This window comes from Aeromonas sp. SCS5 (genome assembly GCF_001887375.1).
Taxonomy (GTDB): domain Bacteria; phylum Pseudomonadota; class Gammaproteobacteria; order Enterobacterales; family Aeromonadaceae; genus Aeromonas; species Aeromonas jandaei.
Window position 1 is genome coordinate 115,344 of sequence record NZ_LFCS01000005.1, and the last position, 57,671, is coordinate 173,014.

Consider the following 57,671-nt stretch of genomic DNA (forward strand, 5'->3'; position numbering starts at 1 on the left):
ATCCACGCACTGAGGGTTTCTCAGCCTAAATAAAGAAGGAGGCATTGTGCCTCCCTCTGACGTGATATTGCCGCTATTCTGTCAATCCAGCTGGAGTGCGGATTGAAGGCCTATTTCACCTTGTAAACAATCCCCGGATTGCAACGGATCATCTCGAATCGATCAGTCAAACCGGCCAGTGACTCTGATGCCCCCAGCATCAGATATCCTCCCGGATTGAGGCTTGCAGCAAACTGGTTGAGGATCTTTGACTTAACTTCCGGAGCAAAATAAATCAGCACGTTACGACAGAAAATAATGTCAAATTTACCCAGCAAGCTATAGCTTTCCAGTAAATTCAAGGGACGGAACGTGGTCAATTTTCTGACTCGTTCCACCACCCGCATTTTATTGTCACCGTAGGGTTCAAAGAACATCTTCTTGCGCTCAGGTGACAAGCCCCGTGCCAAAGCAAGGCTGTCGTAGACACCCTCTTTGCACTGGTTGAGCATGGTGGTCGAAATATCCGTCCCCACGATCTGTACACCGCCAGGCAGGGTGCCAGGTTTTTTCATCTGCTGTTCCAGCGCCGTCATGGCAATGGAGTATGGCTCCTGTCCGGAAGATGACGCCGCAGACCAAATCTTGACGGGGCGGCCACTTTTACCCAATTCTGGGAAAATCTTGTCGGTCAACAACTGGAACGGATAGGTGTCACGAAACCAGAGAGTCTCGTTGGTCGTCATGGCATCTACCACTGCCATTTTCAGGTCACGCTCTCGCACACTCATTGCACGGGTAACCAAGTCAGACAGACTCTCGATGCCAAACTGAGCCATCAAAGGTGAAAGACGGCTCTTCACCAGATACTGTTTGTTATCACCCAGCACGATTCCGCTCTGTACTGCCAGAAAGTTGCTGAACTGTTTGTATAAGTCGTCCGAAAGTGTCTTCATGCAGCTGTTCTTCTTTATTAGAGTGCGTTTTGTACGGCCTTGGCCAATTCATCCGGTTGGAACTTGGCGATAAAATTGTTGGCCCCCACTTTCTGCACCATTGCCTGGTTGAATACTCCACTGAGGGATGTGTGCAGAATAACATGCAAATCTTTGAGGTTGGGATTATTGCGGATCTCGGCAGTGAAGGTGTAACCATCCATCTCCGGCATCTCGATATCCGAAATCACGAGAGCAATCTGCTCTTTGATCGGTCCATTTTTGGTCATTTCGAGCAGCATGTTCAATGCTTCACGGCCATCTTTTGCCAATACACACTCAACTCCGATCGCCTCAAGTGCACGCTGAACCTGTTTACGAGCAACCGATGAGTCATCAGCTACCAGCACAGGGCGTCCGAGAGTGGGGTGTTCAACACTTGCTTCAACCAGCTCTTGGCTAACCTCGGTGGAGACCGGAGAGATCTCGTTGAGAATGCGTTCAACGTCGAGAATTTCAACCAACTCACCGTCCACTTCGGTAACAGCCGTCATGTAGTTGATACGGCCTGCGCCCTTCGGCGGCGGTAGAATTGATTCCCAGTTCATATTGATGATGCGCTCGACCGAGTGGACCAAAAATCCCTGAATGGAGCGGTTGTACTCGGAGATAATAATGAAGCACTTGCTCAGGTCTTCAATGGGACGTTTGCCCATCGCCATGCTCAGGTCAATAACCGAAATAGTCTGACCCCGAATATGCGCTACCCCGCGAATGCAGGAGTTCAGCTTGGGCATCACGGTCAAGGGAGGACACTGCAACACTTCACGCACTTTGAATACGTTGATGCCAAATCTTTGACGTCCATTGAGACGAAACAACAACAATTCCAGCCGGTTTTGCCCCACTAGCTGGGTACGTTGGTTGACCGAGTCCAGGATACTGGCCATAAACACTCCCTAAAAACGCTTGGCATTAATCATGCATGCGTGATGGATTGCGTCAGACTATCGATGTGACAACGAACAGATTCTGAAGCAATCATAGTTAAATATGGTGATATGCGTGAACAACTTATCGACCAACGAGCAAAAATGATTAACCGACTTTTACTCATCAGCCTCTTTTTTGGCAGCATCTCTTCCAGCCACGCCTCGGACGTCACCACCTATTTGCAAGAAAAAGCACAAGAGTTCGTGTTTAACCAGCTCGAGGTGCCATTAGATGCCAGGGCTGAAGTAACGGCGGCAACCCTTGATGACCGACTTCCATTGACCCGCTGCGACGATCTATTGACAATCAGTTTACCTGGGAAAATGGAAATTCGCCGTAATACAACAGTTTACCTGAAATGTGAGGAAGACAAACCCTGGGATGTCTATCTTCCGATACGAGTGAGCATCCAGAAGCCCTATGTAACGGTCAACGCTCCGATTGCCAAAGGCGACCTATTGAGTGAAAGCCAGCTGCAACTGGGTTATCAGGATCAGACGCTGATCCGCGGCGACTACCTGACCGATATGAGCATGCTGGTCGGCGTACGCAGCAAACGAGAAATCAAACCGGGGCAACCAATCCGTTTGAGTCAGGTGTGTGTTGTATGCAAAGGTGATCAGGTCACTCTGACAGCCGAAAATAGCAGCTTCCAGATCAAAACCATGGCCCGAGCCTTGCAAGATGGCAGCTTCGGAGAGATCATCAAGCTTGTTAATATTCGCTCAGGAAAAACTGTCGAAGGAAAAGTCAGTGCAGTCGGTGCCGTAACGGTCGCTTTTTAAATGTCGGGTTTATCACCAACTTTTTTCTAAAGTTTTGACCTGCCGCACCGATAAACAGGTAAGCAAACCTTAAAGCAGACGAAGGTAACTCAAATGGCCATCAACAATATCAACAACTTGGCGAATAATCGGTTGCAAAACACCGTTAGCAGCCAGGGGACAGGCAGCAAGTCAGTCACCTCTTCTTCGCCAGAGCCCGAAAATAAAGCGGCTGCAGTCAAGCTGGACTCCGTCTCCTTGACCAGTGAGGCCCAACAATTGCAAAAGATGCAGCAGAATCTCAATACGGCCTCTACCGGCAACGAAAGCAAGGTCGAGCGGCTCAAGAAAGCCGTTGCCAGTGGCGAATATCAGGTAAACAGCGAAGCTGTGGCCAAGAAGATGTTCAGCTTTGAGACCAATCTGGACAAAGTTCTCGGATGATGGATCTGCCTTCGTTACTGCACACCCAAGATGAACACCTCAGCCAGATGCAAAGCATTCTGGAAGAGGAGTTCTCCTTGCTCGAAAAGCATCAGGCACTGGCCCTGCCCGAACTCACCGAGCGAAAACAGCTGCTGCTTGCTGAAATAGAGAGTCTGGATAAACAGCTGGCCCAATTGCCTGAGTTGGCTCAGCAACTGGCAGCTTATCCTGACGAGATGACCCGGATCCGGGAAAAACTGGATGCCTGTCAGGAACAAAATGACCTCAACGGTCGACTGCTGGAGCTCAGTATTGTCTCCAATCGCCGTCTGGCGAGCTTTCTGAGCCAGCTGCGCGATCGCAACAGCCTCACCTACGATGCCAAGGGCAATACCCGCTCAGGCACCCGCTCCTTCGGTATCAAGGCCTGACTCTCGACAAGTCGGGCCTTGTCACTTTCTGCAATCAATAAGACCTACAGCGCCAGTCGCAGTAATTCTCGCCCGTCGACACAACTCTTGACGCTCAGGACGCCCGCCTCATAGCAGCCATAACTGGCCGGCAGTTCACCGCGTGGAAAACAGATGGAGCCCGGATTCATCAAAATCTGGTCTCCCTGCCGCTCCAGTACCGGAACATGACTATGGCCGCTCAAAAATACACTGTCCGCAGGCAGTTGCACCTCATCGGGGCGGTAGAGATGACCGTGGCTCATAAACCAGCGGCGCCCATCAACCAGCAGCTGGTTGTAAGGGGCTGTGATGGGAAACGCGAGCAGCATCTGATCCACTTCGGAATCGCAATTTCCCCGCACCGCCATGATATAGGGGGCCAGCTCGTTGAGCCGCTCGGCAACTGCAGCCGGGTTGTATCCTTCAGGCACGGGATTGCGCGGGCCATGGTTGAGCAGATCGCCGAGCAACAGGTAGTGGTCGGGCTGCCAGGTGTCCAGCCGTGACAGCACCTGATCCAGTGCCGTGATGCTGCCGTGAATGTCGGAAATAATGGCAAGTTTCATTAGGTGCTCCTTACAGCGGGCCGAAATAGAGATCCTTGGTGGCAATCGTCCCTTTCAGATTCTGGCTGGGCAGCCCGTGCAAAGTGGGATCAACCAGTCGCATCTGGTTGTAATGATACACGGGGATGATGGGCGCCTCTTCCATCAGCAGCTGTTCGGCATGCTGATAGAGTGCAACCCTGCTCTTCTCATCCAGAGTGCTGGCAGCCTGTTCCAGCAACAGATCAAAATCGGGATTGCAGTAACCGCTTTCGTTGCGCAGATCCTGGCAGCGGAAACTGCTCAGCATGGCGGAAGGCTCGACGTAATCACCGAACAGAAAGCTTCTTGCCACCAGAAAATCACCGCTATCCTTGGCGACCTGATAGTTGTTCCACTCCAGATTGTTGAGCGTGACCTCAACCCCCAACTGACGCCACATACCGGCAATCAAGGTGGCTATCTTCTTGTGGGTGTCTGCCGTGTTGTAGGTAATGCTCAGCCTGAGTGGATGAGCACTGCTGTAACCGGCTGCGGTCAGCAATGCAACGGCCCTGGCCTGACGGGTCATCTGGTCCTCCAGTGCAACAGGGAGAGAGAGGTGGGAGTAACCCGGCATATCAGGCACCAGAGACCAAGCCGCCAACTCCTCCTGGCCGATCACCGACTTGGCCAACTGATAGCGGTCGATGGCAATGGAGAGCGCCTGGCGCACCCGCACATCCTGCAGCTCGGGGCGGCGCATATTGAAGGTGTAGAGATAGGTGCCCAACAACGGCGATCCCCAGACTCGCAGCGGATCGCTCTGCTTCATCTTCTGGTAATAGTCGGGCGATACCCGGTTGGTCAGCTGTATCTCGCCCGCTTCATAACGCAAGCGCTCGGCATGTTGTGAGGCAATGGGCAGATAGGTGACTCGCTGAATGCGGGTATGGCGATCATTCCAGTAATTGCTGTTGCGCTCCGCTTCAAGCCGCTCGTTGGTCACCCGGTTTGCCAAGCGGTAAGCGCCATTGCTCACCAGCTTGCCGGGCTCGGTCCACTGCTTGCCAAAACGGGCGATCGCCTGCTGATTGACCGGCACGAATGGCAGCTGGCTGATGAGCTGCAGGAAATAGGGAACCGGTCGCTCCAGAGTAACTTTCAGGATCTGGGCGCTCTGCGCCTCGACCCCGAGATTGGCGGGCTCCAGCGCACCGGCATAGATGGACTGGGCATTGTTGATCCCGGCAGTCAGCAGCAAGGTCGCCGAGGGGGAACCGAGGGCAGGATCAAGCAGCCGGCGCCAGGCGTAGACAAAGTCACCGGCAACCAGCTGCTCACCATTGGACCACTTCAACTGGGGGCGCAGGAAAAACCGCCACTCCAGGCCATCTTCGCTCACTTCCCAACGCGCAGCCTGGGCAGGCACGATACGTCCCTGGCCATCCTCGCTGACCAGACCTTCAAAGAGATCAACCAACACCTCCTCCCCGGGAAAACCGCTGCGCATCAGCGCCGGATCCAGAGAGTCGGGTTCACCGCCATTACCCTTGACCAACACCTGCCGATCCGACAAGCGGGGCGCCATCTCCACCGTAGTGGCGTATACCGGCGGCAACGCCAGCACACCGAGCAAAAGCGGGGAAAGCCAGCGTTGCGCCAGCCGGGGGAAGAGACCATACCTCATGACAAAACCTCGAATAAAACCACTGCAGGAGGGGAAGGCCGACGGCGCGCCTGATGAATGCCTGATGCCGCCCTTGTTATCCCCGAAAACGCCCCGTATTGTATCGGGCTTGCCCCGGAGATGGAGTCTTTAGGGTTAATTTTTTCGGGAGTTTTTATGGGTTATGAGTGGCTGGCTCTCGCATCGGCCAGTTTATGGGCAGTTGCCGCCCTGATTTCGGTCAAACCATCCCGCCATCTGGGCCCGTTTGCCTATAGCCGCTGGCGGATGTTTCTGGTCAGCCTGATGCTTGGCAGCATCAGTCTGCTGACTGGCGGCTGGCACACCCTCTCCGGCAGCGCCCTCCCGCTGCTCGCGCTGTCCGGACTGATCGGCATCTTTATCGGCGATACCGCGCTCTACGCCTGCATGAACCGGCTCGGCCCGCGGCGCAGCGGTTTGCTCTTCTCCTGCCATGCCCTCTTCTCTGCCCTGCTTGGACTCTGGATCTTCAACGAACAGTTGACCGGCTCACGGCTGACTGGTGCTCTGCTGGTCTTTGCCGGTGTCATGCTGGCCATTCTGTTTGGTCGACGCAGCAGTGGCAGCGAATGGGAGCGGATACGGGGAAGTTTGACCATCGGTGTGGCGCTGGGCCTCACCGCCGCCCTCTGTCAGAGTCTGGGCGCCATCATCGCCAAGCCGGTCATGATGAGCGGCAACGTCGATGCGGTGAGTGCATCGGGAGTCAGGATGGTCAGTGCCCTGCTGGCCCACTGCGCATTGCGGCTGACCGGATTGCCGCTGACCCGAGCATTTCGTCCCATCAACCGTCAAATCTTCGGCATGATCGCCATCAACGGCTTTCTGGCCATGGCACTCGGGATGACGCTGATCCTGCTCGCATTGCGACACGGCGACGTTGGAATGGTGGCGATCCTCTCCTCCACCACGCCGGTGATCCTGCTGCCGCTCTTGTGGTGGCACTCGGGGGAACGGCCTTCGGCGGCGGCATGGTGCGGAACCCTGCTCGCCACACTGGGCACAGTGCTGGTACTGGGTGCCAGCGGCCACTGACACCCGGGAGGATTTAGAAGAGAGCAATCTCGTCTGCGGTGAGTTCACGGTACTCGCCGGGTGCCAGCTCTTCATCCAGCGCCAAACCACCGACCTGCTCGCGGTGCAGACCCACCACCTTGTTGCCGATGGCGGCAAACATCCGCTTCACCTGATGGTACTTGCCCTCATGAATGGTGAGGCGCGCCTCGCACTCCCCCAGTAACTCCAGCTGGGCGGGGCGAGTCTTCTCGGTTTCACTGCGCAGCAGCACACCTTCGGCAAAGAGGGCGATGGCATCCGGGCTCACCGGATCGGCCAGCCAGACGTGATAGGTCTTGGCACACTCGTGGCGAGGTGAGGTTATGCGATGGGACCACTGACCATCATCGGTCACCAGCACCAGTCCGGTGGTATCGAGGTCAAGGCGGCCCACCACGTGCAGCTTGCCCATAGAGGGTTCATCCATCAGGAAGAAGACGGTCGGATGATCGGGATCCTCGTTAGAGCAGACATATCCCTCGGGTTTGTGCAGCATGAAGTAGCGATTGCGACGATCCAGTGTCAGGACGACGCCATCGAACTCGATCTGGCTCTCTTCATTGATGTGAAACGCCGGCTGCTTGACCACGATGCCATCCACCATGACCTCACCCTGACGGATCAGTTTGCCAGCGAGCGAACGGGTCAAATCGGAACAGTCGCACAGAAATTTATCAAGCCGCATTCACAACCTCGGAGTCCAAAAAGTAAAGGGGCAACATTATATCTGGCGGGGGCGACAACGCCACTGTTAACGGGCGGCCAATTGTGACGAAGTGGCCATCCAATGTTACACTGCGCTATGACCCATCACGGGCGATACTCATAATAATAAATCTCGGGAAGCCGCCATGAAGTCTCAAGCATCCTATCCTGTCATCCCCGTCAATCAGCTGAAACCCGGCATGTATGTCATCGCGATTGCCAGTCAGACCGGCGGAATGGAAATTGCCCAGATGGGGTTGGTCACCACTCAGGGACAAATTGCCAATCTGGTTCGTCAGGGTGTACTCACGGTGCGGATCGATCTCTCCCGCAGCAAGCTGGGTCATGCCGAGAGCGAAGCGGTCGCGTCGCCCGAACTTGGCAACGGCAGCGATCAGGCCAGACGCCGGGTCAGTGCCAACGGTGAGGGCAAGGAGCTCAAGATCCGCCGCCTCTATCAGGAAGCTCGCGAGCTGCAAGGCAAGTTCATCAGCCATCTCAAGGCAGGCGAACCCATCGATATCACCCCGCTGGCCGAAGTCGCCGAAGAGATGGTAGACACCATGTTTACCCACGGCGATGCCATGCTCTGTCTGGCCCGCATCCGCGCCAAGGATGCCTACCTGATGGAGCACTCCATGAACGTCGCCATCCTGCTGGCCAACTTTGGCCGCTATCTGGGGCTGGAGCGCAGCGTGCTCAAGGAGCTGACGCTAGGGGGATTGCTGCACGACGTGGGCAAGATCATGACCCCGGACGAGGTGCTCAACAAACCGGGCAAGCTGACCGATGAGGAGTTCGCCATCATGCGCCAGCATGTAGTGCACAGCTACGAGATATTGAGCAACACTCCCGGCATCACCCCCACCATGCTGGAAGTAGCCGCCAATCACCACGAGCGGCTGGATGGCACCGGTTATCCACAGCGGCTCAAAGGCGATCAGCTCTCGCTCTATACCCGAATGAGCGGCATTGTTGATGTCTATGATGCAATCACTGCAGATCGGGTCTACAAGGCGGGGATGCAACCGACCCAGGCGTTTCGCATCCTGCTCAAGGGGCTGCACAGTCACTTCGATGCCGAGCTGGTCACCAAGTTCATCAAATGCATGGGGGTCTATCCGGTGGGTACGCTGGTGCAGCTGTCAAACCAGCGGCTGGCCATTGTCATGCAGCGCAATCAGCAGGAACCGCTCAAGCCGGTGGTCAAGGTGATCTATCACGCGACCCAGCGCCACTACCTTGATGTGCAGTGGCTGGATCTCGCCAAAAACGGGGTTCAGGAAACCATCGAGAACACGGTTGATCCCAAGGAGTTTGGCATCAATCTGGCCAACTTCGTCTAAATCCGCTCCATCTAGCCCGACTCGCCTTCTCGCCGCCGCTCGGCGCAATGCTGGATGAGAAACTCCTCATCCAGTGGCGACAAATCAAAACGGATACACGCCTCTTCGATGGCTCGAATATCGTGTTGATGGTGCTCGCTGAGCCAGCGCACGGCGCGGCGCAGATCTTCACCATGGGGCAGCAGGGAGTGGTCGCTCATGGGGCACCTCCGATCAGCCATCGACACCAGCCCGTCACGTCGGGCGCACCCTTATAGCTTAGCCCTCTGCCACCCCGTCATCTTGCCTTCAATCAGGTTCAGGCAAATGCCTGCTGCCAATCCTGATCGAATTTCGCCAGCGCCGCGTCCACCGCCGGTACTCTCAGCAGCTGCTCGGCCACGTCGAGCGGCAGAGTGATGGACTGGCAGCCCGCCAGCAGGCAGTCGAGCGCCTGGCGGGGCGTACGGAACGACGCCGCCAGCACCTTGCTGCCCGGAACATGCAGCGTCAGCAGTTGCTGCAGCTCCTGCACGGTGGCAATGCCATCGCCCCCCTGCGCATCCAGCCGGTTGACGTAGGGCGCCACGTACTCAGCCCCCGCCACCGCCGCCAGCCAACCCTGCAGCGGGGTATAGACCGCCGTCCCCAGCGTCGGCACCCCGTTGGCCGTCAGGGTCTTGATGGCTGCCAATCCCTCTTCACATACCGGGATCTTGATCACCAGATCGCGGTCCAGTTCACGCAGGGCAAACGCCTCGCGCACCATCTCGGTCTCGGTCTTGGCCATCACTTGAGCAAACAGCCGTGCCTTGGGCCCAAGCACCTCCCGCAAGGCGGGCAGCAACTCGGTCAGCGGCATGCCGCCTGCCGCAGCAATGGACGGATTGGTGGTAACGCCAGCCAGCGGCAGGATCCGTGACCAGCGGCGCACCGCAGCCACATCGGCAGTATCGAGATAAAGCTCCATCTCTGACTCCTTAAAGGGATGTTCAATCTGTCGCTATTTTAGCCAGATAACATCCGCAATTTAGTTGATCAAAATCAAATCAACTTTCGAACGAAAGCAAATAGAATGCAAATACAAAAGGAGGCGGTATGATTTTCGACCTGCAACGCTATTCAACTCACGATGGCCCCGGCATTCGCACCCTGGTATTTCTCAAGGGGTGCTCGCTGGCCTGTCGCTGGTGTCAAAACCCGGAAAGCCGCTCTCCCAAGCCGGACATACTACTCGACCGGCGCCAATGCATCGAGGGATGCCAGCTCTGCAGCGATGCCTGTCCGGCAATCTTGCGTGACAGCCAGGGTGTCCAGCTCGCCCGCTCAACCCTCGGCAATCAGGATGTGGAACGGCTGCGCGGCCTCTGCCCCAGCGAAGCGCTGCAGGTATGCGGCCGGGAGGAGAGTCTGGACACCCTGATGACCACCATCTTGCGGGATCGCCCCTTCTTCGAGCGCAGCGGCGGCGGGGTAACCCTCTCCGGCGGCGAGCCCTTCATGCAGCCCGAATTTGCTGCCGATCTGCTGGCCCGCTGCAAGGCCGAGGGACTGCATACCGCGGTGGAAAGTTGCCTGCACGTGCCCTGGCACCAGATTGAGCCAAGCCTCCCCCACCTCGACCTGCTGCTGGCGGATCTCAAGCATGTGGATGAGGAGCGCTTCTTCGACTGGACCCGCGGCAAGGTCGCCCTGCCCCTGGCCAACCTCAAGCGTCTGGCCGAGCGCGGCGTGGCCATGCAGATCAGGGTGCCGCTCATCCCCGGCTTCAATGCCGACCGCGCATCCATAGAGGCCATCACCCAAGCTGCCGCCAACCTTGGCACTGTGCAGGAGATCCACTTTCTCCCCTACCACACCCTGGGCGCAGGCAAGTACTCCCTGCTCGACCAACCCTATCAGGCCCCCCCGCAACCGCTCGATGACCCGGCACTGCTCGCCTTTGCCCATGAGTGTGCCCGTGCGCAGGGGCTTACCCCGCTCACCCGGGGCTAGCAGCACCCCATGACATCAGCCACTCACTGCCCAATGACCAGAGGATAAGACCATGACCCAGCTCGACCTCACTACCCTGCCCCCGCGGATCCGTGCCCACAAGGAGAGCCTGATCCACATCGTCCAACCGCCGGTCTGCACCGAGCGCGCCCGTCACTACACCGAGGCCTATCAGGCCCATCTGGCCCGGCCACTGCCGGTGCGCCGCGCCCTGGCGCTGGCCCACCACCTCAAGGAGCGCACCATCTGGATCAAGCACGACGAGCTCATCGTCGGCAACCAGGCCAGTCAGGTGCGGGCGGCGCCGCTCTTTCCCGAATACACGGTGGGCTGGATCGAGAAGGAGATCGATGAGCTGGCCGACCGCCCCGGTGCCGGCTTTGCGGTGAGCATGAGAGACAAGCAGATCATCCACACCCTCACTCCCTTCTGGCGCGGCCAGACGGTGCAGGATCGCTGCTACGGCCTCTTTACCGATGAACAGAAGGGGCTGCTGGAGAGCGGCATCATCAAGGCCGAGGGCAACATGACCTCGGGGGATGCCCACCTCGCGGTCAATTACGAGCAGCTGCTTGCCCTCGGTCTCGATGGCCTCAAGGCCAAGGTAGCCGAGCGTCGCAGCCGGCTCGATCTGGCTGACTGGGCCGATCTGCAACGCGAGCAGTTTTTGCAGGCCGTCGCCATCACCTTCGATGCCGTCAGCCTGCACATCGAACGCTACGCCGCGCTGGCCCGCGACATGGCAGCACAGGAATCGCGCCCCGAGCGCCGCAGTGAACTTGAGACCATAGCCCTCAACTGCGCCCACATCGCCCACCGACCTCCCGAGACCTTCTGGCAGGCGCTGCAGCTCTGCTACTTCATCCAGCTCATCCTGCAGATCGAGTCCAATGGCCACTCGGTGTCGTTTGGCCGGATGGACCAGTACCTCTATCCCTGGTATCGCCGCGAGGTGGAATTGTCGGAATCCCTGCCGCGCACACGCGCCATCGAACTGCTGCAAGGGTGCTGGCTCAAGCTGCTGGAGGTGAACAAGATCCGCTCCGGCACCCACTCCAAGGCATCCGCCGGCAGCCCGCTCTATCAGAACGTCACCATCGGCGGCCAGAACTGGCAGGGGGGCAAAGCCCATGACGCGGTCAACGGTCTCTCCTACGCGATTCTGGAGTCCTGCGGCCAGTTGCGCTCGACCCAGCCCAACCTCTCGGTGCGCTACCACGCCGGCATGAGCGAGGATTTCCTCGACGCCTGCATTCAGGTGATCCGCTGCGGCTTTGGCATGCCCGCCTTCAACAACGACGAGGTGGTGATCCCCGAGTTCATCAAGCTCGGGGTGAGCGAGGAGGATGCTCACCACTACGCCGCCATCGGCTGCATCGAAACTGCAGTGCCCGGCAAGTGGGGCTATCGCTGCACCGGCATGAGCTTCATCAACTTCGCCCGCATCCTGCTGGCGGCGCTCGATGGCGGCCGCGATGCCACCACCGGCAAGGTCTTCCTGCCCCAGCCCCAGTCACTGCGGGACAACTCATTCGGCCACTTCGATGAGGTGATGGCCCGCTGGGACGAGCAGGTGCGCTACTTCACCCGCAAATCCATCGAGATCGACTGCGTGGTCGACAGCGTGCTGGAGGCTCAGGCCCACGATATCCTTTGCAGCGCCCTGGTGGATGACTGCATCGAGCGCGGCAAGACCATCAAGCAGGGGGGCGCCGTCTATGACTGGGTCTCCGGCCTGCAGGTGGGGATCGCCAACCTGGGCAACAGTCTGGCAGCGCTGAAGAAACTGGTGTTCGAGCAGGGGGTGGTAGATCAGAGTGAACTGGCCGAAGCACTCGAGCAGGATTTTGCCGGGGTCAAAGGCGAGCAACTGCGCATGCGCCTCACCAATGCAGCCCCCAAATATGGCAACGATCTGGATGAGGTAGACATGCTGCTGGTACAGGCTTACCAGAGCTACATCGACGAGCTCAAGGGGCTGCACAACACCCGTTTCGGCCGCGGCCCCATCGGCGGCACCTACTATGCGGGCACCTCCTCCATCTCGGCCAACGTGCCCTTCGGTGCGGCCACCATGGCCACCCCGGATGGCCGCCACGCCCGCACACCGCTGGCGGAAGGGGCCAGCCCCTCGTCGGGTTCGGATCGTCTCGGCCCGACAGCGGTGTTCAACTCCCTTGGCAAGCTGCCCACGGCGGCCATCCTCGGCGGCGTGCTGCTCAACCAGAAGCTGAGCCCAGCCAGCCTTGAAAACGAGCGGGACAAGGCCAAGCTGATGAGCCTGCTGCGCACCTTCTTCGAGGTGCACAAGGGGTGGCACGTGCAGTACAACATCGTCTCGCGGGAAACCCTGCTGGCGGCCAAGGCCCATCCCGATCAGTACCGGGATCTGGTGGTGCGGGTGGCAGGCTATTCGGCCTTCTTCACCGCCTTATCCCCCGATGCGCAAGATGATATCATCGCCCGAACCGAGCACAGTCTCTGACGGGCCCCACCAGGGGCAGCTGTGCCCCTTATATGACCGGCAAGCCACCCGCGGGGTGGCTTGCCGCTATCCACTGTCAACCAGCGAGGTACCATGAATCCACGCCACCAACTGATCCTCACTCTGGTCCATCAGGCCCGCAAGATGAGCGTGAGCGAGCTATCCCAACGTACCGGGGTCTCGGAGGTGACGGTGCGCAACGACCTGACCGCTCTCGAAAAGCAGGGGCTGCTCAAGCGGGTGCACGGCTCGGCCATGGCGCTGGAGAGCGACGACCCCGATGCCCGGATGAACATCAACTACCTGCTCAAGGAGCGCCTCGCCGAGCGGGCCGCCCAGCTGGTGGAGGATGGCGAGACGGTCTTTATCGAGGGGGGAAGCGCCAACGCCCTGCTGGCCCGCCATCTGGCCCTGCACAAGCGGGTCACCATCATCACCATCAGCAGTTACATCGCCCACCTGCTGCGCGATACCCAGGCTCAGGTAGTGCTGCTCGGTGGCCTGTTCCAGCATCAGAGCGAGAGCGTGGTGGGGCCGCTGACGCGCCTCTGCATCGAGCAGGTGCACTTCTCCAAGGCCTTCATCGGGGTGGACGGCTTTCATCCCGAGATGGGCTTCACCGGCCGCGACATGATGCGGGCAGATGTGGTCAATAGCGTGCTGGCCAAGGGGGTGACCAATGTGGTCATCACCGACAGCAGCAAGTTTGGCGCCATCCACCCGAGTCCGCTCGGTACGCCGGGGCAGATCGGCGTGCTGGTCACCGACGACGCCCTGCCCGCCCCCATGCGGGCCACCCTGGCCGCGCGTGGCATCACAGTGCACTGCGTCGCCGCCTGAATCGCACCTTGCCCCCCGTTGACGGGGGCTCCACCACCTGACGGCTTGACGGCGCCCACCGAGGCTGGGGTATGCTCGTCCTCTTTTGGCCTCTCCCGAGCCACGAACCGAAGGACGCCGCATGCACACCAAGGACAAATTTCTGGCCGCTCTGGTCATCCTCTGCTGGGGGCTCAACTTCGTCGCCATCAAGTGGGGGCTGGAGGACATTCCCCCGTTGCTGCTGGGGGCGCTGCGCTTCGTCGGAGTGGTCTTTCCCGCCATCTTGCTGGTCCCCAGACCCGCCATGCCCTGGCACTGGCTGTTGGCCTATGGCGGTGCCATCAGTCTGGGCCAGTTCTCCTTTCTGTTTTGCGCCATGAAGTTCGGCATGCCGGCTGGCATGGCCTCGCTGGTACTGCAATCCCAGGTAGTCTTCACCCTGCTGTTCGCCATGATCTGGCTGGGTGAGCGCTGGCAACCCCACCACTGGGTAGCCCTGCCGCTGGCGGGGGCCGGCCTCTATCTCATCGCCACCCATGGCGAAGGCAACCTGACCCTGCTCGGCTTCGTACTGACCCTCTGCGCGGCCGCATGCTGGGGCCTTGGCAACGTCATCAATCGCCAGATCGGGCTGCACTACCAAACCACGCTGCCGAGCCTTATCGCCTGGGGCGGAGTGGTGCCCATCCTCCCCTTCTTCGCACTCTCCTGGCTGTTCGAGGGGCCGGAACTGATGGCCAGCAGCCTGCTCAATATCAGCTGGCAGGGTTTCCTGTGCGTGCTCTATCTCTCCTTTGTCGCCACCTGGCTCGGCTACGGTCTGTGGGGGCGGCTGCTGATGCGCTATCCGGTAGCGCAGGTGGCTCCCCTCTCCCTGCTGGTGCCCTGTGTCGGCATGGTGGCGGCAACCCTGCTGCTGGACGAGCATCCCACTGCGTTACAGTGGCTGGGCTCTGCTCTGGTGCTACTCGGCTTTGTGGTACATCTGCTGGGCGGTCGGCTGCGCTGGTTCAAACCGCAGGCCGCAGCCTGATCCGTTATTTGCCCGCCGCCATTGACCGGGGCGAGGAAAATTTCCATCATGAGCCAGCCCCCAACGGGGCTGAAGCCACCATCAGGTGACCTGCAGGACGCAGCTATCAGGAGAGCAAGGATATGCCATCGACATTCACCGCCGGATCCCGGATCATCCCGCGCCTTCTTCGCACCAGTGCCATCACCCTGACCCTCTGTTTGAGTCACTACGGCTGGAGCGCCACCCTGCCAGCCGATTTGAAGTGGGAGAGCAACAATACGGATCCCGTTTACGCGGATCCTGCTGCCAAACGGGGGGGGACATTCCGCGACTTCGTCACCAGTTTCCCCCTCACCCTGCGCAAGTTCGGGCCTGACTCCAATGGTGCGTTTGCTGCCTATGTCAGGGAGACCAACCTGCCGTTGCTGGCCACCCACCCCATCACCGGCAACCCCATGCCGATGCTGGCGAGTGAATGGGCCTTCGGCTCCGACAACAAGACCCTCTATTTTCGCATCAACCCCAAGGCTCGCTGGTCGGACGGCCAGCCGGTCACCGCCGATGACTGGGTGTTTACCCTCAAGATGATGCGCAGCAAGGAGATAAACGATCCCTGGTACAACAACTACTACAGTACCCAGATTGTCGATGTGACACGCTTTGACGACCACACCCTCTCCATCACCAGCGGCATTGCAAAGAGTCGCCAGGATCTGCTGGAGTCACTGCCCATCAGCCCGGAACCGAGCCATGCTATCAAGCTCACCAGCAATTGGGTCAAGGAGTACAACTGGAAGGTGCTGCCGGTCACCGGTCCCTACCAGATCGACGAGGTAAAGAAGGGCAAGTCGGTCACTTTCAAACGGGTCAAGGATTGGTGGGGCGATGACGAGCGCTACTTCCAGCACCGCTTCAATCCCGAACGACTCGAGATCAAGGTGATCAGGGATCAGAACATCGCCTGGCAGCACTTCCTGCGCGGCGAGCTCGATACCTTCCCACTGGTGATGCCCAACTGGTGGCATGACAAGAGCAAAACGCCGGAGTTCGAGAAGGGCTATATCGAGCGGCTCTGGTTCTACAACCAGACCCCGCAATCCCCCACGGGCCTCTATCTCAACACCGCCGATCCGCTGCTGAGCAATCTCGATGTGCGGCTCGGCATCCAGCACGCTCTCAATATCGACAAGATGCTCACCACCCTGCTGCGCGGGGATTATCAGCGCCTCAACAGCTACGGCGCAGGTCAGGGAGATTTTACCAACACCGAGCTCAAGGCGCGGCCCTTCGATCCGAAACTGGCGCGCACCTACTTTGCCAAGGCGGGTTTCACCTCCGCCGGCCCTGACGGCATTTTGCAAAACGGCAAGGGAGAGCCGCTTACCCTGACCATCACCTACACCACGGCAGAGCATGCCCAGCGTCTAACCCTGCTGCGGGAAGAGGCCAAGAAGGCGGGGCTCAATCTGGAGCTAAACCTGATGGACGCCTCGGCTGGCTTCAAGTCGATGCTGGAGAAAAAGCACCAGAGTGCCTGGATGGCCTGGAGTGCTGGTCGCTACCCTGCCTACTGGGAGCACTTTCACAAGATCAACGCCCACAAGCCGCAAACCAACAACATCATGAACATTGATGACGAGGCGATGACCGCCCTGGTAGAGCAATACGACAAGGCTTTCGATTTTGGCAAAAAGGCCGAGCTGTCGCGCCAAATCCAGCAGCGGCTCTATGAGCTGGCCAGCTTCGTGCCCACCTATCAGGTGCCCTACACTCGTGATGGCGCCTGGCGCTGGATAAAACTGCCCAAGGTGCCCGCTACGCCCAAGAGCGAGTTGCTCCACTGGCCCCTCGATGGCGGCAACAGTGGTTACAGCTATGGCGGTCTGTTCTGGATAGACGAACAGGTAAAAAGTGAAACGCAGGAGGCCATCAAGCGCGACCAGAGCTTCCCTCCCGTTACTCAGGTCGATACCAGCTTCAAGCAGCCCTGAGCCAGCGGCAGATACAAAAAGACCCCGCACGCTGGCGGGGTCTTTTTTTGCAACCGGTTTTTTGCAGCCTCAGTTGCTCGCGTCAAGCTGGGGCAATTAGCCGCGCTTGGCCTGCTTCTGGGCGATAGCGTCGGCGATATCGGCCGGCTCCAGCACGATGCCTTCCTGATCCGGGGTCGGGAACACGGCGACGCACAGTTCGTCCTGCTCCATGCCGTCGATCCAGCGCTCCAGCCACACCTTGAGGGTGATGGACTGCGGCTTGCACTCGGCCCACTCCCCTTCGGCCCACGCCTTGGCGTATTCCGGGTGCGGCCATACCGGGATGCAATCTTCATCATCGGTAGTCAGCATCATGACGCCATGCTCGTCGGTCAGTACAAACAGCTCTTCATGCTCGACCAGCTTGCTGATGAAGTGATCGTAACGGTAGTCAGCGTTCAGTTGCAGCGCGGCATTGCGCTCGGTGTCGCTCAGTTCATAGCTCATTGGCCAAGTCTCTCTCAATCGATAAAGGGCGCCATGTTCACATCTTGTGGTCAGCTTGTCCAGCCTGCCGCCCCCTGACGCCAGACGGGGGGAACAGAACGCCCATAAGGATAGAGCAGGGAGCCGGATAAAAAAGCCAGGCTCGCCACATTGGTCAGATTAAAACGCCGGGGTGATCAGCTCCACATCCGGCGTTTCACTCAGTTTTTGTCGCAGCCAGTAGGCTGACTCGACCTCGACAAAGCAGAGCTGATCCCGACCACTCGCCGCTGCACTCATCAACTGCTCGAAGCGGAGTTGCTGCTGGGCCAGCCAGGCTGTCGCCAGTTTGGCGCCGTGCGCTTCATCGACCACTTCGCGGCGCAGCTCGAACAAGTTGTCACTGATGGGACTGTTGATCTTGGCCGCACTGTGCCAATACATCTGCAGGTTCTCCATCATTTCGTCATCGTAGTTGGCCAGGGCATCCAACTCGGCAGTCGCCCCCTCCTTACCGGTGGCAAAGTCGCACCAGCCGGCATCGAGACTTGCCAGTTCACGGGCCTGAGCCCCTTTGGCATGCTTGCGCAGTTGGGCAATATCGCTCCCCTTGCGGGCAGGCAACCACAGATCCCCCTCGTGGCTCTCAAGCAAGGAGGTCAGCAGCGAGACAGGGTAGACCGGAAAACCGGCAGAGTGTGAATGCAGCAGGGATACCAGAGTGATCTTGACCATGAGCAATACCTTGAACTAGGCGAACAGTCGCAAGCGAACCGTCCGGTTAACAGGAGGGCTCTATCCTATCACGTTTGGCATGGTGAGGGTCTTGCGAGGAGAAGTGGCAACCATCTGATTACGCCCAAAAAAACAGCACTCGGCAGGGTATGGCAGAGACAAAGACCAATAGTTTGAACCAGCGCCCACTAAAGTGGATCCGGGAGTGCTAGTTTGCATACATCTTTAGCGTAAGGAGTAGATCCATGATTGGTATCGATCAGATTTCTGATGACGTAATAAACCAGTTGAAGATACTGGCATGCTTTGATCCGGCCAACATGAGCCTGGGCATCAAATTACGCAGCGACATGTCTGAAGAGCTGTGCCAGGCAGCGGTTCGCCTGCACCAGCAGGGGCTCATCAGTGCCGAAGATGGCGGCTACCTCACCCCGTTTGGAATGACCATGGTAGAGCATCTGCAGCACCTGCTAGTCGCACTCAAACCGCTTTGACCGGCTGGGGAGCCCACAGCGAAAAGTTGAGCAGCTCCCAGCGCTCTCCCTGATGGAGATGACAGGCAAACAGCAAAGGACCTTCGGGTCCTTTTACTTTGCCATCGACCAGCCACTCTGACTCCCTGTCGGGGATCAGGCGGGCCTCAATTTCGTCCGGTTGCCGCTCTTCACCTAGCCGCACATGGACAAACTGTTGGCAAACCCTCTCTGCCTCCATGGCGGCCTGCACCGGTATGGGTTCATCCACAATCGGGGTCAATGCAGTCAGGAGCAACAGGGTCTGGAACATGATTCACACACCGTATGAGTCAGGAACAAAGGCCATACAAACAAAAAGCCGTGGTACCAGAGGTACCACGGCTTTCTTAAATTCTGTAAGAATTACAGAGCAGTTACGTTCTCAGCCTGCGGGCCTTTCTGACCTTGGGTCACAGAGAACTGTACGCGCTGACCTTCAGCCAGGGTACGGAAACCGTTACCTTGAATGGCGCTGAAGTGAACGAAAACGTCCGGGCCGTTTTCTTGCTGGATGAAGCCAAAACCTTTGGTTTCGTTGAAAAACTTAACGGTACCGGTGATCATGTTAGACATATCTTTAAACCTGTATTCAAAATAATTACTTATGCTTTTCAGCGGGTAAAGCTCAAAAAACGGGATTAATTTATGAACAACAGGAAAAGATGTAAAACATCAAATTCATTGACATAACTATCGCCCTTTCAAGCTGCCTAGGATTATACGTGGCTTTGTAGATTACGCAAACAAATTTGTGCCCTGCCAACGGCAGGGCACAACCGTTACAGGGTCGGCGCTTCCAGCGCCTGTACCAGAGCCTTGAGGAAGCGTGCCGCCTCGCCGCCGGTACAGGCTCTGTGGTCAAATGTCATCGACAGCGGCATTGCTCTCACCGGGCGGGCCTCACCATGGATGAACACCACTTTCTCGAACAACTTGCCTGCCCCTATGATGGCCACCTGCGGCGGCGTCACGATAGGGCTGGCATAACGGCCTGCGATGGCGCCGAAGTTGGTGAGCGTAATGGTCGCCCCCTGCAACATCTCGCGGGGCACGGCGCGCGCCTTCACATCGGCGATCATCCGATCCAGCCCTTGCCGCAGATCAGCCCCCTCCCGTTCGGCCACATTCTCCATCACCGGCACATAGAGGCCATGCTTTGAATCCACCGCGATGGCCACATTGACCTCTTTAAACAGCCGCCTTGACAGGGTTTCACCATCAAACCAGGCGTTCATCGAGGGCTCGGCGCGGCACGCCACGCCAATGGCCTTGATCAGGCGCACCGTTACATCCTCATCAGGGCGCCAGTGACGCAAATCCACCTCATCAGTAATGCTGACCGGCACTACCGTCTGATGAGAGAGCTCCATCGCCTTGGCCATGGCCCGCCGTGACCCTTTGAGAAACTCGTTGCCACTGCTTTGCTGAGCCTCGAACGCCTGCTGCACATCCAGCTCGGTCACCATACCGCCACTGCCACTTCCCTTGATCCGGTCGATATCCAGACCCAGTTTTTGTGCCAGCAGTCGCACCGCTGGCATGGCTTGCACCAGCGCCCCCCCCTGGGCAATGGCCCCCACTACGAAGTGATCCTCGATATGTTGCTGATGGGCACTAACCTTGCCCACCACGGTGCCATCATCCTCACCCCCCTCGAATTCCACCAGCGGCGCACCGATATGGAGGATATCCCCCTCGGCGCCACAGAGACGGGCGATCACCCCGGCCACCGGAGAGGGCACATCCACCAGCGCCTTGGCCGTTTCCACCGACAAGAGCACCTGATCGACCTCGACGGTATCACCGGCACTCACCTTCCATTCGACGATCTCGGCTTCGGCCAACCCTTCACCCAGATCCGGTAATTTGAAAAATTTCATAGCCACTGGTTCTCCATCAGCTGGTGAGCGGCATCAGCGATATCTAGCTCGGTGATGAGGTAATACGCTTCGTTGCGATAATAGGGAACGGCTGCATCCACGCCGGTCAGCCGTTTGGGCGGCGCCTTGAGGCTGGGAAGTGCCTGCTCGGTCACCCGAGCCACAATTTCGGCTCCGACCCCAAAGCTGCCACACGCCTCGTGTACCACCAGCAAGCGGCCGGTCTTGCGTACCGAAGTGAGGATGGTCTCCATATCCAGCGGCTTGATGGTGGCCAGATCCAGCACCTCGCACTGGATATCCTGCTCGGCCAGCAGGTTCGCCGCCCGCATCACCTCCTGAATGCAGGCCCCCCAGGCCACTACCGTGATATCCCGGCCCGGGCGCAGGGTGAAGCAGACATCCAGCGGCAGGCCGACACCGTCATCCACCACCTCGGATTTCATCGAGCGATAGATGCGGTCGGGTTCGAAAAACATCACGGGATCCGGGTCGCGGATGGCCGATAGCAGCAGGCCATAAGCACGCCTCGGGCTGGAGGGGATCACCACCCGCAACCCCGGAATATGGGCAAACAGCGCCTCGACACTCTCGCTGTGATGTTCCGGCGAGTGAATGCCAGCGCCATACGGGGAGCGATAGACAAGGGGACAGGAGAGACGGCCACGGGTGCGGTTTCGCATCCGCGCCGCCTGACAGATGATCTGCTCCATCCCGGGGAAGATGAAGCCCTGAAACTGGAACTCAGCCACCGGCTTGAGCCCCTGGGTGGCCATACCGACCGCCACCCCGGCGATCAATCCCTCGGCCAGCGGCGTGTCGATCACCCGCTTGAAACCGAACTTGTCGCGCAGCCCCACGGTAGCGCGAAACACCCCGCCGTTGACCCCCACATCCTCGCCCAGTACCACCACATCCGGGTCATGCTCCATCTCGTAGTGAAGGGCCATGTTGACCGCTTCGAGCAAACTAATCTCACTCATGGCCAACCTCCTGCTTCATCCCCTTGGCAATCACTCGCTCGCGCTGGGGCACGAGTTCGGTGGGCAGGCTGGCGTAGTGATAATCGAGCATCGCCTCCGGCGGCTGGGGCGCCATCGCCTCATAGCGGGCGACCGCCAGCTCTACCTCTCGGGTGGCTTCCGCCAGCAGGCTCTGCTCCTGCTCTTCATCCCACCAGCCTTTGCTATGCATAAACTGGCGCAGCCGCTTGACCGGCTCTTTCGCCCAGGCAGCCTCAACCTCGGCCCCATCGCGATAGCGAGTGGCATCGTCGGCCGTGGTGTGATCGCCGAGACGATAACTGACCGCCTCGATCAGGGTCGGCCCCTTGCCGCTGCGGGCCCGTTCTACGGCACTGCGGGCAGCATCGTAGACCGCCACTACATCGTTGCCATCCACCTGCAGGCTGCGCACCCCGGCGCCAATCCCCTTCTGGGCCAGCGTAGGAGCGCTCGATTGCAGCTTGCGTGGCACCGAGATGGCCCACTGGTTGTTGTTGACGATGATGACCATCGGCAGGTGCCAGACACCGGCGCAGTTGAGCCCCTCCAGAAAATCACCCTTGGAGGTGCCGCCATCGCCGATGGTGACCACGGCGACACGCGGTTGATTACGCAGTTTGAAGGCAGACGCAATGCCGCAGGCGTGAGTGATCTGGGTGGCGATGGGGACGCAGATGGGGAGATCTTCAGAGGGAGTCCCATCGGGTTTGAGAAAATAACTGCCCCGCTCGTCACCGCCCCAATATTGCAGGTTCTTCTCCATCGGTACGCCCCGCACATAGAGGGTGGGCATGTCCCGATAGTAGGGAACGTAGACATCCTGCGGCTGCATGGCGAGACCAATGCCAATCCCCACGGCTTCTGCGCCGAGATGGGAGGGAAAAGTACCGAGTTTGCCGGTTCGTTGCAGCGCTATCGCTTTTTTGTCATAACTGCGCACCATCACCATATTGCGGTAAAAGGTGTGCAGTATCGCCTTGTCCAGCCAGGTCGGTAAGGTGGCGACCGGGCACCCTTCCGCATCGAGGTAACGAAGGAAAGGGATGTCGACATGGGTCATAACTGGCTCCTTGCCGTTGTAGGCGTCACCGATGCTGGTGACACTTAGATGTAAATACCTTGTTAAATAAAAAGCAAAGGGATTTACTCAGGTAAGACCAGTAGAAACTTCTTTAAAGTAGCGAAGGAGCTGAATTTTCGGCGATGAGTTGCAAGGTATGCCGTAAATGGTGCAACTTTGCAGCGCTGAATGCAGGATGCAAAATGTGAAAAAGGGGAGCCTTGCTCCCCCATTGAGTTACTCAAGTCAGCAGTTACGCCAGCCACTGTTGCAGCTGGCGGGCCATGCCAACTGGCAGCAGGTGAGCGCGACTCAACAAGCGGCTACGCCAGGACTCGGCCAGCAAGGTGGGGCAAATTCGCATCTCCCGCCCCCTGTCAGCAACGCGCACCAACCTGTCGATAAGAGTTTCCAGCGGCGGATGCACCGGCCAGTGGGGATAGAGATCGGCGGTCGCAATCCCTGCCAGATCGCACACTCGCTCCTCTTCCTCATCTCCCTTCCCAGCAACCATTGGCCAGGGGTGAATGACATGCAGCCAGCCCGGCCGTGCTGCCTCCAGCAACTGGCCCAGCGTCGGCTGAGCAAAGTGGGGATCCCCTGCGGCTTTGAGCAGATGACGCGCCCCTGCCAGCACCACCACGCCGCGGGCGGGAAGTGCAAGAAGATCGTCGGCCAGCGCCTGATCCCGTCCCCTGTTGTGTTGCTGCCACCGCTCCGGGCTCATCTCCTGCCACTCGAATGAGGGCTCGCAGAGATGCACCCGCAGCCGCATATGTTCAGGGCGCGCCAGATTGCTCTGGCGCAGGGCCGCGAATAGGGCCGGAAACTCGGGGGCCATCCAGGCGGGAAAGGCGCAGGAGTCGAGCCAGACTGGATAGAGCCGCCCCAGCGTCAGCGGCGCCCCCTGCCAGCTCTCCTCCCCCGCCAACCAGGCATCGAGCAAGCCTTGATGGCGGCGGTTGCCGCACTCCAGCACCAGATCGGTCATGACTCCCCAGAGCGCCGGATCGCAGAGCCAGGCGTGCTGGCGCCGGATAAAATCCGGATGCCAGTGCGGCTCCCCCAGCCCCACCAGCTTGCCCGCCAGCAAGGCTTCCCGGATGGCGGCAACCGGGGTCATGCGCCCCCCTCCTGCCGGATGTGCGGTTGTTGCCCGACCCCATCGACCCGCTCACCAATAAGGGCGCCGACCTGCGCCAGCCAGTCGGGATGGACCATCTCCTGATGCAGGCAGGGGAAGCGCTCATAGCGGATTTTGCCTTCTGTCAGCGACTCCCAACCGCGTCCATCCAGCCAGGGCTGGCGGGAGGCTGACGCCTCGATAAAGATCACCTCCCCGTGGTAGCAGTAGTCGACCGGCTGACGGATTAGCCGGTTGTTGTGGCCCACCAGCTCAATCATCGCGCTCACCACCTGCTCGTCGAGCATGGCCAATGCACTCCCCTCTGCCCCCAGTCGGGCCACCACGTCGCCCCGAGTAAGGGAATCGAGCGCATCGTCCGCAACCGCAATGCCTCCCATCCGCAGCAACGCATCGAGCATCCGCTGCTCGTCGGGCAACGGCTGGGTCTGCCACTGCTGACAGGGGTAGGCATCGAGCAGCAGCACCATGGCAACCTCCTGTCCCTGCTCTTGCAGCATGGCGGCCATCCGGTGCACCAGCATGCCCCCGAGCGACCAGCCGAGCAGCCAGTAGGGCCCCTCGCTCTGCTGACGACGCAGCTCGGTCACATAGTCGAGTGCCAGCTCGTCGAAGCTGGCGGGCAGCGGGGCATCCGGCTGGTAGAGCGCCCTTGCCTGCAGGGCATAGACCGCCATATCGGTCGGCAGATGGGGCACCAGCGGCGCATAACACCAGCCGAGCCCCCCTGCGGGGTGGACACAAAAGAGAGTGCGGCCTGATGCGCCCGACTGCGCACCGGGCGCCCGCAAGGGCAACAGCATGGGCATTGCCTCCCGTTCGCCGCCAAGACGGCGCGCCAGCTGGGCAGGGCTCGGCGCTTCGAACAGGCTGGCCAGAGTGAGCGCCTGTCCGGTCGACTCTTCAATGCGCACCACCAGCTGCGCCGCCAGCAGGGAGTGACCACCGAGGGCAAAGAAGTTATCGTCGGCGCCGACCCGCGCCAGCCCCAGTACTTCGGCGAAGAGGCGACAGAGCCGCTCTTCCAGCAGGGTTTTTGGCAGTGACTGACCGACCGCTGACGCCATATCAGGCAGCGGCAACCCCTTGCGATCCAGCTTGCCATTGGGGGTGAGTGGCAGCTCGGCCAGGTTTACCAAAAGTCCCGGCAGCATGTAGTCGGGCAACGCCGCGCCAAGGGCGGGTGCCAACTCGGCCAGCGTCAACTCGCTGCTATCTACGGCCACCACATAGGCCACCAGACGGCGATCGCCGGGGGCAAATTCGGGGGCCAGCACCACCGCCTGCGCCACCCGTGGATGGCGCAGCAGCACCTGCTCGATCTCCTCCAGCTCGATGCGTTGACCACGGATCTTCACCTGAAAATCGAGGCGCCCCAGATACTCGATGGCACCATCCTCGCGCCAGGCGGCCAGATCGCCGCTGCGATAGAGCCGCCCCGCGCCAAAGGGGTTGGCAATAAAGCGCTCGGCGGTGAGCTCGGGCTGGCCAAAATAGCCATCCGCCACCTGCACGCCGCCGATCCAGAGCTCCCCCGCCACACCGGGGGGCACCGGCTGCAACCAGGGGTCGAGAATGTGGATACAGGTATTCCAGACCGGATAGCCGATAGGCACGCTGGTCACCGCCTCGTCTGCCCGGCAGGGATACCAGGTGACATCCACCGCCGCTTCGGTCGGGCCATAGAGGTTGTGCAGGGGGGCTGAAAATGCCCCATACCAGCGCTGCACCAGATCCGCGGGCAGCGCCTCGCCGGAGCAGAATACCTGGCGCAGGGCGCGGCAACGCGCAGGCTCGGCCTGAGTGACAAAAATCTGCAGCATGGAGGGGACAAAGTGCAAAGTGGTGATCCCGGCCTGCTCAATCAGCTCGGCAAGGTAGGCGGGATCCTTGTGGCCGCCCGGTTTGGCGAGCACCAGCCGCGCCCCGGTCATAAAGGGCCAGAAGAACTCCCAGATGGATACATCGAAACCGGCCGGGGTCTTTTGCAGCACCCGATCCGCCGAGCCGATGGGATACATGTGCTGCATCCAGAGCAGCCGGTTGACGATGGCGCCATGGCTCACCACCACCCCTTTGGGCCGACCGGTCGAGCCGGAGGTGTAGATGATGTAGGCCGCATCTTCCGGCCCGGGGGCTGGCAGCTCACAAGGTGCTATCGCCGCCACGTCTATCGTCGCCAGCTGCTCTGCCACACCGGGGGCATCGAGGCAGACAAGTGGCGCCGCCACGTCGAGCGGCATCTGAAGCGTATGGCTGGTCAGCACCAGCGCAGGATCGCTGCTGGCGAGAATGTAGCCGATCCGCTCCGCCGGGTAGTCCGGGTCAACGGGTACATAGACGGCCCCCACCGCCATGATGGCCTGCTGGGCGAGAATAAGCTCGGGAGAGCGCGGGATCGCCACAGCCACCCGACAACCGGGGCCCACGCCCCTCCCCGCCAGATAGCTGGCCAGCTGGCGGGTTCGCTGGCGCAGCTCGGCCACACTCCAGCGCTCGGCGCCACACTCCAGCGCAATGGCGCTCTGATCTGCCGCCGCCAGCCCCTTGGCCAGCAGTGCGCTCAGAGTGGTGGTCGGCAGCGGATGGTCGGTCTGGTTCCAGCGCGCCAGCTCAGCTTGCTCACAGGGCAGCAGCAGCGGCAAGCGCACTGCCAGGGCCTCGTCATCCGCCTCACTCCAGGCGGCGAGATAAGCTACCAGCCGGGCCAGATGACGTTCACTCTCCTGTTGGCTGAAGCGCCCCTGATGTGCTTCGAGGGTCAGGGTCATCGCGCCTGCCTCCTCGGCAAAATAGAAGGCACACTCCTCCACCGGCCCCGCCGCCAGCACCTGCACCTCGCCACGAACCTGGTTGTGCCCTTCACCAAAGCTGAGGGTTCGGGCAAAGGGCATCAGATTGACCTGAGGGCCAAACAACGGCTGGCCCGGCTGACGCTGCTGCAACCACTCCTGACGGCAGCCCTGATGACGGCGCAGGGCGACAAATTGCCGCTCGACCTGTGCCAGCAACGCCCCTACCCGGCAGGTGCCGCTCAGCTCGATACGCAGAGGCACCACATTGACCTTCATGCAGGGGGTATCGGCCGCCGCTGAGCCCAGCCGCCCCATCAGCGGAATACCCAGCACTACCTCGCCAGCGCCGCTCATCCGCTGCACATAGCTGGCCACTGCCGCCAGCAGCAGGCTGTAGGGGTGACAGGCCGAACGACTCGCCCGTGCCACCAGTGCCTGCCACTGGCGGCCTGCCAGCCGCTGTTCGAAACGATAAGTGGAGCCTAGCCCTTGCGCCGGACGGCGGGAGAGCGACGCAGGGCTATCCACCCCGGCCAGCTGCTGCACGAAGAAATCGCGATCCCGCGCGGCGCGCGGCGAATCCTGATAGGCAGCCTCCTCGGCCAGCAACTCCTGCTGGGTGGCATAACGGCAGGGGACAGGCTGCTCACCCGCACAAAGCGCCTCATACCAGCTCACCACCCGCTGGCAAAGCAGGCTCAGGCCAAAGCCGTCGATGGCGATATGGTGCACGGCGATAAACCAGGCCCACCGCCCCTCGCCAAGGCGATAGAGGGTGGTGGCAAACAGCGGCCCCCTGGCCAGATTGAAGGGGACGGCCAGCTGCGCACGCATCTCGGCCTGCGCGACTGTGAGCGGGTCGGCCTCGCTGCGCAAATCTCGCTCTGCCAGCTGCCAGCAGGCGGGGTTGGCCACCATCTGCGGACCATCAGCAGTGGCAACAAAAGCGCAGTGCAGACCGGGGATCTCGTCGATGGTCTGGCGCACCGCGCGGGTGAAGTGATGGGGAGCCAGCGCCCCCTCCAGCAGCCAGTATTCGCCGGTATTGCAGGCGGGGCTCTGCGGGTATTTTTGCTGGGCAAACCAGATGCCCGCCTGAGCAGTGGTAAGTGGCCAGCGTGGGTGCTCCCCACGCTGGTGGGTGGCGCGCATCGCCATTGTCTGTTCCATGGGAATATCCTTGCGCAAACATCGAGCGGGCAGCGGCTTGCCCCTGCCCGCATGGCTGAAAAGCGAGGAGGCCATGCCTCCTCGATAAAGAGAGAGTCGTACCCTCCACACCGGCAGGCCGAAGATCAGACCCCCAGGGTGGCACCGCCATCGACCACCAGATCCTGCAAGGTAATATGGCTGGCGGCATCGGAGGCGAGAAACAGCACGCAGGCAGCCACCTCGTCGGGTGTTCCCAATTTGCCAAGGGGGATCCCCAGCTTGAACTGCCCGGGCAGGCCTGCGATGGTGCGCAGCTCCCCTTCGCGCTGTTCCCCCTCCTGCCACATGCCGTACAGCATCGGGGTGCGGGTCGAGCCCGGCGACACCAGATTGCAGCGCACCCCGTAGGGAGCAAGTTCCAGCCCTGCCGCTTGAGTGAGGCTGGTCAGCGCCGCCTTGGAGGCGCCATAGATACCCATCCCCACTCGCGGCACCCGACCGGCATTGGAGGAGACATTGACGATGGCGCCCCTGTGCCGCCCCTGAAACCAGGGGGTCAGGGCCCGCATCAGGTAGAAGGGGGCGAAGGTGTTGATGGCAAAGGTGCGCTGCAAGAGGGCATCATCCACCTCATCGAGCCTGCCGGTCGCCAGTACGCCAGCGACATTGACCAGCACATCAGGCCCCAGCCCCTCGTCCAGCAGCTGTTCGCAGCTGCGGGTCACGGCCTCGCTGTCACTCACGTCGATAGTCACCCCCTTCACGTTGCCGGGCAACGCCTCGGCCAGTTGCAGATCGAACGCTACCACGCTGGCCCCCGCCTCGGCAAAGGTACGCGCCACCGCATGGCCAATCCCCTGCGCCGCGCCGGTTACCCAGACGGTTCTACCTTGCCACTCGCTCATGGGGTGCACTCCGGTTCGCTGACGTGCACTTCGTTAGCCTGATAAGCCGTGGCCTGACTGACATTGGGTTGACTGGCATTAAGCTGACGGGAGAGGAGCGCCCACCAGTGAGCCAGAGTCGGCGTGCGGGCCAACTCGGCCAGCTCCACCACCAGCCCCTGCTGACGCCACTCCTCCACCAGCCCCATCACAGCCAGCGAGTCGAGGCCGTAGTCGAGCAGGTTGTCATCCTCGGTGGGTTGCTCATGCTGCATCTCAGCGGGCAGCCGCGCCAACACCAGATCACGCAGTGCCTCCCGAGTCAGGGGACGTTTGCTGGCCGCCATCACCTCGGCCACGGTAATCACGCGACCGGCATTGCGGCTGACGTAGGAGAGCGCCAGCAGATGATCCTCGCGGGAGAAGTCGGCGATGGCATCTGCCACCAGGAAGGGGCGGATATCGCGCATAAAGGCATCGACCGCCGTCTGCATCACCCCGATATGGCCGTAGATGCCGCAGATCACCAGCTGATCCCGCCCCCATTGGGCCATCAGCTCGGCCAGTGGAGAGCGGCAAAAAGCGCTGTAGCGCCACTTGGTCAGCACCGTATCCTGCGGCTCGGGGGCCAGCGCCGGAACGATGGGTTGACGCTCCGGCGCTCGGGTCAACCCGGGCCCCCACATGTCGTTGAGGAGCGCCCGATCGGCCTGACTCTGCTCGGCGGGCTGGGCGGTGTAGACCACCGGCATGCCGAGGGCACGCGCCTGACGGATCAGGGTGGCGATATGGTCGATGACCTGATTGATCAGAGGATTGCCCTCCCCGTAGAAGTCGACGAAATAGTGCTGCATATCGTGGACCAGCAAGGCGGCGCGGCCCGGTTCGAAAGGCCAGTTCACCCGCCCGGTGGGCAGCTCCTCAGCAGTGGGCAGCGGATAGGCGGCGAGGGATTGAATGGTCATGCACACTCCTTGGCGAGCTGCTCGCGCAGCGTCTGTTTGTCTATCTTGCCGACCGGGGTATGGGGCAGTTGCTCCACCAGCACCAGGCGATCGGGTAGTTTGTAATCGGCCACCCCCTGCTCGCGCAGGAAACGGCGCAAGCGGGGCAGATTGAGGGGGGCGCGGCACATCAGAAAGGCGCAGCTGCGCTCCCCGAGCATGGGATCAGGCATGGCGACCAGTGCCGCCTGCCGCACATCTGGATGGGTAATTAGCAGCTCTTCAATCTCGAGGGCGTCGATCTTCTCCCCGCCCCGGTTGATCTGATCCTTGTTACGCCCCACCACCATCAGATGACCGCCGGGCAAGCGGCAGACCAGATCGCCGGTGCAGTAGAAACCGTCCCGATCAAAAGCCCGCTGATTGTGGGCATCAGCCTTGAAGTAGCCGCGAAAGGTGTAGGGGCCACGCGTCCAGAGCTCGCCGCACTCGCCATCGGGCAAGGGGCGCCCGTCGCTATCTCGCACCTCCACCTCGTCACCCGGGCTCATCGGGCGGCCCTGGGTATTGACGATGTGCCACTGGTCATCCTCGGTGCGGGTGTAGTTGACCAGCCCCTCGGCCATGCCGAACACCTGCTGCAAGCGGCAACCAAGGCGGCTCGCTACCGCATCGGCATGAGCCGGACTGAGGCGCGCACCTCCCACCTGCACACACTCCAGAGAGGTCTGCGGATAGTGGCTGGCCGCCTCCAGCCAGAGCGCCAGAGCCGGTGGCACCAGGGCCGCCCAATTGATCTGATGACGCTGCACCAGCGGCAGACAGGTTACTGCGGAAGGATCCTTTGCCAGCACCACGCAGCCACCGGCATAAAACACTCCGAGTGCGCCGGGGGAGCTCAGGGGAAAGTTGTGGGGCGCCGGCAGGGCGCAGAGATAGATCACCCGCTCATCCCAACCACACACCGCTACGCTCTGGCGCACGCTGTAGCCATAGTCATCGTGGGTACGGGGGATCAGTTTGGGAGTGCCGGTACTGCCGCCGGAGAGCTGGAAAAAGGCGACCTGATCGGCCGGGGTTGGTGTAGGCGCTGTGGCCACCTGCACAAAACCATCAGCACGAGCCACGGTTTCAGACTGGCGCCATGCAAACCCAGACTGAAGGTCTGCGCCTTCAGCCGGCTCGAACAGCAGTGTCTGACTGGAGGACGATGCCAACTCGTCAAGGGCCACGAGACTTCCCGCTGCACCGGCAAAGCCGGGGTGAGAAGGGCTGAGTACCAGCAAGGCGGGCTCAATCTGGCGGGCAAAGGCCACCAGCTCGCGCCGCTGGTGGCTGTAGAGGGCATGCACCGCCACTACACCGCAGCGGATCAGGGCAAACCAGCAGATATAGAACTCGGCGCAGTTGGGCAACTGCACCAGCGCGGTATCGCCATGGCCGAGCCCGCGCACGGTCAGCCGCGCCGCCAGCGCATCGACCTCACGTTTTAACTGGCCATAACTGAGGGTGCGCTCGCCGCAGATCAGGGCCGTGCGCTCGGGATAACGTTCGGCGGAGTCATCGAGCAGGGCGGTGAGCGGTTGCCCGCGCCACCAACCTTGTGCCCGGTAGTGGGCCGCCAGCTCTGCAGGCCAGGGGGTAAAGGGCACCAGCGGCTTCATGCGGTTACCTCCGGCTCCCGGCTCTCGAGGCCAAACGCCCGCAGCATGGTGCCAAGCTTGGCGGCGGTCTCCTGCCACTCCGCTTCGGGCGAGGAGCCCACCACCACCCCGGCGCCGGCATAGAGCCGCAGTTGCCTGCCAGCCAGCACGCCACAGCGAATGGTGACCACCCATTCGCCATTACCATCGGCATCCATCCAGCCGACGGCGCCGCAGTAGAAGCGGCGATCGTACCCCTCGAGCCGGGCGATGGCCTGACGCGCTGCCGAAAGCGGCGTGCCGCACACCGCCGGTGTCGGGTGCAGCGCCAGCGCCAGTGCCAGCACGGGAGAGGGCTCATGGAGCCGTCCGGCAATGCGGGTCGAAAGGTGCCACATGGTAGGAGTGGCGATCACCTGTGGCTCGATGGGGACATCCAGCTCGCGGCAGAAGGGAGAGAGGGCCGCAGCGACCGCATCGGCCACCAGCGCATGTTCATAGCGATCCTTCTGGGCACCCAGCAGTTCGGCACTGGCCGTCTGTCGATCGGAAAACACGTGGCGCGGACGGGAGCCCGCCAGCGGATTGCTCACCACCGCCATCTCGCTGCGCGATACCAGCAGCTCGGGGCTGGCGCCAAGCAGGGTCTCTCCCTCAGGCAGCGGGATCTGGAACACATAGGCGCCCGGATTCTGTGCCAGCAGAGAGCCAAAGGCGTGTGCGGGGGAGGTCTGCTCTGCGCTCTGCACGTCGATGGCGCGTGACAGCACCACCTTCTCAAGCTGCCCCTCGCTGAACTGCTGCAGCGCCGCCCGCACCGCCCCCTGATAGTGGGCAGAGCCGGTCACTTCACTCACCTCGCCACGAAGCTGGCAACAGCGGGCTGGCAACAGAGCATCCCTTGCGACCCAATGCGATTGCGCCGGGATCACCAGATGCCAGGGGGATTGGGTATCAAACGGAATGGCGCCGATGGCGATGGGATTGTCCATCCCCTGCTGGCGCAACTGACGCAGATGGGCGAGCAGTTTCTCCGGTGGGATGCCGGTAAAACTGTCGTGGATACCGGAAGCGACCAGTACCCTGTCACCGCTGGCAAAACAGCACACTTTATCCAGCCCGGCCGCTGTGGCGGGCCACTCTCCTTCCAGTGCATGGTCACACATGACGGTGCTACTCCTTGGAATGAATCACTACCTGAAACGACAGAATGTGAGTCATTTGACCCACCATGTCGCAGGGTGAGCGGCATCCTAACAAGGAGTGAAAAAACGATCAATACAAATGATAATCAATTTCATTAGCTTCTTTTTAGTCAAAAGAGAGGGGCGAACGAAACCGAACATCACCGATAAAAAAGAGTTGCGATCGGAGCAAAATAAATTTGATAATGATAACGCTTATCATTTGAATGATATGGAAGATGTAAATAATGAAATCCTCAACCTCCCGTTTTATTGCCCCCAGCCTGCTGGCCACCACCATCGTCACCCTGCTGACCCAGCAAGCAATCGCCGCCAGCAACGCCCCTCAAGCCGATGAGGTGATCACTGTCACCACCACGGCGCACAATACCCGCTCGGCCCCCGCATCCATCTCGGTTATCAGTGCCGAACAGATCAAGGCCGCACCGGTCAATGACCTTGCCGACCTGCTGCGCCACGAGGTGGGCATCCAGGCCGAGACCGACACCAATGGCCGCAGCGATATCGGCATTCGCGGCATGTCCGGCAAATACACCCTGGTGCTGGTGGATGGCAAACGCCTCTCCTCCTCCAATGCCCTGTGGCGCGGTGGCAACTTCGACAACACCCCGGTGCCCCTTGGTATGATCGAGCGGGTCGAGGTGATCCGCGGCCCCATGTCGGCACTTTACGGCTCCGATGCCATCGGCGGTGTCATCAACATCATCACCAAGCAGCCGGGCAAAACCTGGCAAGGGGCAGCCGATGCCGACTTCAAGGCCATCGAGGGCAAGGATGGCGGCGATCAGCACAGAACCAACCTGGGCTTTACCGGCCCGCTGACCGACAACCTGCTGATCCGGATGAATGGCGAAGTGTACGATCGTCAGGCCTGGACTCCGCCCGAAGCAGCCGATGGCATCCCCCTTATCGAAGCCAAACAGACCCGCAACTTTGCCTCCACCCTGAGCTGGCTGGTGGATGAGCAGCAGCGCTTCGAGTTTGACTATCTCTACAACCAGGATGAGCGCCCCCTCGATATCTTCCGCAAGACCGGCAACAAGGTGCACAGCCGCCAGCAGCAGAACGATCGCAACCTGTTTGGCCTGACTCACAAGGGGAACTGGAGCTGGGGTGACACCACCGTCATGGCCAACTATGAAAGCTCCCAGATCGATGATTTCAATACCAGCTACTCGGCCCCGCAGCAGCGCGAACTGGAGGAGAACACCTTCACCCTCAAGGGCTACACCAACCTGGCGCTGGCCAACCACTACCTGACCCTGGGTGGTGAATATCTGGATCGGGAGCTGGTGGATGCGGTGAGCTACAAGGATATCGGCGGCAAGGAGAGTCACTCCCAGGAGGCACTGTTGGCTCAGGACGAGATCGGCCTGACCGACAGCCTGACCTTCACGCTGGGCGGCCGTTACGATCACCACGAGATCTACGGCAGCCACTTCACCCCGCGCGGCTATCTGGTCTATGAGATGAACGATGTGGTGACAGTGAAAGGCGGTGTCAGCCAGGCCTTCAAGGCACCGGCACCACACCAGTACTCCAACGGTTACAGCATCGAGAGCTGCGGCGGCAGCTGCCGCATCTATGGCAGTGACAAGGTCAAGCCGGAAACCAGCACCAACTACGAGCTGGGTGTCATCGCAGGAGAAGGGATCTGGGAAACCAGCGCCACCCTCTTCTACTCCGACATCGACGACATGCTCACCTTCAAACAGCTGCCGAACTCCACTGACCGCACCTGGTACAACCTGGAGAAAGCCACCACCAAGGGGTTGGAGCTGACCGGCAAGCTCGATCTGACCGACAATATCAACCTTGGCGCCAACTACACCTACCTCAAGGCGGAAGGCGATCAGGGTCAGGCCCTGCCCGAACGGCCGGAGCACAAGGCCAACGCCAAACTGACCTGGCAGGCCACCGAGAGGGTCAACGCCTTCGTTGGCACCACCTACACCGGCACCCAATATGCGGAGCAGACCGTCAACAAGGCCGTGGTGCTGCACAAGCTGCCCAGCTATCAGACTTTCGATCTCGGCACCGGCTTCAAGGTCACCGAGAACTTTGATCTGCGGGTCGGTATCACCAACCTGACCGATGTGCGCCTGCAGGAGAAAGACCCCACCTTCCAGAACGTGGAGCCGGGTCGCAGCTACTACATCAGTGGCTCGGCCCGCTTCTAAAGCTCATCAAGCCAACAGCGCGGGCCCATGCCCGCGCTGTGTTGCCCGACACAATAAGGGGAAGATCCCCACTGGACAGCAATGAGCATGCAGGTTTCCATTGCCATAAGGATCGCTCATGTTCACCTCACTACTGAACGCATCACCCCTTGCCACCCTGCCCACGCCGGATGAGTTGCTGCAAGATCACCCCGCCCCTCCCCGACTCGCCCGTCAGATAGCGCGCAGCCGCCAGCAAGCCCGCCATATTCTGCATGGAGAGGACGACCGCCTGCTGCTGGTGATCGGTCCCTGCTCCATCCACGATCCCGTCGCCGCCCGCGACTATGGTGGCCGGCTGGCCGAGCTGCAGGGCCAATACGGGGATCAGCTACAAGTCGTGATGCGCACCTATTTCGAAAAGCCGCGCACGACGCTCGGCTGGAAAGGATTTGTCTTCGACCCGGGTCTGGACGGCAGCGATCGGCTGGCAGAGGGATTGCGCCAGGCGCGCGAGCTGCTGCTGGTTCTCGGGCAAGAGGGGCTCGCCTGTGCCACCGAATTTCTCGATCTCACCAGCATGCTCTATCTGGGGGATCTCATCAGCTGGGGCGCCATCGGTGCCCGCACCACCGAATCCCAGCTCCACCGCCAGCTGGCCTCGGCCCTCCCCTGCCCCATCGGTTTTAAAAACGGCACCGATGGCAACATCCGGATCGCAGTCGAAGCCATCCTTGCCAGCCGGGCCGCGCACCTCTATCCGCAGCCTTCCGGTGACGGGCGGCTGGTACTGGTGCGCAGTCATGGCAACCCCGATGGTCACCTGATCCTGCGCGGTGGCCGTCAGCCCAACTATCAGAGCAATCATGTGGCAGAGGCTGGCGAGCTGCTGCGTCAGCATCACCTCTCCCCTCGCCTGATGGTCGATTGCAGCCACGGCAACAGCCAGAAACAGCACGCCCGCCAGCTACCCGTGGCCCGGGATCTGGCTGCCCAGCTGGGCAACGGCTGCCACAGTATCGCAGCCGTCATGGTGGAGAGTTTTCTCAAGGAGGGACGCCAGGATATAGCCAGCAAGCCGCTGTGCTACGGCCAGTCGGTCACCGATGGCTGTATCAGCTGGGAGCAGACGCGGGTAGTGCTCGATACCCTTGCCGAAGGGGTGGAAGCGCGCCGCCAGCAGCGCATTGCCCTGGCGGGGTAAAACCGGAACGCATATGGCGGATAAAGATATGGCCCCGATGGGGCCATATTGCTAAGGACTTCTCGCCGTAGATCAGGCGACCGATTCACGCTCCACCAGCTGGGCTTCGAATTTGAGCGGCAACCCCTCTACCGGCTTGTGATCGAGCAGACGCAGCGCCAGCTCGGCGGCGCGGCTGCCCATCTCCTCGATGGGGTAGCGCACCGTGGTGAGCTTGGGATAGATGTAGCGGGCATAGGGAATATCGTCGAACCCCACCACCGACACCTGTTGCGGGATCTTGTAACCACGCTCCAGCAGACAGGAGATGGCTCCGGCCACCATGCCATCGTTGAAACCGAGCACGGCAGTGAACTCGACACCGCGCGCCAGCAGTTCGCTCATCGCCACATAACCACCGTTCTCGTCGGCAAAGCCGCGGCTGATCAGGGCCGGATCAAGGGCGATACCAGCCCGCCCCAGCGTCTGGGTATAGCCCGCCATCCGTTGCTGACCATCGACGAACTCCTCGTCATCGGAGGTAATAAAGGCAATCTTGCGATGACCGGCATCAAGCAGATGCTGGCAAGCCGTGGTGATCCCGGCCTTGTTGTCGAGCCAGACGCAGCGATCTTCGGCGCCCGGCACCTGACGGTTGATAAAGACGATGGGAGTGGTGCCCGCCGCCAGCTCGCTCAGCTCCTCGTCGGGCAGCGCCTTGCTGTGCAGGATCAGGGCATCGCACTGACGTTGCAGCAGGGCCTGAATGGCATGGCGCTCGCGGGTAATGTCATGGTTGCCCGACATCACAATGGTGAACTTGTTTGCCCGATCGACCATGGTTTCAATGCCCCGCATCATCTGGGCGAAGAAGGGGCCACCGCAGAGGTCGCCGACCAGCACGCCGATGCAGTTGGAACGCTTGCTGACCAGAGCCTGGGCAAAACTGTTGGGCCGAAAATTGAGTTCCTTCATGGCCGCCAATACGGCCTCGCGCTTTTCCGGGGCGACCTGCGCCGTGTTGTTGATCACGCGCGATACGGTGGAAATAGACACATTTGCCAGCTGAGAAACGTCTTTTATCGTTGCCACTATCCATTCCTTTATTGTGAGGGGAACCTGCTGGTGCCGACGGCCGAGTATATCCCGCTCCCTGGAACATTTCCCGGAGCCCGATCACCACTCATGTTTCCTTTTGTAACAGAGCGTTGCTGATGATACCCGCTGCCTGCGGGATTTGAAAACGGGGCCGACTGGCGGCCCCGTGCTCAATAGGCGTGGTTGAGCTCCCGGTCCGACATGAAGCGCAGCGGCTGCTGCAGCTTGTGCTGATAGATGAGGTCAAACGACAACACGTTCTGCACGTAGTTGCGCGTCTCCTTGTAGGGAATGCTCTCGACCCAGACATCCATCGGCTTGTTTTCACTCTGATCACGCCAGCGCTTCACCCGACCGGGCCCGGCGTTGTAGGCCGCTGCCGCAAGGATCCGGTTGCCATCGTAGAGATCAAGCAAGCGCTTGAGGTAGGCGCTCCCCAGCCGGACGTTCATCGCCGGATCAAACAGCTGCTGTTCGCTGCGATAGGGCACACCGAGCTTGCCGGCAGTCTCTTTGGCGGTCGAGGGCATCAGCTGCATCAGACCGCGCGCCCCCACCGGTGACTGGGCCATCGGATAAAGAGCACTCTCCTGACGGGAGATGGCGTAGAGCAGGCTCATGTTGACCGCCCGCTCCCGCGCCACCTGACTGAAGGTCTGGGTGTAGGGTTTGGGGAAGCGCAGCTCCAGTGCATCCCACGCTTCGGCGCGGATGCTGGAGAGAATGGCCAGTTCATGCCACCCCTGATTGAGGGCGATATGACCAAACTCGATGCGTTGGGCCACCGGGTTGCGATCCATGTTGTGGATCCACTCGGCCCGTGCCGCCGTGATTTCGTTCATCGACAGCAGCTCGCGCACCCGCAGCAGGAAGGGCCAGCGCTGGCTGGCAGTGCGCCAGTCCGGTACATGCTTCACCCCCTGATTGACCATGCGGTAGGGCACGCCGGTACGCTGGGCCGCCATAAAACCGTAGAAACCACGCAGGTTGGCGGTCTCCAGATAGAGATCCTGAGCCGGTTTCTTCTGCCCCTGCACCTCGAGGGAGCGCGCCATCCAGTAGCGCCAGCGATCCTCTTTCTGACGCGCCATCGGCATCTTTTTCACCCAGCCGGAAAGGCCGCGCCAATCCTGTTCCCAAATCGCGAGACGGGCCCGCAGCTCGGTAATATCGGGATCGGCCAACCGCACCACGGTATTGTCGAGCCAGCTGCGCTGGGCCAGTGAGCGATCCAGCAACAGACGACGGGCAATGGCACGCTCAACCGGCTTGGCCTCGGCCTGAGTCAGACCAAAGCGGCTGCGAAAGAGCGTCAGCTGACGCAGTACCGCTTCCGGCTCCTGATTGGCATAACGGGCCAAACCGAGCGAGAGCAGCTTCCTTGAGTAGGGATTGCTGCTGAAATAGGCGGGATTCATCGCCTTGGCTGGCTGCTCGAACAGGGTCACCATCTGATCGCCATAGCTTTGCAGGCTACCCGACAGGTTGGCCCCCAGATGACGGATCAGGTTGGGGTTCTCCGCTTCGAAAGCGAGGGTCATCCGCTGCCAGATTTTATCCTGGGTACGCTGACCGGATGCCTGCCACAGCTTGAAGAGCGGCGAGCAGGCATCGGGGCGGGATTGGCCGCTCATCCAGAGTTTGCCAGCCCCCTGCAGTGCTTCAACCTGTTTGCCGGTGTTGTAGAGCGCCTGATAGTGCATGCAGAGCAGATCGGTGGAGCTCGGCTTGGCCGGATAGAAGCGCAGGAATTGCGACCACTGCTCGCTCTGGGCCAGATAGGTGAGGTAACTGCGTTCCAGCCGGTTCGACTGGGGGGTGTCGCCATGCTCGCGGATAAAGCGGGTCACATCGTTGTAATCGGCCGCCCCGGGCCGAAAGGCGAGCTGGTAGTAATCGAGGTAGGGCAACAGGGGATAATGAGCCAAACGGGCTCGAATTTGCTGGAAACGGGCCTGATCATCGGCCTTTACCGCATCGTAGGCCTGACGGTACAGCGACTGCTCCGCTGTTTGTGCCATCAGACCCGGCGCAAACAGCGCCGACAAAACAATTCCCCATACAGCTTTCACTGAACATCTCCATTGCGAGGCAAGAACACCGCCCGCGGGCGGTGGGTCTACTGCCTCCCATTCTACCCGTTGCCAGCCAAGGCGACAGCGGGGAGAGGAGACTATTTTTCTACGCCACTCAGCTGAATTTCGCGCGGGTACTCTTGTCTTGCGAGGCGCTGCACATATTTCTCCAGATAGGGCACCGGCAACGGCTTGGAGGCGAGGTAGCCCTGATAGAAGCTGCACCCCTGCGCCTTGAGAAACTCCAGCTGCTGGCGTGACTCCACCCCTTCGGCGGTAACGTTGAACCCCATGTGGCGCGCCATGGCAATCACCGCCTCGACGATGGCCATGTTGTCGCCATCCTTGGGGATGTCCTGAATGAAGGAGCGGTCGATCTTGAGCTCGTCGGCGGGCAGCCGCTTGAGATAGCTCAGGGAGGAGTAGCCGGCACCGAAATCGTCGATAGCAAAGCTGATGCCAAGGGACTTGAGATCCGTCATCTTGCTGATGGTGTCCTCGGCGTGGCCCAGCACCACGGATTCGGTGATCTCCAGATTGAGGCAGGCCGGATCCATGCCGGTTTGCGCCAGCACATCGTGGATCCGCTCGACAAAGTCGGTGGCATGGAACTGCTTGGCACTGACGTTGACCGAGATCTGCGGGATATGGATTCCGTTTTCCTCCCACAGCACATACTGGGCACAGGCTTCGTGGAGCACCCAGTTGCCGATATCGACGATGAGATCGCTCTCCTCGGCGATGGGGATAAACTCGGCCGGCGAAACCAGTGCGCGCCCCGCCGGCTGCCAGCGGATCAGCGCCTCGACGCCGATGATGTCGCCGCCATCCACCAGATGCTGGGGCTGATAGTAGAGCGTCAGCTCCTGCTGATTGAGGGCGTTGCGCAGCTCGTTGTGGATGTGCAGGCGGCGATCCGCCTGCTGCTGCATGGAGGCGTCAAAGAAGCGACGGGTCTTGCGACCGGCCGACTTGGCCTGATACATGGCGGTATCCGCCTGCTTGAGCAGATCATCCACTCCCTGCTCCCGATCCGGAAACAGGGTGATGCCGACGCTGGCACCGATGTGCAGCACCTGCCCCGCATAGGTGTAGGGCGCAGCAATCTCGGTGATGAGCCGCTCGGCAATGATGTCGGCCTGCATCTCCGCCTGGGGCGGGCTGGCCGACAGCGACGGCAGCAGCAGGACAAACTCATCCCCGCCGAGGCGAGCCAGACAATCGCCCTGACGCACCAGCCGCTTGAGCCGGGTCGCGACCTCTTTGAGGAGCCAGTCGCCGGTAGCGTGGCCAAGGGAGTCGTTGATGGTCTTGAAGTGATCGAGATCGATAAAGAGCAGCGCGCCGATCAGGCAGCTGTGGGTTGCCTCGTTGAAGGTCTGAACCAGAGTTTCATGCAGCTGGCGGCGGTTGGGCAGACCGGTCAACTCGTCGTAATAGGCGAGATCCTGGATCCGCCGTTCGGCGGCCTTGCGCTCGGAGATATCCTCGAAGCAGATGACGAAGTGGCTTATGCCTCCCTTCTCATCCTGTACCGGCGTCACGATTTCCCATTGGGGATAGGTATGACCATCGGCGTGCAGACGCTGGGTCTCCCCCTGCCAGCGGCTCAGGGGATTGAGCTCGTAACCGAGCCCTCCCAGATTGGGCCAGAGATCCTGTTCCAGCTGCAGACCCAGCACGGCCTGGCTGTCGAATCCGGTTATCTGGCTAAAGGCGTTGTTGACCCGCAGGATCTTGAATCCCGGATCGGTGATAATGATCCCCTCATGGGTTTCGAAAGCTACCGCAGAGAGGCGCATCTGGGCATCTGATTGCAACCGTTCCAGCTCGGCAACCATCCGCACTGTGAAGGTGTTGAGTACCGAGTTGAGGTTCGCCATGTCAGCCGGCGCCGAGCTGAGCAGCGCCAGATGGCCCAGCAGTTGCCCACGGCCATCAAACAGCGGCTGACCGTAATAGGTCTGACCGGCGGCCAGCCACGGCTGGTACTCTTCCTGCTCGGAGAGCACCTCCAGGCAGACCGCGCCCTGTCGATAGAGCTGCTGGCAGGGTGTTCCCGCCAGCGGGTAATCCTTGAGCGCCAACCCGTCGGCGGCCAGCACCCGCACCCGATCCGCCGAACTCAGCTCACCGACCCAGACCGCATCGACCTGCAGAATGTGGGAGAGCTGTTTGACCAGGGTGTTGAAGAAGTCGAGCCCGGTGCGGGCAGAGAGTGCCTGCGCCAGCTGGGTGAGCAGGCTGGTCTGCAGCAAAGGCAGAGAGAGCTTGAGAGACGTTGCGGCAAGCGGGATCAGCCAGCCACAGCAAACCTCCTGGTTGGGCACGAACTGGCCGCTCCAGAGCACATGGTTGAGGGCCCCCTCTTTATCTCTGAGGTGGCCGATAAACTGTTCCGGCAGGTGTGATTCATGAAGGCGGATGAGGAAGTCGGCAAAGCCCGCTTCATCTTCCGGCAGCAGCTGGTCGGTCCATGGATGGACTCCCTTTCCTTGCCACTGCTGGCAGGTGCCCTGATCAGAGAGACTCCACTGATCATGCTGCCGATCAAAAAACCACATGACCTGCGTGGCTTGATGCTTCATTTATGACTCCAACACAACAACCGACCACGTTTGATGTCCAGCAACAGGCAGCAGCAACCGCTCCGGATCCGCTCATGAGGTCGAAGAGAGGAGGGGCAAAGTGCAAACATGCGATATCAAGCAGTGGGAACCGGATATGAGGTCGACACAGGGTGCTGCCAAGAGGGGACAGAAACGATCCTATTCCCGTCATACTGCCTGCCAGTTTCAAGGAGCTCAAGCGATTTTTGGCACGAAACCGGAAAAGATCACAATTTATAAGTTGCTGAATAATGATGGCTGAATTTTGTGATCTACATCACACTTTAAGTGCCACCAATCAGTAATCTGAAGGTGAAGACACAAGCAAGACGACCCGAAGGGGGCCTATATGAAAATCGAAATTACCAGCAAAATCATCGACATCACCCCGGCTATTCGCGAGCGTATCGAATCCCGTTTTGAAAAGCTCGAACGTCTTCAGGTGCCTCTCATCACACCCCATGTGATTGTCTCCAAAGAGCGTCTGATGTTCATTGTCGAAGCCAGTGCTGGCATCCCCAACGGCAAACTGTTTGCCCAGGCAGAGCATGAGGATCTCTACGCCGCCATCAACGAATTGGGACAAAAACTGGAGCGTCAACTCAATCGCCATACCGAAAAACCCATTGCCCGTCGCGCCAATGCCGCGTTGAAAGAGCAGGTTGAAACGGACGAAGCTGACGCATAAGGCATCACGGATCACAAAGAGCATAAAGGCGGGTTATCCCGCCTTTTTGTTTGCCTGATTTTCAGCAGTCTGAACAAAAGCACCAGCCCCTAGCTGAGCCAGTGAAGACGGGTATCAACCCCCTGCTGCAACCGGTCGAGCACCGGCAACAGCACCAGCGGATCCTCCTCGCGCGGCACACTGGCTAGCTTGTGTTGCAGCTTCTCGCGTCCCAGCAGTGTCAGATTGTCAAACACCGCCTCATCGATCAGCGGCTGTCTGGCTACCAGTGGCGGCGTTTGCAGTGCCAGCCAGAGCCGCACATCCACCATGCCTCCCCCCTGCTGCAACCGCTCATTGATGGCACTGCAGTCACTCCCCGCCCCCTCGGCCATCAGTACCTGAGCCTCTCGCAGCTCAAAGTGCGCTCGCCAGTCCCGCGTGTCCGGGCTTGCCGCCGGCTTGGCATCGAACCAGGGCTGCTCTTCAACCGCATCGGTCAGCAGCGCCAGCTGCAATCGGAAATCAGCCCGATCGCCATGCTGAAGATCCAGGTTGAGGCGTTGCCCCAACTGGCCTTCATCGACGAGCAGCTGATTACGGATTGAACTGGGTAGCATGGGATAACTCTTGGAAATGGTGATTTCATCTCTTATCGGCCACATATCCAATTCTTTTAATGGAAAAATCCGCTTCAGGGGTTCACAAAAGCGGAAGATCTGTTAGTATGCGCCTCGCACTTGGGGAGGGGTTCCCGAGCGGCCAAAGGGATCAGACTGTAAATCTGACGGCTCTGCCTTCGAAGGTTCGAATCCTTCTCCCTCCACCATTCAAGTGCAAAAAATATGAAGCAATACCCCGTGGAGGGGTTCCCGAGCGGCCAAAGGGATCAGACTGTAAATCTGACGGCTCTGCCTTCGAAGGTTCGAATCCTTCTCCCTCCACCATTCAAGTGCAAAAAATATGAAGCAATACCCCGTGGAGGGGTTCCCGAGCGGCCAAAGGGATCAGACTGTAAATCTGACGGCTCTGCCTTCGAAGGTTCGAATCCTTCTCCCTCCACCATTCAAGTGCAAAAAATATGAAGCAATACCCCGTGGAGGGGTTCCCGAGCGGCCAAAGGGATCAGACTGTAAATCTGACGGCTCTGCCTTCGAAGGTTCGAATCCTTCTCCCTCCACCATCATTCAGAAAACCCGGCCTAGCGCCGGGTTTTCGCTTTTCTGGCCCGTCCAATCCGTTATCCCTCTGCACACCCAACCTTTAGCGCCATTTGCCTGTTGGCGAGTACGCAATAAAAACGGGAGGCCAGCGCCTCCCGTTGTTCAGTTCTCACCGCCATCAGAGCGTGAAGCGATAGAAGATATCCACCGCCTGTGCCACCCCGCTCATCGCCTGCAGATAGAGGCGTGGCAGCAGTTCGTAGCGCAGCTTGAACTCGGCGATGGGGCTGAACACCCCGACCCCGTACTGGAACTGCAGGCCCGGCAGCAGATAGGCCGACAGGGTTACCTGGGTGTTGTCGCCACTGCCTGCCGTATCGAGGGAAACATCGCTCATCCCGAGCGACTCGCCAATGCTCGACACCACCCCATTGGCCTGGCTGACCGCCCCCGCCACCAGCAGACCGTTGAAACCGCCATCTTCCCCGGTGGTTTGCAACCCTTTACCGCGCAGCAGGTAGGAGAGCTGTTCCGACTGCGCCATCTGCGGCTCGGAGTAGACATTGATCGCCGGCTTGCTGGCCGGGCCGGTCACCCGCACCCCGACCGTCACTTGCCCCTCGATGGTATCGGGGTCACGGTACGCCTCGATATTGAGGAAGGGGCGATCGAGCGGGCCGGAGAAGAGGATCCGCCCCTCCTTGATGATCAGGTTCTGGCCATAGGCCTTGAAGCGACCATTGGTGAGCACCAGCTGACCATTGCCTGCCAGCGGCTTGCCCGGATCCTGACGAATATTGAGGCCGCCCGAAACATCGGTCTTGAGCCCCATCGCCTCCAGCTTCACATCGTTGCCAAGACGGATCGCCACCTTCATCGCCAGCGGCAGGCTGGCCTGCTTGGGTGGTGGGGGCAGATCGTCATAAACCACGGTGACATCGTCAGAGACGGCGACCGCAGAGTCAGGCAGGCTCTTGACCAGAATGCGTGCCCAGGGGATATCCACCTGACCGGTCACCCGGGTTTCGTCACCCAGTGAGACGGCGATATCGGGGGAGACCTTCACCCGCCCCATCCCCGGATACTGCGCCTCCAGCTCCTTGCCCTGAATGGTGAGGCTGCCGGTCACCGGCATCTTGGCCCAGCTGAGCCAGCCCCCCAGCGCCAGCGGCCCCTTGCCAACCAGCATGGAACCATCCAGCTCGGCCCGGTTGCCTTCAATCTTGAGGCGGGTCACCAGCTTGGTCAGGGTCACCATGTCGGAGTGGGTCTGTACCTCGCCATCGCTCAGATTGAGCTGGCCAAACAGCAGCGGCGCCGCCAGAGTGCCATCAAAACGGGCATTGGCCGAGATAACCCCATGCAGGGAGCGCACTTCGGGAATGAGCGGGGCGAAGGTGTCGAGCTTGAGATCATCAAACTTGAGCTGGCCGCCGAGCAGACCGCGACCGGCAGGCTCCCTGATCAGCAGCTCGGTATCGATATTGCCGATCTGCCTGGAGGCAAAGTCGAGACGAATGGCCGCCTGCTGCCGCTCGAAATCAAGGCCCAGCGCCAGTTGCTGGTAGTCGGTCTTGAGATCATCGGTGACAAAGGTGCCCGGCGTGGTACGCACCACCGCATGGAGGGTCGGCTGGTTGCCGCGCCAGCTGGCCCGGCCATCGGCAGAGAGCACCGCCTGCCAGCTAAAGTTGTCCGGCAACCAGGGACGCAACCGCTTGAGGTCAAACCCGGCCAGTGCAAACTCCAGCGAGCCTTGTGCTGCCGACACCTGGCTTCGTTTCACGCAGAGGCTGGCCCCTTGCGAACCGAGGCAGAGATCCCCCATCGCCACGCGCTGGCGCGGCAGATCCACATCCAGATCCCATGGCGAGGTGAGATCCCAGCGGCGCAGCGGGGTTTTGAGCTTGAGTTCGGAGAGAGCGCCACGCCAGTGCTCCCCGCGCATGCCGCCGGCCAGTTTGAGGTTGGCCGCAACAGGGTCACCCTTCATGGTCAGGGTCAGCTGATGCTGGTTGAAATCACCGTTCAGATTGAGCAGCAGCTGGCTCAGCTTGGTGGCACCCTGGGTCAACTCGGCAACCGAGAGTGTCAGCTCGCCAGCGGGCTTGGCCCCCAGCGCGCCGTTGCCCTTGAGGGTAATGCCGCCGAGATTGGTTCCCGCGTAGTAGAGACGGCCGGCGGTCAAGTCGGCTGCCACTCTGGGGGTCTGCTGGTTACCGCTTACCTTAACCTGCCCTTTGATATCCCCCTTCAGACCGGGATAGATGCCGCCGAGCTGGGGCGCATCGAGTGCAGCATCCAGCTGCCAGCGAGCGGGGGCTATGCTCCCCTTGGCCTGCAGCTGGTTGGGGCCGCTTTGCAGCGAGAGCGTCGGGATCTGCCACTCCATCTTGTCGTTGCCGCTGAGCTCCCCTTTGAGGGCCAGCGGATACTGGTTGAGCTTGCCATCGATCTTGAGCTTGGGCAGGTTGAGCTCCCAGTGACCCGCCTCGCTCATCGCAAACCGGCTCTCCAGCTCTCCCGCCAGAGTCCCCTTGAGCTCGGGCAACAATTCGGCCGGATTGATCCCCTTGAACAGGGTCGTCCCCTGCCACTCGATCCCCTTGTTCCAGGCGAGCTTGCCATCGAGTTTGAGCTCCCCTTTGAGGGCGTTGAGCTGCAAGGCGATCTTGCTGAGCCGATCCAGATCCCCCTTCCCTTCCAGCACAACCTTGAAAGGAGGCACGTCGGTACCCTTGCCGGCGGTATTAAGAGCAAATTGATAGCCGGAAAGCTTGCCCTTGGCGGTCAGGCTCCCTTTATCCAGCCGATAGTTCGGCTCATCTTTGGCGGGCTTGTGCAACGGCCAGCCGAGGCTCTTCCAGTCGAGAGCCAGATCGAAGGGCAGATCCGGGTCGAGCGCGGCCAGAGATCCCTTGAGGTTGGCAGCAACCGGCCCCTTGGCCGCCAGCGTCAGTGCCAGTTTGCCAACCGACCCACCCAGAGTCAGGGTCGCCTGCTCCCCTTGCAGCTCACCATCGAGCAACCCCTTGCGAGCCTTGGCATCCAGCGTCACCGCCAGCGGATAGTCATCCCCCAGCCGGATATTGCCCTTGAGCGCCAGATCCGCCATGGCGTGGCGCAGCGACAGCTCGCGTACCTCGATACGATCGCCGACGGCACTGGCAGAGAGCTGCAACTTGTCGATCCCCTCGACCAGATCACCCTGCTGGTATTTCACCCGGGTCACATTCACCCCTTCAAGCTGAATGGGGAATGGCAGATGGATGGCGGGCAGCACTATGGGTTCTGCCTTCGTAGCCTTGTCGCTGCTAGCTTTCGCTGTCTTGGGCGCCTTATCGCTGTCACCCTTGGCTGCGCTCTTGGCCACCGGGGAACTTGCGGCCTCGCCGCTGGCCTGAGCCGACGCCCTGGCTGAGGTGCTGGCTGAGGTGCTGGCAGGGGCATCAGCAATGGTCACGCTCAGCTTGTCGAGCACCGGCCCGCGCACGATCAACCCCTTGCGATTGAGGGTGGCGCCGATATCGAGTGATCCCAGCGTCACGGCAACACCGGGTACCGCCAGATCGAGGTCAGCCACCTTGAGGCTGTCGACCTGAATTTTGAGGGGAAGCGGATGCCAGACAAAAGGCTCCGACGGCTCTTCCGGGGCAGGCTCCGAGTCAGCCACCTTCACCACCGGATGGGTCACTTCAAGCGATTTGATCCAGAGTTTGCCCTGCAGCAGTTTGCCAAGATCCCAGTCGAGCACGGCGCGATCGACCGTGACATCCACCAGCTCATCCTGCCAACCCGCCCCTTCCAGAGTCCAGCCATAGCCAAGCTGACCCGCCACCAGCTCCCCTTTGAGGGAGGGCAGCGCCGCCCTGGCCTGTTGCCACAACCACTTGTTGCCCTGATGGGTGAATCCCAGCAGGCTGACGCCGATGAGCAGCAGGAAAATCAGCCCCATCAGCCAGAGAAAGATGCGTTTTACCCAGATCATAATTCAGGCCCCAATGCGAAATGCAGCCGCAAGGGCTTGTCCTCTTCCGATACCCCGACCGCCAGATCCAGCCTGACCTGACCGATGGGGGTCACCCAGCGCACACCGACACCGGTACCAATCTTCCACGGCTCGCTGTAGTCGTTGGTGGCGGTACCGCCATCCACAAACAGGGCTCCCAGCCACTTGTCGCTGAAGCGGTAGTTGTACTCCATGCTGGCGACGCTGGTGTAGCGGCCACCGGTCAGCTTGCCGTCCGAGCCGGTCGGCGAGATGGTCTCATAGCCAAAGCCGCGGACCGTCTGATCACCACCGGTAAAGAAACGCAACGATGGCGGCACCAGCGAGAAGCTGTCGCCTATGATGGCCCCCTGCTCGGCACGCATCAGGAATCTGTGGTTATCCCCCAAGGTACGCAGCCACTTGCTGCGCCCCCACACCCGCATAAAACTGATGTCGGAGCCCCAGGTGGGGTCGGAGAACTCCAGCGTCAGCTGCTGGCGATCCCCCCAGTCGGGCACCAGACCACCGCGCACCCGCAGCCGCGACCAGGAGACACCGGGGATCAGCAGCAAGCTGTTCCCCTCGTCGGCGCCCTGGGTATAGATTTCGTTCTCCAGCCGGATAAAGACGTCCCGGTCCCAGCTCTCCGGCCGCCGCGTCCAGCGGTGCACACCGACGGTCGTCAGGTCGGAGCGGGTATCGTTGTTGTCCTTGTACTGGTAACCAGTCTGGATCGAGTAGTAGTCCCGCAGCGGGTTGCCCACCGGGATCTGGTAGTCGAAGCTGAGCTCGGCCTCCGGCTGGGAGACCTTGGCGGTAGCGAAGAGGCGGTGGCCATAGCGGTTGACCCAGGGCTTCTCCCAGGTGGCGCTCATCCGCGGCCCTACGTCGGTGGCGTAGCCGATACCGGTCTCAATCTCGTGATCGACCCGGTTGTCCAGCGTCACCGAGATGGGCACCCGGTAGTTGCTCGCCTCACTCAGCACCGGCTTGATATCGACCTGACGGAACAGCTTGGTGGAGGAGACATCCTGCGACATCTCGGCAAGACGGATGGCGAGATAGGGGTCACCGCTCTTGATGTTGATAAGCGGCCGAATAAGGTGGAGCGCCTCGGGGGTGGCGTCGTAGCGGATCTCGCCAAAGTGGTAGCGGTGGCCCGACTGGAAGAGGATGTAGATCTCCGCCGTCCCCTTGTCCGGGAATACCTTGACCTGACTCTTGCCCAGCTTGGCATCGAAGTAACCGCGGGCCAGCCCGAGGCTGCCCAGATCCGCCTTGATCGACTCATATTTGGCGTGATTGAGGGGATCCCCCTCTTTGAGCGGCAACTGATCGAGCAGGGCGCTGTAGACCTCGTCGCTGCCGGCATCACCCTCCAGCAGAATATCGAGGCGCGAGACGATGACCGGCTCCCCCTTGTCCACCTCGATCAGGACTTTGGAAGGGGTCTTCTTGTCGCGACTCAGGGTAATCTTGGGCTGGTAGTAGCCATACACCTGCAGCGCCTTTTGCACGCTCTCGGTGATTTTGGCGCGAGCCGGGCGGTATTGTCGCTCCTGATAGACGGGCAAGGCGTTGAGGTAGGCTTCAACGTTATCCTTGTTCTCCCCTTTCAACCCCTTGACCTGATAGGTGAGCTTGGCAGCCAGTGCGGGGGTGGCCATCAGCGACAACATAAGGCCCAGCCCGAGCACCAGGAGGCTACGTCGAAGGGCTGAGCCAAAGAGCGAACTCCCTGTCAGCAGGGACGGATTGCATCCTGTCAAAGGTCAATATTCCTGAAAATTGGTTAAGATGGCGGAGCGGCTCACGGCACATCGGAAGCAGAGAAACGGAGCACCCCAGCAAATTGCGAGCCCTATCCTAACATAGGCACCGGCTGGCAACAGTGCGGCATCCGTGGCAAATTCACCATATCTTTGAAGGTGTTGGCTACAAATCATCCGCTCTGGCACACATCGCCGGGTTAAAAAACGCCGACCCCAGCCTTCATCTCACCCCAATGCCGCGCTTACCAGTTCCACATACCCGCTACGTCCGGATTCCCGCCAGCAATCGAACGTAAAACAACATGCGACAGGGTTTGTCGGCAGCCGGGTTCCACGGCGCGCTTTCGCGGCAGAATCTTGTCGAATGGGCGTGCCCCTGAGCACACAACCCATTTCGGTTAAGAAATGCTCGTTCAGGGCAATCGAATTATCCCGCTCCCCTTGTCGCCCCCCCTGCCCCACACTTGAAGTCAGCAATGTAAAGGAGACACATCATGCATGCACGTAGCGAACAGATGGCTGACTATATTGCCGATCGTCTCGAGTTCATTACCTTTCTCGCCTGTTGCAGCGCCCTGCTGGCCCTGCTGACCGGCATGAGTGGCCAGCAGGCGCTGGCCTTTACCGCCCTCAACCTGCCGTTTGGCCTCGGGATCCTGCTGGCCATGGCACTGCTGGCACCGCTGCCCGCTTACTGGCGCCTGCCGGGCATCACCCTGCTGCTGGCAGCCGGCGCCCTGATGACCCTGCAACTGGGCGGCGAGTGGCTCAATCCGCTGGCCATCTGGAGCCTCTACGCCCTGCTCGGGCTGGAGATAATCTGGCAGGCACGGCCCAAAGCTGCACTGGCGGCTGACGGACGCGGCCAATTGAGGTAACCTTGCGCCCCCGTTTGCCAACCCCAATACCCGAGGAGCGCCCGATGAAAAAAGCCTGTGCCCAGCACATTCTGGTCAAGACCGAAAAACAGTGTCTGGAGATCAAGGAGAAGATCGAAAAGGGCGCCGACTTCGGCCAGATGGCCAAGCGCTTCTCCACCTGTGCCTCTGCCAAACGCTGCGGCGATCTGGGGGAGTTCAACAAAGGGGATATGGTCAAGCCCTTTGACGATGCGGTATTCAAGGGCGAGCTGCTCAAGGTACTGGGGCCGGTGCGCACCAAGTTCGGCTTCCACCTTATCAAGGTGCTCTATCGCAACTGATCCATCCCGTCAGCGCGACCCAATCCCCTTCCAGCGAGGCCCGTTTGCAACGGGCCTCGCGCTGTTTTACCGTCTCCCTTGACTCATGGGCCAAAAGCCCCCCGAGCCCATACGAATTTACTAACGTTATCAGGCTATTAAGTTTATTCTTCTCGGCACGTTCCGCACTTCGAGGATGGATCCCGCGCTATGCCCAGCTTATACAGGTGGCCACTGCTGGCCTGGTTGCTCCCTTTGGCAGGGGCTCTTGGCAGCCGCTTTCATCTCTGGCCCTGGTGGCTCGGGTTCACCCTCTGCCTGCTTGGCGCCATCATCTCTCTGGTGTTGCTGGTGCGCCTGCCCTGGTGCCGCAGCCGACACGCCAATGGCTGGGGCGCCGTGCCGCTGCTGTTGCCTCTGGCCTTTGTGGTACAGGCGCTGCGCGTACCGCTGGTCAACGATGTCAGTACGGATCCTTACAACCCGCCCCTGCTGCGCTGGGCCAGCGAGCTCAGAACGGCGCAGGATCTGCCGATTAATCCGGCTCCGTTGAAAGCATTTGAGGGTAAACCCGGTCCTCTCTATACCAAAGCATCCCCGGCCGAGGTGATCACCGAAGCCCACGCCCTGATGGAGCAGCTCGGCTGGCAGGTGCGGCCAAGCCCGGATGGCCTCGATGCGGTGGCCACCACCGGCTGGTTCGGTTTTCAGGATGATGTGGCGCTGCGAGTCTTTGTCGGCCCCAGCGAAACCCGCATCGATATGCGCTCAGCCTCCCGTCAGGGGCAGAGCGACCTGGGCACCAACCGGGCACGGATCGAGGATTTTCTGATCCGCCTCAACGAGCGGCTGGGTCAGGCCTACAAACCCAATTTGAAGCAATAAGAAGGTCAGCAATGCGCGTCGAGGTGAAACCCGACCGGGAATATGCCTGGTTCATCCGCCCCTTTTTCTGGCTGCAACAGCGCAACTACGGTCAGGTGCTCATTCCGGGCAAGTGCTGGGGCCGATCGCCGCGCCTGTTTGCCGCCGTCGCCACCCTCTATGGCGTCATCAACCGCAAGCGCTCCCCCATCGACCCCGTGCTGCGCTCCCTGGTGACGGTGCGAGTCTCCCAGCTCAACTGGTGCCGCTTTTGCGTCGACATCAACGCCATGACCCTCATCAAGCGGGCGGGCTCCAGCGAGAAGGTGGAGGCGCTCGCCAACTGGCGCGAAAGCCCGCTGTTCGACGAGCGGGAGCGGGCCGTGCTCGACTACACCGAGGCGATGACGGGTCTCGATGGGGTCAGCGATGAGCAGGCCGCCCGTCTCAAGCCCTGGTTCGACGACGACGCCATGGTGGAACTGACCGGCCTCATCGCCTTCCAGAACATGTCGGCCAAGTTCAACGCCGCCCTCGATATCGCCCCGCAGGGCTTCTGCCAACTGCCGGTGCAGCCAGAACGTCCGCAACCGGATAGCAAGGACGCCTGATGAGAGGAGCCCGCCTGCTGCTGGTGCTGATGATGGGTTGCCTCATCGGCGCCTTTTTCGCCTTCGACCTTGGTCACTACCTGAGTCTGCCCCAGCTGCAGGCCCGTCAGGCCGAGCTGGCCGCCCTGGTCGACCGCCATTTCATCAGCGCCGCCCTGCTGTTCGTCGCCGTCTATGTGGTGAGCACCGCCCTCTCCCTGCCCGGCGCCAGCCTGCTCACCCTGGCCGGCAGCGCCGTGTTCGGCGTCATCTGGGGGCTGCTGCTGGTCTCCTTTGCCAGCAGCATTGGCGCGACCCTGGCCTTTCTCAGCGCCCGCTTTCTGCTGCGCGACTGGGTCGAGCGGCGCTTTGGCGACAAGCTGGCCAGCTTGCAGGCCGGGATGAAGAAGGAGGGGGCGCTTTACCTGCTGAGCCTGCGCCTCATCCCCATCTTCCCCTTCTTTCTGGTCAACCTGCTGATGGGGCTCACCCCTATCAGAGTCAGCACCTACTACTGGGTGAGCCAGCTTGGCATGCTGCCCGGCACTTTCGTCTACGTGCTGGCAGGCAGCGAGCTTGCCAACCTCACCAGCACCGGCAATATCCTCTCCCCCGGCCTGATGGTGGCACTGACCCTGCTCGGGCTGATGCCGATGCTGCTTAAAGATCTGCAGCGGCGCCTCGCCCTGTATCGACTGCACGCCCCCTACCGCAAACCGACCCGCTATGACTACAACCTGCTGGTGATTGGCGCCGGAGCCGGCGGCCTCGTGACCAGCTATATCGCCGCGGCGGTGAAGGCCAAGGTGGCGCTCATCGAGAAGCACAAGATGGGGGGCGATTGCCTCAACAGCGGCTGCGTCCCCTCCAAGGCGCTGATCCGAAGCGCCCGCTTTGCCGCCGAACAGCGCCGGGCCAGTGAACTGGGCTTTTGCCCAAGCCAGACCTGCGCCGATTTCGCCGCCATGATGGAACGGGTCGCCCGCGTTATCAAGGAGGTCGAGCCCCACGACTCCATCGAGCGCTATCAGGGGCTGGGAGTGGAGTGCATCGAAGGGGAGGCGCGGCTGGTCTCCCCCTGGGAGGTGGAGGTGAACGGCCAACGCCTTGCCAGCCGTCATATCGTTATCGCCACCGGCGCCCGGCCGCTGGTGCCCAGGCTGCCGGGCCTTGAGCAGGTGCCTTGGCTCACCTCCGACACCCTCTGGCAGCTGCGCACTGCGCCGCGCCAGTTGTTGGTGCTGGGCGGCGGCCCCATCGGCTGCGAGCTGGCCCAGAGTTTTGCCCTGCTAGGGGTGCCCGTAACCCTGGTAGAGATCTCGGATCAGCTGCTGCCCCGCGAAGAGCAGGAGGTGGCCGAGCTGCTGGCGGAACAGCTGGCCCGCGACGGCGTGCGGGTGCTCACCGGCTGGCGCGCCGAGCGAGCCGACTATCTGCCTGCGGCTGAGGGAGATCTCCCCATCCGGCTGCAACTGCGTCGGGGCGACGAGATGCAAACCATTGTAGGGGATCAGCTGCTGCTGGCACTGGGTAGGGTCGCCAACGTCAGCGGCTTCGGGCTCGAAGAGCTGGGAGTGGAGCTGACACCGCGCGGCACGGTGGCGGTCGATGGCTTCCTCGCCACCAACTACCCCAGCATTCTGGCGGTGGGGGACGTAGCGGGCCCTTACCAGCTTACCCATGCCGCAGCCCATCAGGGCTGGTACGCCGCGGTCAATGCCCTGTTCAGCCCGTTCAAGCGCTTTCGAGCCGACTATCGGGTCATGCCGGCCGCCATCTACACCACGCCAGAAATCGCCCGGGTCGGCCTCAACCAGAAAGAGGCCAGGGCGCAGGGTATCCCCTTCGAGCTGACCCGCTTCGAGCTTGCCGAGCTGGACAGAGCCATTGCCGATGGCGAGCGTCAGGGCTTTATCGAGGTGCTCACCATACCCGGCAAGGATCAGATCCTGGGTGCCACCATAGTGGGCACTCACGCCGGCGAGCGGATCGCCGAGTTCGTACTCGCCATGCGCCACCGTCTGGGCCTTGGCAAGATCCTCGCCACCATTCACGCCTACCCCACCCTGATGGAGGGGAACAAGTATCTGGCGGGCGAGTGGCGACGGGCCCGTCAGCCCGCCACCCTGCTGGCGCTGCTGACCCGTTATCACCGCTGGCGCCGCGGCGCCAGACCCAACTCCAGGTAACCCGGATGCGACACTCATTGCCCTCGTTCAAACAGCTGTTGTGCGCCCTGCCCCTGCTGGCAGGCAGCCTTCTCTTCACCCAGGCCAACGCCGCCGGCAACCCGCAGTGGCAACAGACCCTTGATGAGGCCAAAGGGCAAACCGTCTACTTCAATGCCTGGGGCGGCAGCCCGGAGATCAACGCCTATCTGGTGTGGGCCGGGCAGGAGCTGGCGCGCGACTATCAGGTCAAGCTGGTGCAGGTGAAGGTGGATGACATCGCCCAGAGCGTCAGCCAGCTGCTGGCCAACAAGCAGGCGGGCAAGCAAACTGGCGGCCCCATCGACCTGCTCTGGGTCAACGGCGAGAACTTCAAGGCGCTCAAGGAGCAGGGGCTGCTCGGTGCCCCCTTTACTCAAGAGCTGCCCAACATGGCGCTGGTAGACATCAGCCTGCCGGTGAGTGAGGACTTCACCATTCCGGTAGAGGGGTTGGAAGCCCCCTGGGGCATCGGCCAGCTCAATCTGATGGTCGACACCGAAGAGGTCACCAGCCCCCCCACCTCGGCTGCTGCCCTGCTGGCGTGGGCCAAGGCCCACCCCGGCCGCTTCACCTATCCCAAGCCGCCCCAGTTTCACGGCTCCAGCTTTCTCAAGCAGATCTTGCTGGAGCTGACGCCAGACCCCGCCCCTCTCTATCGGGAGGCGACCGATGCGGAATTCATCAGGGTCACAGCCCCACTCTGGGCCTGGCTCGATGAGCTGCACCCGGCACTCTGGCGCAAGGGCAAGCTGTTTCCGGCCAGCGCCGCCGAAACCCGCCAGCTGCTCGATGATGGCGAGCTGGCGATGGCCATCAGCTTCAACCCGCAGGAGGCGCAGAGCGCCGCCCAGATTGGTGCCCTGCCCCCCAGCGTCGAGGCGGTCGCCATGGCAAAGGGGTCGCTCACCAACAGCCACTTTCTTGCCATCCCCTTCAACGCCAACGCCCGCGCGGGGGCCAAGGTAGTCGCAAACTTCCTGCTAAGCCCTGCCGCTCAGGCGCGCAAAGCCGACCCGGCGTACTGGGGTGATCCCAGCGTGCTGCGCAGCGATGCCCTGCCGGCCCCCGCCAAGGGACAACCGGCTCTGCGCTTCAAGGCCGTGGCAGAGCCCCACCCCAGCTGGCAGCTCAGGCTCGAAGCCGCCTGGGCCGAGCGCTACGGCCACTGATGAGCCGGTTTGGCTACGCTCCCCTCGGTTGGCGCCCCCTGTTCACCGCAGGGTGTGCTCTGGTTTTTGGTCTTCCATTGCTGGCGGGGGGGTGGCTGCTGCTGGCTGAGGGGCTGACCCGACCCCATCTGCAATTGCTGCTGGCCCAACCGGGCCTGTGGCACTCGGCGCTGCTGAGTCTGTGGATTGGCGCCGCCTCGACCCTGACCAGCCTGCTGCTGACCGCCCTGCTGCTGGCCCACAGCGACAGCCGGGCCTTCGGCTGGCTGCGTCGGTTGCTCTCGCCCTTGCTGGCGCTGCCCCATGTCGCATTTGCCATCGGCTTTGCCTTTCTGCTCGCCCCCTCCGGCTGGTTGCTGCGCCTGCTCTCGCCGACCCTCACCGGATTTGAACTGCCCCCCGACTGGCAGACCCTGCGCGATCCCGCCGGGCTTGGGCTCATTCTCGCCTTGACCCTCAAGGAGACCCCCTTCCTGCTGCTGATGGCACTCGGTGCGCAAGACCCCGCCAGGGTGGCACGCCAGCAATGGCTGGGGGTGAGTCTGGGTTTCAGTGCCCCCCAGATCTGGTGGCGCCTGCTACTGCCGGTACTGTGGCCTGCCTTGCGCCTGCCCCTCTACGCGGTGGCCGCCTACGGGGTGGCGGTAGTGGATCTGGCCCAGCTGCTCGGACCCGATGCCCCCGCCCCGCTGGCCGTTCGCCTGTGGCTCTGGTATCAGGCCCCGGATCTGGTCTGGCGCGGTGCCACTGCCAGCGGCGCCCTGCTGCTGCTCGCCATCACGGCGCTGCTGCTGGCCTTGCTGTGGCTGCTGGAGCTGGTCCATCGAACCCTTGGCAAACCCGGCAGGCTCGATGGCAGGCGAGCAAACCCAAGCGCTCTTGGCCGCACCCTTGCCACGCTTAGCGTGGTGACCCTGTGCGCCATCAATCTGGCGGTTTTGGGGGCGCTGCTGATCTGGTCGCTGGCGCGCCGCTGGCCCTTTCCCGCCCTCTGGCCCAGCCAGTGGAGCGGTCACTACTGGCTGGAACTGCTGCCAACCCTGCTGCCGCTGCTGACCTCCAGCATCCTGCTGGCGCTGGCGAGCGGGGCTATTGCGCTGGCGATGGCGGTGCTGAGTCTGGAGGCACAGGCGCGCCGCCGCCCCTGGCCGCTCTGGCTCATCTGCCTGCCACTGCTGCTGCCGCAGGCCAGCCTGCTGTTCGGCATCCGGCTCGGGGTGGACTGGTTCAGTCTCGGATGGGGGGGCGATGGCATCGGCTGGAGCTGGGTGCTCTGGAGCCAGCTGCTATTTGTCTCTCCCTATGTCTATCTCTGCCTGCACGGCCCCTATCGCCTGTTTGACCCGCGGATCACCCAGAACGCCCTGCTGCTGGGGGCAACCCCGTGGAGAGCCTGGTGGCAAATCAAAGCACCGCTGCTGGCCCGTCCGCTACTGTTTGCCTTTGCGGTGGGGGCTGCGGTGAGCCTGGCCCAATACCTGCCGACCCTGCTGTTTGGCGCGGGCCGGGTCGCCACCATCACAACCGAGGCGGTGGCCATCGGCAGCGGCCTCAACCGGCGGCTGGCGGGCCTCTACGGCCTGCTGCAACTGCTGCTGCCGCTCGTTATCTATCTGCTGGCGCTCTGGTTGCCGGCGCAACTCAATCCGGCGCTCAAGGGGGGCGGCTCACGATGAACAACAACCATGACAACAGCCCCATGCTGAGCACCACACCTCTTCGCCTCTATCTGGAGGAGAGCCTGCTGTTTTCGCTGCCCGCCCTGCAGGTGGCGCCGGGCGAGGTGTTGACCCTGATGGGCCCCAGCGGCTGTGGCAAGAGCTCGCTGCTTGCGGCGCTGGCGGGGGTACTGCCCGCAAGCGGCCCGCTCCGGCTGGAGGGGGATGTGACCCTCGGCGCACGCCGGCTCACCCATTTGCCGCCCCAGACGCGACGCATCGGCATGTTGTTTCAGGATGATCTGCTGTTTGATCACCTGACGGTGGCGGAGAACCTGATGTTCGGCATGCCGGCCAGAGTGAAGGGGCACAGGGCGAGGCGAGAAAAGGCGGTGGCTACGCTGGCGCAGGTGGATCTGACAAGTCAGGCAGACAAGCTGCCGGGGGCGCTCTCAGGCGGCCAGAAGGCCCGCGTCAGCCTGCTGCGAGCCCTGCTGGCCGAACCCGAGGCATTGTTGTTGGACGAACCCTTCTCCCGCCTCGACAAGCCGCTGCGGGCCGCCTTTCGCGAACTGGTGTTCGCCCAGATCAAGGCGCTGGCCATCCCTGCCCTGCTGGTGACCCACGACGAAGAGGACGCGCCGGGCACCATACTTCAGCTCACCGAATCCCGTTT

General features: G+C 61.2%; 48 protein-coding genes and 4 tRNA genes (1 of these 52 only partly in view). 26 read left to right on the forward strand and 26 right to left on the reverse strand.

Features of this window, described 5'->3' with window-relative positions; translation table 11 throughout:
• Nucleotides 1-110: 110 nt before the first annotated feature.
• Both BS300_RS06775 and BS300_RS06780 read right to left on the reverse strand, forming a co-directional pair.
• A complete protein-coding gene (locus tag BS300_RS06775; RefSeq protein ID WP_033114354.1) occupies nt 111-935 on the reverse strand; it encodes a protein-glutamate O-methyltransferase in 825 nt (274 codons plus the stop codon).
• Between the two features lie 17 nt (nt 936-952).
• Nucleotides 953-1,864: a chemotaxis protein CheV gene (locus tag BS300_RS06780; RefSeq protein WP_033114353.1), complete on the reverse strand. Its 912-nt coding sequence runs from the start codon at nt 1,862-1,864 to the stop codon at nt 953-955.
• A gap of 144 nt (nt 1,865-2,008) precedes the next feature.
• Here BS300_RS06780 and flgA point away from each other — a divergent pair, with 144 nt between their 5' ends.
• The 3 genes from flgA to BS300_RS06795 all read left to right on the forward strand — a co-directional run bounded on the left by flgA (nt 2,009) and on the right by BS300_RS06795 (nt 3,528).
• A complete protein-coding gene (gene flgA / locus BS300_RS06785) occupies nt 2,009-2,692 on the forward strand; it encodes a flagellar basal body P-ring formation chaperone FlgA (protein ID WP_083593419.1) in 684 nt (227 codons plus the stop codon).
• Between the two features lie 93 nt (nt 2,693-2,785).
• Entirely contained in the window at nt 2,786-3,115 is a 330-nt protein-coding gene (gene flgM, locus BS300_RS06790; RefSeq protein ID WP_033113408.1) for a flagellar biosynthesis anti-sigma factor FlgM, read from the forward strand.
• Nucleotides 3,112-3,528 (forward strand): flagellar protein FlgN, encoded by a 417-nt coding sequence (locus BS300_RS06795; RefSeq protein WP_041209848.1) that lies wholly within the window; start codon nt 3,112-3,114, stop codon nt 3,526-3,528. Before flgM ends, BS300_RS06795 begins: the two co-directional genes overlap by 4 nt.
• A 44-nt stretch (nt 3,529-3,572) precedes the next feature.
• On the opposite strand, the gene yfcE is transcribed toward BS300_RS06795, so the two are convergent.
• Nucleotides 3,573-4,115, reverse strand: a complete 543-nt coding sequence (yfcE, locus tag BS300_RS06800; protein ID WP_071911674.1) for a phosphodiesterase — start codon at nt 4,113-4,115, stop codon at nt 3,573-3,575.
• Between the two features lie 10 nt (nt 4,116-4,125).
• Entirely contained in the window at nt 4,126-5,763 is a 1,638-nt protein-coding gene (locus tag BS300_RS06805; protein ID WP_071911676.1) for a peptide ABC transporter substrate-binding protein, read from the reverse strand.
• A gap of 156 nt (nt 5,764-5,919) precedes the next feature.
• Between BS300_RS06805 and BS300_RS06810 the strand changes: the two genes are divergently transcribed.
• Nucleotides 5,920-6,819, forward strand: a complete 900-nt coding sequence (locus BS300_RS06810) for a DMT family transporter (RefSeq protein ID WP_071911678.1) — start codon at nt 5,920-5,922, stop codon at nt 6,817-6,819.
• A 13-nt stretch (nt 6,820-6,832) separates the two neighbouring features.
• Here BS300_RS06810 and rsuA read toward each other — a convergent pair whose 3' ends face one another.
• Nucleotides 6,833-7,525, reverse strand: coding sequence for a 16S rRNA pseudouridine(516) synthase RsuA (rsuA, locus tag BS300_RS06815; protein WP_071911680.1), 693 nt, complete (start codon nt 7,523-7,525; stop codon nt 6,833-6,835).
• Between the two features lie 166 nt (nt 7,526-7,691).
• Between rsuA and BS300_RS06820 the strand changes: the two genes are divergently transcribed.
• Nucleotides 7,692-8,891, forward strand: a complete 1,200-nt coding sequence (locus BS300_RS06820) for an HD-GYP domain-containing protein (protein WP_041209843.1) — start codon at nt 7,692-7,694, stop codon at nt 8,889-8,891.
• 11 nt (nt 8,892-8,902) lie between these two features.
• On the opposite strand, the gene BS300_RS06825 is transcribed toward BS300_RS06820, so the two are convergent.
• On the reverse strand, nt 8,903-9,091 hold the full coding sequence (locus BS300_RS06825; protein ID WP_043850551.1) for a hypothetical protein: 189 nt from the start codon (nt 9,089-9,091) through the stop codon (nt 8,903-8,905).
• Nucleotides 9,092-9,189: 98 nt separating this feature from the next.
• Complete coding sequence (fsa, locus tag BS300_RS06830) at nt 9,190-9,840, reverse strand: fructose-6-phosphate aldolase (RefSeq protein WP_071911682.1); 651 nt, start codon at nt 9,838-9,840, stop codon at nt 9,190-9,192.
• Nucleotides 9,841-9,968: 128 nt separating this feature from the next.
• Here fsa and BS300_RS06835 point away from each other — a divergent pair, with 128 nt between their 5' ends.
• From BS300_RS06835 to BS300_RS06855, 5 genes are all read left to right on the forward strand, one after another.
• Nucleotides 9,969-10,865 carry a glycyl-radical enzyme activating protein gene (locus BS300_RS06835; RefSeq protein ID WP_071911684.1) on the forward strand — a complete coding sequence of 299 codons (897 nt, stop codon included), beginning with the start codon at nt 9,969-9,971 and terminating at the stop codon, nt 10,863-10,865.
• A 52-nt stretch (nt 10,866-10,917) separates the two neighbouring features.
• Nucleotides 10,918-13,350 (forward strand): formate C-acetyltransferase/glycerol dehydratase family glycyl radical enzyme, encoded by a 2,433-nt coding sequence (locus tag BS300_RS06840; RefSeq protein ID WP_071911686.1) that lies wholly within the window; start codon nt 10,918-10,920, stop codon nt 13,348-13,350.
• Nucleotides 13,351-13,443: 93 nt separating this feature from the next.
• Nucleotides 13,444-14,190: a DNA-binding transcriptional regulator YciT gene (locus BS300_RS06845; RefSeq protein ID WP_011706659.1), complete on the forward strand. Its 747-nt coding sequence runs from the start codon at nt 13,444-13,446 to the stop codon at nt 14,188-14,190.
• Between the two features lie 121 nt (nt 14,191-14,311).
• Nucleotides 14,312-15,205, forward strand: a complete 894-nt coding sequence (locus BS300_RS06850; RefSeq protein ID WP_071911689.1) for an EamA family transporter — start codon at nt 14,312-14,314, stop codon at nt 15,203-15,205.
• Between the two features lie 122 nt (nt 15,206-15,327).
• On the forward strand, nt 15,328-17,178 hold the full coding sequence (locus BS300_RS06855) for an extracellular solute-binding protein (RefSeq protein ID WP_071911692.1): 1,851 nt from the start codon (nt 15,328-15,330) through the stop codon (nt 17,176-17,178).
• A gap of 96 nt (nt 17,179-17,274) precedes the next feature.
• On the opposite strand, the gene BS300_RS06860 is transcribed toward BS300_RS06855, so the two are convergent.
• Nucleotides 17,275-17,667 (reverse strand): DUF2750 domain-containing protein, encoded by a 393-nt coding sequence (locus tag BS300_RS06860; protein WP_071911694.1) that lies wholly within the window; start codon nt 17,665-17,667, stop codon nt 17,275-17,277.
• Nucleotides 17,668-17,826: 159 nt separating this feature from the next.
• Nucleotides 17,827-18,381, reverse strand: a complete 555-nt coding sequence (locus BS300_RS06865; RefSeq protein WP_071911696.1) for a hypothetical protein — start codon at nt 18,379-18,381, stop codon at nt 17,827-17,829.
• A 245-nt stretch (nt 18,382-18,626) separates the two neighbouring features.
• On the opposite strand from BS300_RS06865, the gene BS300_RS06870 reads away from it, so the two are divergent.
• Nucleotides 18,627-18,875 carry a TIGR02647 family protein gene (locus tag BS300_RS06870; protein ID WP_033113423.1) on the forward strand — a complete coding sequence of 83 codons (249 nt, stop codon included), beginning with the start codon at nt 18,627-18,629 and terminating at the stop codon, nt 18,873-18,875.
• On the opposite strand, the gene BS300_RS06875 is transcribed toward BS300_RS06870, so the two are convergent.
• The 11 genes from BS300_RS06875 to BS300_RS06925 form a co-directional block, all read right to left on the reverse strand.
• On the reverse strand, nt 18,862-19,095 hold the full coding sequence (locus tag BS300_RS06875) for a hypothetical protein (RefSeq protein ID WP_225628434.1): 234 nt from the start codon (nt 19,093-19,095) through the stop codon (nt 18,862-18,864). The two genes, BS300_RS06870 and BS300_RS06875, sit on opposite strands and share 14 nt — an antisense overlap.
• Before the next feature lie 164 nt (nt 19,096-19,259).
• Nucleotides 19,260-19,469, reverse strand: coding sequence for a cold-shock protein (locus tag BS300_RS06880; protein WP_005302803.1), 210 nt, complete (start codon nt 19,467-19,469; stop codon nt 19,260-19,262).
• Between the two features lie 206 nt (nt 19,470-19,675).
• Nucleotides 19,676-20,776: a dihydrolipoamide acetyltransferase family protein gene (locus BS300_RS06885; protein ID WP_071911702.1), complete on the reverse strand. Its 1,101-nt coding sequence runs from the start codon at nt 20,774-20,776 to the stop codon at nt 19,676-19,678.
• Nucleotides 20,773-21,759, reverse strand: coding sequence for an alpha-ketoacid dehydrogenase subunit beta (locus tag BS300_RS06890; protein WP_071911704.1), 987 nt, complete (start codon nt 21,757-21,759; stop codon nt 20,773-20,775). The genes BS300_RS06885 and BS300_RS06890 overlap by 4 nt, the downstream gene beginning before the upstream one ends.
• Nucleotides 21,752-22,840 (reverse strand): pyruvate dehydrogenase (acetyl-transferring) E1 component subunit alpha, encoded by a 1,089-nt coding sequence (gene pdhA / locus BS300_RS06895; protein ID WP_071911708.1) that lies wholly within the window; start codon nt 22,838-22,840, stop codon nt 21,752-21,754. The genes BS300_RS06890 and pdhA overlap by 8 nt, the downstream gene beginning before the upstream one ends.
• Before the next feature lie 253 nt (nt 22,841-23,093).
• Complete coding sequence (locus tag BS300_RS06900; protein WP_071911711.1) at nt 23,094-23,963, reverse strand: hypothetical protein; 870 nt, start codon at nt 23,961-23,963, stop codon at nt 23,094-23,096.
• Complete coding sequence (locus BS300_RS06905; RefSeq protein ID WP_071911713.1) at nt 23,960-27,949, reverse strand: non-ribosomal peptide synthetase; 3,990 nt, start codon at nt 27,947-27,949, stop codon at nt 23,960-23,962. Before BS300_RS06905 ends, BS300_RS06900 begins: the two co-directional genes overlap by 4 nt.
• Nucleotides 27,950-28,074: 125 nt before the next feature.
• Nucleotides 28,075-28,836: a 2,3-dihydro-2,3-dihydroxybenzoate dehydrogenase gene (gene dhbA, locus BS300_RS06910; protein WP_071911715.1), complete on the reverse strand. Its 762-nt coding sequence runs from the start codon at nt 28,834-28,836 to the stop codon at nt 28,075-28,077.
• Nucleotides 28,833-29,780, reverse strand: a complete 948-nt coding sequence (locus tag BS300_RS06915) for an isochorismatase family protein (RefSeq protein ID WP_071911717.1) — start codon at nt 29,778-29,780, stop codon at nt 28,833-28,835. Before BS300_RS06915 ends, dhbA begins: the two co-directional genes overlap by 4 nt.
• Nucleotides 29,777-31,423, reverse strand: a complete 1,647-nt coding sequence (locus tag BS300_RS06920) for a (2,3-dihydroxybenzoyl)adenylate synthase (RefSeq protein ID WP_071911719.1) — start codon at nt 31,421-31,423, stop codon at nt 29,777-29,779. Before BS300_RS06920 ends, BS300_RS06915 begins: the two co-directional genes overlap by 4 nt.
• A complete protein-coding gene (locus tag BS300_RS06925) occupies nt 31,420-32,568 on the reverse strand; it encodes an isochorismate synthase (RefSeq protein ID WP_071911722.1) in 1,149 nt (382 codons plus the stop codon). Before BS300_RS06925 ends, BS300_RS06920 begins: the two co-directional genes overlap by 4 nt.
• 266 nt (nt 32,569-32,834) lie before the next feature.
• On the opposite strand from BS300_RS06925, the gene BS300_RS06930 reads away from it, so the two are divergent.
• The gene (locus tag BS300_RS06930; RefSeq protein ID WP_071911724.1) at nt 32,835-34,787 is read left to right on the forward strand and encodes a TonB-dependent receptor; all 1,953 of its coding nucleotides are present in this window, start codon (nt 32,835-32,837) and stop codon (nt 34,785-34,787) included.
• Between the two features lie 118 nt (nt 34,788-34,905).
• Nucleotides 34,906-35,970 carry a 3-deoxy-7-phosphoheptulonate synthase gene (locus BS300_RS06935; RefSeq protein ID WP_071911726.1) on the forward strand — a complete coding sequence of 355 codons (1,065 nt, stop codon included), beginning with the start codon at nt 34,906-34,908 and terminating at the stop codon, nt 35,968-35,970.
• Between the two features lie 72 nt (nt 35,971-36,042).
• Here BS300_RS06935 and BS300_RS06940 read toward each other — a convergent pair whose 3' ends face one another.
• The 3 genes from BS300_RS06940 to BS300_RS06950 all read right to left on the reverse strand — a co-directional run bounded on the left by BS300_RS06940 (nt 36,043) and on the right by BS300_RS06950 (nt 41,710).
• Nucleotides 36,043-37,041: a LacI family DNA-binding transcriptional regulator gene (locus BS300_RS06940; protein ID WP_042033294.1), complete on the reverse strand. Its 999-nt coding sequence runs from the start codon at nt 37,039-37,041 to the stop codon at nt 36,043-36,045.
• Nucleotides 37,042-37,217: 176 nt separating this feature from the next.
• Nucleotides 37,218-39,119 (reverse strand): transglycosylase SLT domain-containing protein, encoded by a 1,902-nt coding sequence (locus BS300_RS06945; protein WP_071911728.1) that lies wholly within the window; start codon nt 39,117-39,119, stop codon nt 37,218-37,220.
• A gap of 101 nt (nt 39,120-39,220) precedes the next feature.
• Nucleotides 39,221-41,710 (reverse strand): GGDEF and EAL domain-containing protein, encoded by a 2,490-nt coding sequence (locus BS300_RS06950; RefSeq protein ID WP_071911730.1) that lies wholly within the window; start codon nt 41,708-41,710, stop codon nt 39,221-39,223.
• A gap of 370 nt (nt 41,711-42,080) precedes the next feature.
• Here BS300_RS06950 and raiA point away from each other — a divergent pair, with 370 nt between their 5' ends.
• Nucleotides 42,081-42,419: a ribosome-associated translation inhibitor RaiA gene (gene raiA / locus BS300_RS06955; protein ID WP_033113440.1), complete on the forward strand. Its 339-nt coding sequence runs from the start codon at nt 42,081-42,083 to the stop codon at nt 42,417-42,419.
• A gap of 89 nt (nt 42,420-42,508) precedes the next feature.
• Here the strand turns inward: raiA and BS300_RS06960 are convergent, their stop codons facing one another.
• Complete coding sequence (locus tag BS300_RS06960) at nt 42,509-43,018, reverse strand: VC2046/SO_2500 family protein (protein ID WP_071911961.1); 510 nt, start codon at nt 43,016-43,018, stop codon at nt 42,509-42,511.
• 124 nt (nt 43,019-43,142) lie between these two features.
• Here BS300_RS06960 and BS300_RS06965 point away from each other — a divergent pair.
• The 4 genes from BS300_RS06965 to BS300_RS06980 all read left to right on the forward strand — a co-directional run bounded on the left by BS300_RS06965 (nt 43,143) and on the right by BS300_RS06980 (nt 43,581).
• Nucleotides 43,143-43,227 (forward strand) — tRNA-Tyr (locus tag BS300_RS06965).
• Nucleotides 43,228-43,260: 33 nt separating this feature from the next.
• Nucleotides 43,261-43,345 (forward strand) — tRNA-Tyr (locus BS300_RS06970).
• Between the two features lie 33 nt (nt 43,346-43,378).
• Nucleotides 43,379-43,463, forward strand: a tRNA-Tyr gene (locus BS300_RS06975).
• A gap of 33 nt (nt 43,464-43,496) precedes the next feature.
• Nucleotides 43,497-43,581 (forward strand) — tRNA-Tyr (locus BS300_RS06980).
• A gap of 158 nt (nt 43,582-43,739) precedes the next feature.
• On the opposite strand, the gene BS300_RS06985 is transcribed toward BS300_RS06980, so the two are convergent.
• Both BS300_RS06985 and BS300_RS06990 read right to left on the reverse strand, forming a co-directional pair.
• Complete coding sequence (locus BS300_RS06985) at nt 43,740-47,549, reverse strand: translocation/assembly module TamB domain-containing protein (RefSeq protein WP_071911733.1); 3,810 nt, start codon at nt 47,547-47,549, stop codon at nt 43,740-43,742.
• Nucleotides 47,546-49,321: an autotransporter assembly complex family protein gene (locus tag BS300_RS06990; RefSeq protein WP_071911735.1), complete on the reverse strand. Its 1,776-nt coding sequence runs from the start codon at nt 49,319-49,321 to the stop codon at nt 47,546-47,548. Before BS300_RS06990 ends, BS300_RS06985 begins: the two co-directional genes overlap by 4 nt.
• Before the next feature lie 497 nt (nt 49,322-49,818).
• On the opposite strand from BS300_RS06990, the gene BS300_RS06995 reads away from it, so the two are divergent.
• The 8 genes from BS300_RS06995 to BS300_RS07030 form a co-directional block, all read left to right on the forward strand.
• Nucleotides 49,819-50,202 carry a hypothetical protein gene (locus tag BS300_RS06995; protein WP_041208422.1) on the forward strand — a complete coding sequence of 128 codons (384 nt, stop codon included), beginning with the start codon at nt 49,819-49,821 and terminating at the stop codon, nt 50,200-50,202.
• Nucleotides 50,203-50,246: 44 nt separating this feature from the next.
• Complete coding sequence (locus BS300_RS07000) at nt 50,247-50,525, forward strand: peptidylprolyl isomerase (protein WP_042032429.1); 279 nt, start codon at nt 50,247-50,249, stop codon at nt 50,523-50,525.
• Nucleotides 50,526-50,714: 189 nt separating this feature from the next.
• A complete protein-coding gene (locus tag BS300_RS07005; RefSeq protein ID WP_071911737.1) occupies nt 50,715-51,389 on the forward strand; it encodes a DUF1499 domain-containing protein in 675 nt (224 codons plus the stop codon).
• A gap of 11 nt (nt 51,390-51,400) precedes the next feature.
• A complete protein-coding gene (locus BS300_RS07010) occupies nt 51,401-51,979 on the forward strand; it encodes a carboxymuconolactone decarboxylase family protein (protein WP_071911739.1) in 579 nt (192 codons plus the stop codon).
• Nucleotides 51,979-54,147, forward strand: coding sequence for a bifunctional TVP38/TMEM64 family protein/FAD-dependent oxidoreductase (locus tag BS300_RS07015; protein ID WP_071911741.1), 2,169 nt, complete (start codon nt 51,979-51,981; stop codon nt 54,145-54,147). The genes BS300_RS07010 and BS300_RS07015 overlap by 1 nt, the downstream gene beginning before the upstream one ends.
• A gap of 5 nt (nt 54,148-54,152) precedes the next feature.
• On the forward strand, nt 54,153-55,337 hold the full coding sequence (locus BS300_RS07020; RefSeq protein ID WP_071911743.1) for an ABC transporter substrate-binding protein: 1,185 nt from the start codon (nt 54,153-54,155) through the stop codon (nt 55,335-55,337).
• The gene (locus BS300_RS07025) at nt 55,337-57,013 is read left to right on the forward strand and encodes an ABC transporter permease (RefSeq protein WP_071911745.1); all 1,677 of its coding nucleotides are present in this window, start codon (nt 55,337-55,339) and stop codon (nt 57,011-57,013) included. Before BS300_RS07020 ends, BS300_RS07025 begins: the two co-directional genes overlap by 1 nt.
• Nucleotides 57,014-57,036: 23 nt before the next feature.
• On the forward strand, nt 57,037-57,671 hold the 5' portion of the coding sequence (locus BS300_RS07030) for an ATP-binding cassette domain-containing protein (protein ID WP_071911965.1). Its footprint extends 4 nt past the window's final position; only the first 635 of its 639 coding nucleotides appear in the window; its start codon is at nt 57,037-57,039; the stop codon falls past the right edge of the window.

Coding starts and splice junctions, on each gene's coding strand:
- BS300_RS06775 (WP_033114354.1), bottom strand. CDS start 935: ATGAAGACACTTTCGGACGACTTATACAAACAGTTCAGCAACTTTCTG.
- BS300_RS06780 (WP_033114353.1), bottom strand. CDS start 1,864: ATGGCCAGTATCCTGGACTCGGTCAACCAACGTACCCAGCTAGTGGGG.
- flgA (WP_083593419.1), top strand. CDS start 2,009: ATGATTAACCGACTTTTACTCATCAGCCTCTTTTTTGGCAGCATCTCT.
- flgM (WP_033113408.1), top strand. CDS start 2,786: ATGGCCATCAACAATATCAACAACTTGGCGAATAATCGGTTGCAAAAC.
- BS300_RS06795 (WP_041209848.1), top strand. CDS start 3,112: ATGATGGATCTGCCTTCGTTACTGCACACCCAAGATGAACACCTCAGC.
- yfcE (WP_071911674.1), bottom strand. CDS start 4,115: ATGAAACTTGCCATTATTTCCGACATTCACGGCAGCATCACGGCACTG.
- BS300_RS06805 (WP_071911676.1), bottom strand. CDS start 5,763: ATGAGGTATGGTCTCTTCCCCCGGCTGGCGCAACGCTGGCTTTCCCCG.
- BS300_RS06810 (WP_071911678.1), top strand. CDS start 5,920: ATGGGTTATGAGTGGCTGGCTCTCGCATCGGCCAGTTTATGGGCAGTT.
- rsuA (WP_071911680.1), bottom strand. CDS start 7,525: ATGCGGCTTGATAAATTTCTGTGCGACTGTTCCGATTTGACCCGTTCG.
- BS300_RS06820 (WP_041209843.1), top strand. CDS start 7,692: ATGAAGTCTCAAGCATCCTATCCTGTCATCCCCGTCAATCAGCTGAAA.
- BS300_RS06825 (WP_043850551.1), bottom strand. CDS start 9,091: ATGAGCGACCACTCCCTGCTGCCCCATGGTGAAGATCTGCGCCGCGCC.
- fsa (WP_071911682.1), bottom strand. CDS start 9,840: ATGGAGCTTTATCTCGATACTGCCGATGTGGCTGCGGTGCGCCGCTGG.
- BS300_RS06835 (WP_071911684.1), top strand. CDS start 9,969: ATGATTTTCGACCTGCAACGCTATTCAACTCACGATGGCCCCGGCATT.
- BS300_RS06840 (WP_071911686.1), top strand. CDS start 10,918: ATGACCCAGCTCGACCTCACTACCCTGCCCCCGCGGATCCGTGCCCAC.
- BS300_RS06845 (WP_011706659.1), top strand. CDS start 13,444: ATGAATCCACGCCACCAACTGATCCTCACTCTGGTCCATCAGGCCCGC.
- BS300_RS06850 (WP_071911689.1), top strand. CDS start 14,312: ATGCACACCAAGGACAAATTTCTGGCCGCTCTGGTCATCCTCTGCTGG.
- BS300_RS06855 (WP_071911692.1), top strand. CDS start 15,328: ATGCCATCGACATTCACCGCCGGATCCCGGATCATCCCGCGCCTTCTT.
- BS300_RS06860 (WP_071911694.1), bottom strand. CDS start 17,667: ATGAGCTATGAACTGAGCGACACCGAGCGCAATGCCGCGCTGCAACTG.
- BS300_RS06865 (WP_071911696.1), bottom strand. CDS start 18,381: ATGGTCAAGATCACTCTGGTATCCCTGCTGCATTCACACTCTGCCGGT.
- BS300_RS06870 (WP_033113423.1), top strand. CDS start 18,627: ATGATTGGTATCGATCAGATTTCTGATGACGTAATAAACCAGTTGAAG.
- BS300_RS06875 (WP_225628434.1), bottom strand. CDS start 19,095: ATGGAGGCAGAGAGGGTTTGCCAACAGTTTGTCCATGTGCGGCTAGGT.
- BS300_RS06880 (WP_005302803.1), bottom strand. CDS start 19,469: ATGTCTAACATGATCACCGGTACCGTTAAGTTTTTCAACGAAACCAAA.
- BS300_RS06885 (WP_071911702.1), bottom strand. CDS start 20,776: ATGAAATTTTTCAAATTACCGGATCTGGGTGAAGGGTTGGCCGAAGCC.
- BS300_RS06890 (WP_071911704.1), bottom strand. CDS start 21,759: ATGAGTGAGATTAGTTTGCTCGAAGCGGTCAACATGGCCCTTCACTAC.
- pdhA (WP_071911708.1), bottom strand. CDS start 22,840: ATGACCCATGTCGACATCCCTTTCCTTCGTTACCTCGATGCGGAAGGG.
- BS300_RS06900 (WP_071911711.1), bottom strand. CDS start 23,963: ATGACCCCGGTTGCCGCCATCCGGGAAGCCTTGCTGGCGGGCAAGCTG.
- BS300_RS06905 (WP_071911713.1), bottom strand. CDS start 27,949: ATGGAACAGACAATGGCGATGCGCGCCACCCACCAGCGTGGGGAGCAC.
- dhbA (WP_071911715.1), bottom strand. CDS start 28,836: ATGAGCGAGTGGCAAGGTAGAACCGTCTGGGTAACCGGCGCGGCGCAG.
- BS300_RS06915 (WP_071911717.1), bottom strand. CDS start 29,780: ATGACCATTCAATCCCTCGCCGCCTATCCGCTGCCCACTGCTGAGGAG.
- BS300_RS06920 (WP_071911719.1), bottom strand. CDS start 31,423: ATGAAGCCGCTGGTGCCCTTTACCCCCTGGCCTGCAGAGCTGGCGGCC.
- BS300_RS06925 (WP_071911722.1), bottom strand. CDS start 32,568: ATGTGTGACCATGCACTGGAAGGAGAGTGGCCCGCCACAGCGGCCGGG.
- BS300_RS06930 (WP_071911724.1), top strand. CDS start 32,835: ATGAAATCCTCAACCTCCCGTTTTATTGCCCCCAGCCTGCTGGCCACC.
- BS300_RS06935 (WP_071911726.1), top strand. CDS start 34,906: ATGTTCACCTCACTACTGAACGCATCACCCCTTGCCACCCTGCCCACG.
- BS300_RS06950 (WP_071911730.1), bottom strand. CDS start 41,710: ATGAAGCATCAAGCCACGCAGGTCATGTGGTTTTTTGATCGGCAGCAT.
- raiA (WP_033113440.1), top strand. CDS start 42,081: ATGAAAATCGAAATTACCAGCAAAATCATCGACATCACCCCGGCTATT.
- BS300_RS06960 (WP_071911961.1), bottom strand. CDS start 43,018: ATGCTACCCAGTTCAATCCGTAATCAGCTGCTCGTCGATGAAGGCCAG.
- BS300_RS06985 (WP_071911733.1), bottom strand. CDS start 47,549: ATGATCTGGGTAAAACGCATCTTTCTCTGGCTGATGGGGCTGATTTTC.
- BS300_RS06995 (WP_041208422.1), top strand. CDS start 49,819: ATGCATGCACGTAGCGAACAGATGGCTGACTATATTGCCGATCGTCTC.
- BS300_RS07000 (WP_042032429.1), top strand. CDS start 50,247: ATGAAAAAAGCCTGTGCCCAGCACATTCTGGTCAAGACCGAAAAACAG.
- BS300_RS07005 (WP_071911737.1), top strand. CDS start 50,715: ATGCCCAGCTTATACAGGTGGCCACTGCTGGCCTGGTTGCTCCCTTTG.
- BS300_RS07010 (WP_071911739.1), top strand. CDS start 51,401: ATGCGCGTCGAGGTGAAACCCGACCGGGAATATGCCTGGTTCATCCGC.
- BS300_RS07015 (WP_071911741.1), top strand. CDS start 51,979: ATGAGAGGAGCCCGCCTGCTGCTGGTGCTGATGATGGGTTGCCTCATC.
- BS300_RS07020 (WP_071911743.1), top strand. CDS start 54,153: ATGCGACACTCATTGCCCTCGTTCAAACAGCTGTTGTGCGCCCTGCCC.
- BS300_RS07025 (WP_071911745.1), top strand. CDS start 55,337: ATGAGCCGGTTTGGCTACGCTCCCCTCGGTTGGCGCCCCCTGTTCACC.